The sequence below is a fragment of the Dryocola baronae genome (assembly GCF_051297175.1).
Lineage (GTDB): Bacteria > Pseudomonadota > Gammaproteobacteria > Enterobacterales > Enterobacteriaceae > Dryocola.
The window spans coordinates 2,576,408-2,631,145 of sequence record NZ_JBINNY010000001.1; the positions used below are offsets into that span (position 1 = coordinate 2,576,408).

The window sequence follows — 54,738 nt, forward strand, 5'->3', positions numbered from 1 at the left end:
GCGTCGGACGGCTGCCCGCCAGCAGGCGCAGCGACAGGCCGCGCGCCTGAGGTTCGGCGATGGGGGTATCGATAATAAATTCGTGGATGCCGAACTCTTGCTGCAGGGCGGCAAGCCCCGCGTGAACGGTTTCGGCGGTGCCTTTGAGCAGCGACGGCTCGCGGCGTTCGATGCGTTTTGCCGGGCTGCCCGCCTGGTGCGCAAAGGCGTGGGCCTGCGCTTCGCTGCCTACGCTTACGCGCTGGCCGTTTTCCAGCTCGACGCCCCAGATCTGCACCTGCTCTGCCAGCGCGTCCGCCTGCGCCGCCGTTTTAGCGACGATAACCTGCACCGCCACGATAACGTCGCGCTGGCCGTGTTCGCGCCAGGTTTTCAGCACGTCGGCCAGCAGGGCTTTATCGCCGTTAAGGTGGGCGGCAAAGACAAACTCCCAGCCTAACTGCGCCGCCAGCAGCGCGCTTTCACGGCTTGCGCCCAGCAGAAAACGACCGGCGCCGTGCTGCGGGACGGGCGTGGCGCGCAGCGCCTCTTCGTCATCCGGCGCGGCAGGCAGCGACAGCCAGTTATCCAGCTGAGCCAGCTGGTCGGCAAACGATCCTTTCTCATCCTGATGCAGCCCGCTTTGCAGCGCGCGGGTAGACAGCGGCAGGCCGCCCGGCGCTTTGCCGACGCCAAGGTCGACGCGGCCCGGCGCGATGGACGCCAGCAGGTTGAAGTTTTCCGCCACTTTGTAAGGGCTGTAGTGCTGCAGCATCACGCCGCCGGAGCCGACGCGAATACGGCGCGTCTGCCCCAGAATCCAGGCGATGAGCAGTTCGGGCGACGGGCTTGCCAGACGTGAGGTGTTGTGGTGTTCGGCGATCCAGAAACGGTGATAACCCCAGCTTTCCGCCTGTTGCGCAAGGCTTAGCGTGTGCTGGAGCGCATCCGCAGGGGTTTCATTGTCGGCGACCGGGCTTTTATCCAGCAGGCTGATTCGATAGGACATATCACGCACTCGATTTAATTAACATACCGTCATTAATAGAGTGTCGTGACGCCGCCGTGAAACAATTAATTTACATTTGGTTAGTTAAAAACCGGCAAAGCATAGCCGCAGGTTTTATGAGGGAATGGGCTACCTGAGCAGCCCGTTGAGGTTTTGATCAATGCGCCCGGCCACCCGTCGAATCTCTTCGCGCGGAATGGCCTCGGCCAGATCTTGAGCCACAGCGGTAAAACCGCTCGCGACTTCCGCTACCTCGTCAATAATGGCATTCATCACGTTCGCATTAATGCTGGCGCTCTGCGCCGCCTTCAGCAGCAGGGTGCGCGTAATCCCCGCGCCGTGACCCTGCACCGCCGTTTGATGCTCGCCGCCCGGCCCGTCCTGGAAGGTGAGATCGTAGGCCGGGGAAACCTGCCACTCGCTTTCTTCGTTGAGGATAAACGAGAAGTTTTTCGCGTGGTCGTCACGGTTGTTCATCAGCACGTTGAATACCATGCGCCGCGCCTGGCATTCCCTTTCGCTGACGCTGCGCGTGATCAGGCTGGTCGCCCGGAGAACATCCGTATAATCGAGGCTCGGTAGCCGAAAATCAGCGTGCAGCGCACCGGCCATGCTGAGGACGGGAATACGCATGCCGTTGCGGCGGTCGAAGCGGCGAACGCCAAAGGCGGCCAGACCGTCGTCCAGCGGGAAGTAGCCGCTGGCAGGGAAATCTATGCCCGCAAGCCGCGCCAGCCGAGCGTATACCTCTTCGAGCGCGCAGACCCAGCTCGCCTCCTGGGCCGAGGGGAATTTCACCAGCCAGGGTTCACTGCCGGTAAACGGCGCGGTTGCCATTTCGCCGCTCTGCGCGTTGTATTCCACCACGGCTTTCGGCCGCGCGCCGTGCGGGGAGCCGCCAAGCCGCACCAGTTCGCGCAGGGCTTCGGAATGCTGGCCCGCAACCTCCTGGCGCACCTCCTGGGCGAGTTCCAAAAGGCTCTGAATGTTGTGCTCATCCTCTTTTTTGTCCGGCAGGCTGAGCAGCGGGCGGTAGGTCAGCGCGCCCATCGTGTCTTCGCCGAGCAGGGCCAGCCGGTCGAGAACCGAAACGCGCGCGGGCTCCAGCCGGTTGCGCCGCAGCAGCCGGTCCATCAGCAGCCTTCCCCAGCCGTCCGGCAGGGAGTCCGCCAGAAAGCCGGGCAGCCCTTCCTGATGGCTTTCAAAATCGGCGAAGGTTTCTCCACCTAAGGGCAGCTGGAGGGGGGAAAACTCAATGCCGCGCTCCTGCGCCTGCGGGCTGTACTCAAACAGCCAGCGGCCCCGCGCGGTGCCTTCGGCAAGCGTGCCCAGCGGCCACGCTTCGCCCCACCCCCGATAGATAATTTCCACTCTGCGCAACGGTTGGTAGTTCATGCCGTTTTCTCCTTTTTACGCACGGTGCGGCGGGCGCGCTGGCGGGTGGGTTCCTGCATGGCTTCCATCTGCGCGATGGTCAGCGGCCGGAGCGCAAACAGCGGCTGAAGCTCCTTTTCCAGCCGCAGGGCGTAAACGACCTTCATAAAGTTTTCAAGCGAGCCGCTGCCCTGTCCTTCGAGCTTTTTTAACGCCGATACGGATATCCCCGCTTTTTCGGCCAGCGTTTTTTGCAGCAGGTTACGGCGCAGACGCTGGTCGCGCAGGCGGTTGCCCAGTTCGGCAAGCAGTTCGGTTTCGGTATAGAGGTTAAGAGCCACGTATGCACCTCTTATGCGTAAAAATAGGGGTTAAGGGTTGCGTTTGAAGCTCTTATTATAGCACGGAAGGAGTGGGTATCACATGAAGTTAAGAGCTTTATATGCGACTCTTAAGTGCCAAAAATAGCAATAAGGGCTGCATATGCAGCCCTTAAATTATTGTCGAGAAATGTTCAGCGCTTAGAAAGTTTCCCAATTCTCATCGGTGGTGCTGGCCTGCGCGGGCTTGCGGGGTGCAGGCGTGGATGCGGTCAGCTTCGGCGTTTTCAGCTCGCGGGTTTCTTTCACGCCGTCGTGCGTGATGCGGAACACGGAAACGGCCTGCGTCAGGCGGCTGGCCTGCTCTTCAAGCGCGGCCGCTGCGGCCGCAGACTCTTCCACCAGCGCGGCGTTCTGCTGGGTGACGCGGTCCATTTCGGAAACGGCCAGGCCAACCTGGTCGATACCGCGGCTCTGCTCGTCGGACGCAGAGGCGATTTCGCCCATGATGTCGGTAACGCGGGTGACGGCATTGACGATTTCGTCCATGGTTTCACCGGCGCTTTCCACCAGCGTAGAGCCGGTATCGACCTTGTTAACCGAGTCTTCGATAAGACCCTTGATCTCTTTGGCCGCCTGGGCGCTGCGCTGCGCGAGGTTACGCACTTCGCCCGCTACCACCGCAAAACCACGGCCCTGCTCACCGGCGCGGGCGGCTTCAACCGCAGCGTTCAGCGCCAGAATGTTCGTCTGGAAGGCAATGCCGTCGATAACGCTGGTAATATCAGCGATTTTCTTCGAACTCCCGGCAATGTCGTTCATGGTACGCACGACGTTATCCACCACTTTGCCGCCCTTCTGCGCGGTTTCAGAGGCGCTTAACGCAAGCTGGCTCGCCTGGCGGGCGTTCTCGGCGTTCTGCTTAACGGTGGCCGTCAGCTGTTCCATGCTGGCCGCGGTTTCTTCTAAAGAAGCCGCCTGCTGCTCGGTACGGGAGGACAGATCGTTATTGCCGATGGAGATTTCGCTCGCGCCGCTGTAAATCGCGTTCGCGCCGTTACGCACGTCGCCCACGGTGCTGACAAGCTCGGCCTGCATATTGCGCAGGCTGTCCGCCAGCTGGCCCATTTCGTTAGTGCCTTCCACTTCGATTTTCCGCACCAGATCGCCACCGGCGATATGGCGGATGCTGGCAATCAGGCTGTTCAGCGGCGCGATAAGCGTCGTTTTAATGCCCAGCCAGACGATAACAATCACCACCAGCACCGCGATCAGGATCGTCATCAGGATCCAGATTGCCATGTTGTAGGAGCTGTTGTTGTCGTCCACGGCCAGCTGATACAGGCGGTCGTTCTGCTCGAGGTAGCTGACGTATTGCTGTTCAAAGCCATCCTGATACTTCTGCGTCGGCTGGTCGAAGAAATCGTTAATTTTCCCCGCGCCCAGCAGTTGGATTAGCTCGGCTAACGCGTTGTGGTAGATGTCGTAATTGCGTTTGATCTCCTGGGTTGCCTGGTCGCTCTGGCGCGGGTCGCGCGGCAGGGCTTCATAGGCCGCCCACTGCTCTTCGGCACGCTTTAAGGACGTGCTGGCGATTTGCATGAGTTCATTGACGGTGGAGCCGCTGCCGGTGTTGGTGGTATCCATCATGTAACGGATACCGGCGCGGTTCAGGGTGTTACGGGTTTGCAGCAGCGCGACCCAACTGCCGTTAAGCGTGGATTGCTGCTGGCGGATAGTTTGTAGAACGGTAAAATTTTCCTTGTCACTTTTCAGGGCGTTAAAGAACAAACCGCCGGACGTTAATTGTAAAATCCCGAATAATGCCAGTACAAATAATAGACTGGTGACGACTTTTATACGATTTAACATGCTTTCCCATTCATTTAGCAACAGATACATAATGTTTGTCGGCGTTTGAGGGAAAAACTTTATAATTATTGTGCAGGTATTCAGCAGAAAATAGGGTAATAGCCAGAGTTTTATGTCGTCCCGGGCGGGACGACGGGTGAGTTTTACACTTTATCAGCTGCGTTCGATGTCTTTTGCGGCCTGATCGAGGGTGTCGATAATTTTGTAAAGCGTCTCTTTAGACAGCTCGCCCTTGCCGAGTTTGGTATTGAGCGCCGTTTTGAAGTTGTGGACAGCCCGCTGAACTTCGGGAATGCGGCGGTTATCGCCGAGCACGCCAAGCGACTCGAGGCGGCTAATAACGGCGTCCACCTCGTCGCGCTGCTTTTCAAGGCTCGCTTTCCCTTCGTCCGTCAGCTGCCAGACCTTCTTGCCGCCGGTGCTTTCCTCCGCGTGAATGGCCCCCGTTTCTTCGAGCAGCGTCAGGTTCGGGTAGATAATGCCCGGGCTTGGAACGTATTCGCCCTTCGCCAGCGCTTCGATAGATTTAATCAGCTCGTAGCCGTGGGCGGCGCTGGTGGACAAAATGTTGAGGATTAGCAGGCGGATATCGCGGGCGTCAAACAGCCTTTCGCGACGGTGACGCCCTTTTCCCTCCTGCCCCTGCTGTTCGTGGCCGTGACGACCGTGGCCGCCGTGAATGCCGTGGCGCTCATGCTTTTCGTGGCGGGTATGCAGTAAATGATGAATTCGCATCATCAGCTCCTATTTGTTGTGCCAGTAGGCCACGGCGCGCACGTAGTCGGCGTCCAGAGCGTGGGCTGCCAGCAGCTCGTCGCACAGGCGCTTCACTTCGCCGCCCTCGCCGGTTAACCACACGAAGTAGTCTTCCGCCGGGACGTTAAGCGCCCTGAGCTTCTGGGCGATGGCCGCTTCGCCGTCGAGCCACTCCACCTCGGCGCGTGAAAACTCGCTCAGGTACGACTCGGTTCCAGCGTGATGGCTGTTCACCAGCACGCGCGCCGTGACGTCTTCCGGCAGCGACAGCAGGCGGCGGCGCACGGCGGGCAGCCCGCTTTCGTCGCACACATAGAGCTGCCAGCTATAGTCGGTTGGGATGACCAGCGAACCGCGCGGCCCGCCGATCATTAGGGTATCGCCCGGCCGCGCCGCGCTCGCCCAGCCGCTGGCCACGCCGCCGTCGTGAATATAGAAATCAATCGTCAGCTCGTTGCGTTCGCCGTCAAAGGCGAGCGGCGTATAGTCGCGGGAAACCGGGCGCGGGCCGTCGCCCCAGACGATGCCTTCGTCGGTGATTTCCGGCATGTTGAGCCGGCCATCGCTGTCCGGGAAAAACACTTTTACGTGGTCGTCAAAGCCTTGAGATGAAAAACCGGCCAGCTGCTCGCCGGAAAATACGATGCGGTAGAAACAACCGGCGATGGTTTCTTTGCTTTTTACCGCGAGTTCACGGAATTTAAGTTCATTTTTAACGCGTTTAGGCAGTTTTGGTTTGTTTTGTTCGGAGGTCATAGGGCGCTCTTATGTTTGTTTATGATATATCTTACATGTGTTTTAGCACATCATATTGCGCCTGTCTTTATCAAATTGCGGTTTTATAAGCTGTGTGAATGATTAAAATGTAAGCGTTGCCGCCGTCCCGCTACCCCGATCGCAAATTGACAAACCCATACGATTCTAAACTTCACTTTCGCCGCTCAACGCCTCTACACTGGTTACGGCTTTGATTAAGCAGTACGGCCTACAACCCATCCACCGACTCACAGTCCCAGGGAGGTTTGATATGTTTCCTGAATATCGTGAACTGATCACCGAACTCAAATCCGCCAATCCACGCTTCCTCAGCCTGTTCGACAAACACAACCAGCTTGACCATGAAATTCTGCGCCGGGAGGGCCCCCAGGGTACGGGATACAACGACAAGGTCATCCAGCTAAAAAAAGAGAAGTTAAGGCTGAAAGATGAGCTTTATCAGATGCTGAAAAAAGCCAGCCGGTAACGCTTATCGAGGAAGGGGCAACCCCCTTCCTTTTTGTTTACACCCCGCATCCTGCTTTTGCCCCTTTTCAAACTTTCGAATGAAACCTGTGTTAGGGTAAAAGCGCGGCAATCGGTACAGGGATTGCCAGACGAGATTTTCATAGTGAGAACGACCATCAGGGAGATCAGTTATGAGTAAATTCGTTTTTTCATCACCGCGTAAATACGTACAGGGAATGGGCGTGCTCGGCGAGCTGGGCGATTACATTGCGGAACTGGGCCAGAGCGCCTTCGTCATTGCCGACGATACGGTATGGTCAATCACCGGCGACAAGGTACGCTCGGCGCTTGATTCGGCGAACGTTGGCCTTCACTACGAACGCTTTAACGGCGAATCCTCCGGGAATGAAATCAGCCGCCTGGCGGCGGTAGCCAAAAAGGCGGGCAGCGAAGTGATTGTGGGCCTGGGCGGCGGCAAAACGCTGGATACCGCCAAGGCCGTAGCCGATGAGCTAAAAGCGCCGGTGGCGATTGTGCCCACCGTAGCTTCCACAGACGCCCCGTGCAGCGCGCTGTCGGTGATCTATACCGATGAAGGCGTGTTTGACACCTATCGTTTTTACACCAAAAACCCGGATCTCGTGCTCGTTGATACCGGCGTTTGCGCTCAGGCACCCGCTCGCCTGTTTGCATCCGGCATTGCCGACGGCCTGGCAACCTTCGTCGAAGCCCAGGCGGTGAAGAATTCACACTCGCAGTCGATGGTTAACGGCCTGCCGACCGTGGCGGCGATGGCGATCGCCGAGGCCTGCGAGCAAACGCTGCTCACCTACGGCTACAGCGCCTTCCAGGCGGTCAAGCAAAAGGTCGTCACCCCGGCGGTTGAAGCGGTGGTTGAAGCCAACACCCTGCTTTCCGGGCTGGGCTTTGAGAACGCGGGGCTTGCGGGCGCGCACGCCATTCACAACGGCTTCACCGCGATTCAGGGCGATATCCACCACCTGACCCACGGCGAAAAAGTCGCCTACGGCACGCTGACGCAGATGGTGCTTGAGCAGCGCTCCGACGACGAAATCGCCGAGTACATCCATTTCTATCGCTCCATCGGCATGCCGACCACGCTCAAGGAGCTGCATCTCGATAAGGCGAGCCGTGAGGATCTGGTGAAAATCGGCACCCTTGCCAACAGCGAGGGCGACACGCTTAAAAACCTTAACCCAAACCTGACGGGTGACGACGTTGCCAACGCGATTATCGCGGTGGATGCGTTGAGTAACTCGCTGTAAAACGTAAAAAAACCTCTCCACGCGTTGTGGAGAGGTTTCAGTGATTTACAAATGGATGATGGATGAAAGACGTTGGATGGCGCTGACGCTTATTCAACCTACAAAACCGAAAAATCGTAGGGCGGATAAACGAAGGGCCATCCAACCTACAAAAGCCGAAATCCTTAGGGCGAATAAACGAAGTGCCATCAACCTACAAAAGCCGAAATCCGTAGGGCGAATAAACGAAGCGCCATCCAACCTACAAAAACCGAAATCCGTAGGGCGAATAAACGATGTGCCATTCAACCTACAAAACCGAAATCCCGTAGGGCGGATAAACGAAGTGCCATCCGCCGCCGGGCTTAAACAAGAACGAAAGAGATAACGTGCAGCTCGTTAAGCCCCGGGTAAATCTCCCCAATCACCTCTTTAAGCTGCGCCAGCGTCATATTTTCCTGCCGCGCGTGCTCGTCGGTCAGCTCGCTTAACAGCACCGGCTCCACGCTTATTACCTCAATCGTGCAGAAGTAAACGTCGTCCTCGTAGCGCCCGACCCGCAGGCGCTGCCCCGGCTGGAAGTGGGATTCGGCCTCGTCGCGCAGCGTGATGGTTTTACGGCCCGCGAGAATATCCGCTTCGAAGCGCTGGAAAAAAGTAATGTCGTTCATAATGGCATCCTGATGCTTAATCCTGACGCGCATCATACCGCTGCTTAGACGAACGCCGCCAACGGATCTGCGGTTTCAAAGGCAATTTTACGGTCGGCCTGCGGCGGGTAGATAAGCTCGCTGGTAATAGAAAGCTTCAGCTTCTTGGCCTCCGCGCGGGTGAGCTTCACCTGCTGATCCCAGCCTTCCGTATACACCGCGCCCCAGCCGCCGAGGTCAAGGCAGGTGACGTAGTTCACCTGGCGATAGGTTAAAGGCTCGAAGCCCAGCAGCGACGCCGCCGCGTTGTGGCCGACAAACCGCCCAAGCATGATGGCGTGCTGGCAGGTCATCAGCGCGATGTTTCCCTTATCGTCCGTCGCCGCGCGGGCAACGTCGCCGGTGGCGAAAACGTCTTCGTAGCCGGGAACCTGAAGATATTCATTGACGTGCAGACGCCCCTGGCCGTCGCGCTGGGCGTCAATCTGCGCCGTCAGCGGGCTTGCCTGTACGCCAACCGTCCATATCACCGTGCTGGAAGGAATGCGTTCTCCGTCGGCAAGCAACACCCCCTGCTCGTTCACCTCGGCTACTTCCGCGCCGAGCCGCCATTCCACGCCCAGCGCGTCGCTCGCCTCGCCGATGACCGCACGCAGCGCTTCGCTGTAACGCCCGCCGACGACGTTGCCGCGCTCCACGACGATAACGCGCGGATTGCAGCCCTCGCCAAGAATGGCGCGCAGGCGGTGCGGCAGCTCGGTTGCAACCTCAATGCCGGTAAAGCCGCCGCCGCAGACGACAACGGTATTGCGCGCCTCGGAATCAGGCCGCGCGGCAAGCTGGTTAAGATGCTGCTCGAGGCGCAGCGCGGTTTCAAGTTGGTCAAGATCGAACGCGCGATCGGCGGCGCCCGGCACAAGATCGCGGCGCAGACGGCTGCCGGTGGCGATCACCAGACGATCGTAGTGTTCAGGCGTGCTTTCGTCCTGCCCGTTGTGATACCAGACGCATTTCGCCTGGGTATCGATGCGCTGCGCTGCCCCCTGCAGGAACCGAACCCCGGTGGCGTTAAACAGCGGCATCAGCGGCGAAACCAGCGTTTCTACCTTTTGCTCATAGAAGCGCGGGCGAACGCGCAGTTCGGGCTGCGGGGCCAACACCACGATGTCGATATCGCTGCGGTCGTGCATTGCCGTAAGGCGGGCCGCGCTTAAAGCCGCCCACATGCCCGCAAAGCCTGCGCCAAGAATCAGGATCTTTTCTTTCACTGGATCTTCCTTCCAAGGTAATGCCCGCACCGGGCCGATATCTGCGACTATACTTGTCGCAGTTAACTCCGACAAGTCTTTTCGGAGTTAACTTTATATCGTCAGCAGAAAGCCCTTTCCGTTGCAACCGGGCCTCGATATCCCTACATTACTCGGATTAAACATGGCGGGGGCGATATGGCTTTTTACAGCGCGGGCGTGGAATACGGCATTCATAGCCTGGTGTGTATGGTGGATAACAAGGGTAACGGCGTCGAAATGAGCGTGCGTGAAATCGCCGAGCTGCAGGGCGTTCCCTACGATTATCTCGCCAAAATATTTACCCGGCTTTCCAAAGCCGGGCTGGTCGCCAGCACCGAAGGCAAAGGCGGCGGGTTTATGCTGGCGCGCCTGCCGGAGCAGATAACCGTGCTGGATATCGTCGCGGCCATCGACGGGCCGAAGCATATTTTTGACTGTAAAGAGATCCGCCAGCGCCTTGCGGTGTTCGACGAATCCCCACCGGCGTGGGCCTGCGAAGGCATCTGCGGCATTCGTGCCGTGATGAACACCGCCCAGCAGCGGATGGAAGAAGCGCTGGCGCAGCACACCATCCTCGATTTAGCCCGCCGCGTGTTTCGCAAAGCGCCCGACGAGTTTGTGGTGGAGGTTCAGGACTGGATCCGCGACAGGCGCAGCCAGTAGTCCCGTCTAACCTTAGACAAATTCCGGCAAAGCTATCCCGGCGCACGACCGTGCCGTCGGGCAAACTGTGCAAACTTTAGGCATTTCAGCGCCATTCCGCCTTCGTTTAGCCATCGATATTTCTAAACCGCCATACGGCTCTCCTTCCCTACGGCTTAGATAGCAGATTATATTACTTTGTGTTCTATAGGCTGGTTTTAAGTTCTTTAGACGTCCGCTTTTACCGCCCTATTATCCGCAACATGAACACTTTTCATGTTGCGAGAAAACCATGCCAATTGTAGATTCCGTCCTCGATTTGATCGGCAACACCCCGCTGCTGCGCCTCAATCGGCTTGATACCGGCCCCTGCGAACTGCTGCTGAAGCTGGAAAACCAGAACCCCGGCGGATCGATTAAAGATCGCGTGGCGCTGGCGATGATTACCCACGCCGAGCAAACCGGCGCGCTTAAGCCCGGTGGTACCATTATCGAGGCGACGGCGGGCAATACCGGCCTTGGTCTGGCGCTGATCGCCACGCAAAAGGGCTATCCGCTCATACTGGTGGTGCCGGATAAAATGAGCCGCGAGAAAATATTCCATCTCAAGGCGCTGGGCGTGGACGTGCGGCTGACGCGCTCGGACGTCACCAAAGGCCATCCGGAATACTACCAGGACTACGCTCGCCGCCTGGCGCAGGACATTCCCGACAGCTGCTACATCGATCAGTTCTCTAACCCTTCCAACCCAAAGGCCCACGCGGAAAGCACGGCGGTGGAGATTTGGGCGCAAACCGGCGGCCACGTTGACGCCATCGTGGTGGGCGTCGGTTCAGGCGGCACGCTCGGCGGGCTGCAAAGCTTCTTTAAAACCCGCTCCCCGCACACCGAATTTATTCTTGCCGATCCGCAGGGTTCGATTCTGGCCGACGTGGTGGAACACGGCGCGCACGAAGAGCCGGGAAGCTGGCTGGTGGAAGGCATCGGCGAAGATTTTATTCCGCCGCTTGCCCGCATCGACGGCGTTGCGCAGGCGTACCGCATTTCGGACGGCGAAACCTTTGCCACCGCCCGCGAACTGCTGATGCGCGAAGGCATTCTGGCAGGATCCTCGACGGGCACCCTGCTCGCCGCGGCCCTGCGCTACTGTCGCGCGCAGACCGAGCCGAAACGCGTGGTGACCTTCGCCTGCGACAGCGGCAACAAATATCTCTCAAAAATGTTTAACGACCAGTGGCTCAGCGAGCACGGCCTTGCACTACGGGATCTAAAAGGAAATCAACATGACTAAGTTTGCTACCCACAGCGTACACAGCGGCACGTTTAACGACGCCCACGGGGCGGTAATGCCGCCGATTTACGCCACCTCAACCTTCGAGCAGCCGGCCCCCGGCCAGCACACCGGCTATGAATATTCGCGCAGCGGCAACCCGACCCGCCACGCGCTGGAAACCGCGATTGCCGAGCTGGAATCCGGCAGCCGTGGCTACGCGTTTGCGTCCGGGCTTGCGGCCATTTCGACGGTGCTGGAGCTGCTGGACAGCGGCAGCCACATCGTTGCCATTGACGACGTGTACGGCGGCACCTGGCGTCTTATCGAAAACGTGCGCCGCCGCACGGCAGCGCTTGAGGTGAGCTGGGTAAAACCCGACGATCTGGCGGGGCTGGAGGCGGCAATTCGCCCTGAAACGCGGATGATCTGGGTGGAAACGCCGACCAACCCGCTGTTAAAACTGGTGGATTTGCAGGCCGTTGCGGATATCGCTCGCCGTCATAAGCTCATCAGCGTGGCGGACAACACCTTTGCATCACCGGCCATTCAGCGCCCGCTTGAGCTGGGGTTTGATATCGTGGTGCATTCGGCGACCAAATACCTCAACGGGCATTCCGACGTGGTGGCGGGCCTCGCGGTTGTGGGCGCAAACGCGGAGCTGGCTGATAAAATCGGCTATCTGCAAAACGCCGTCGGCGGCGTTCTCGATCCGTTTAGCAGCTTCCTGACGCTGCGCGGTATTCGTACCCTCGCCCTGCGCATCGAGCGCCACAGCGCCAACGCCCTACGGCTTGCGCAGTGGCTTGCCGAACATCCGGAAATCGAAAACGTTTATTATCCGTGGCTGGAAACCCATCCCCAGTACGACCTCGCCCGTCGGCAGATGGCGCAGCCGGGCGGGATGATTTCGATAGTCGTACGCGGCGACGAGCGGCGCGCGACCGAGGTGATAAGCAGGCTGAAGCTGTTTACGCTGGCAGAAAGCCTGGGCGGCGTAGAAAGCCTGGTCAGCCAGCCGTTCAGCATGACGCACGCCTCCATCCCGTTAGAACAGCGTCTGGCTAACGGCATCACGCCGCAGCTGATTCGCCTGTCGGTAGGCATCGAAGATGCGGGTGATTTGCAGGCAGATTTAGCGCAAGCACTTAAGTAACGCTTAATTATCTAAAGGCAATTTATTGCAGCTACAATATTTTGCCTTTATTGATATCGGTCATAAAAATTAATTTCGCCGCTAATTAAACCTATTGCAGATTAAAGCCGGCCCTTATCGAACGCGTACGGGTACCCGCAGGCGCAATAAAGGCCGCGTTTGAAAAAGAGTATTAATTTCTGACGGTGACTAATCGTTAGCCAAAATACTGCTCACGTAAAATAGTCGCCCCATCGTCAATGGATTTAATCAACGCTTTCACGCAGCGTTGGGAATCACCCTGCTCTAGCGCTTCCAATAAATCATCGTAATTATGGTGGCCCTGCGCCATTTCCTCTGACTGCGGGTAGAGATAGTTAAAGCAGGGTCCAATTCGCACCCAAAGTTGCTCAATAAGCGCGGTCAGGGTCGGCATCTGCGCGTAGCCGTAAAGCTGGAAGCGAAACGCCCGGTTTGCCTGTAACGCCTGCTCAACGTCGCCCGCCACCTTCGCAGCGCGGAAAGCGTCATACAGCTGATGCAGCGTCGCCAGCGATTCTTTATTGATCAAACGCACCGCTTCGGTAACCGCCATCACCTCCAGGCTTTTACGAATCGTGTTGATTTCGTGATACCGGCCAAGCGTAATCTCCGGGACTAAAAAAGCCTGGGCGGGCGTGGCGTCCAGCGCCCCGGAAGAGACAAGCCGTAATAAAGCCTCACGCACCGGCGTAATACTTGTCCCTAACTGCTCGGCAATATCTTTGGTGACCAAACGAGCGCCTGGTTTCAATGCCCCTACAATCAATGCACTTTTTAACCGGGCCTCAACCTGCATGGTCAAACTCATTCTTTGGGCTTTTTCCAGATCAAGCATGTTTATTTCCTATTGCAAAAAAACTATTTTGTCATTGTAGTTTCATAGACTGGCTTGTCATAAACGGAGCTTATAAGATATATCATGTATTTATCTTTGCCCATTTATATAACCAGTGTGAATTTTTTACCCATTTTAATCCGTCAAATGACGACGATTACGCATAGGGACTGACTCTAAATGAAACAATCGGGCCGTAAACTTGCAATCCTGGCAGCGCTGGTCGCGCTCGCCTCGCCGCTGGGCAATGCCAGCGAACTGGTGATTGCGCAACCTGCCTCCGCCACGGCGATGGACCCTGGTTTTCTTAAAGAAGCCGCCACACTGGTCGACAATCTCTTCGATACCCTGATCCTGCGCGACAGCGCGATGCAGCTTCAGCAGGGCCTGGCTACCTCCTGGAAAGCGCTGGATGACACGACCTGGCAATTCGATCTGCGTCCCGGGGTCACTTTTAGCAACGGCGAGCCCGTTAACGCGGCTGCGGTGAAGTTTTCCATCGACCGAATTCTCGATCCAAAGAACCACGCGCCGACCATATCTTACATCAGAACCATTAAATCTGTTGAAGTAACGGGCGAGCATCAGGTAAGAATTCATACCGACGGCCCGGACCCGCTTTTGCCCACCAGAATGAGCCGTTACCCAACATATATCGTTCCGCCTGCCTATGTAAGTAAAGTCGGTGCTGCGGAATTTGCACGAAAACCTGTCGGAAGTGGCGCATATACATTAAAAGAATTTATACCTGACGAGCGCGTAGTGATGCAGGCCAACCCAAATTACTGGCGCGGCAAGCCTTCCATCGACACCGTAACCTGGCGGCCAATTCCGGAAGCCACGGCGCGGATTACCGCCCTGCTGACCGGCGAAGTGCAGCTCGTGGACAGCGTACCGGCCGACCTGGTCGGCGCGTTGAAAAACAAACCTGGCGTGCAGCTTGAGCAGGTAAAAGGCGGCGGGCTGACGATATATCTCGGCCTAAAAAATAATGAGAAACCGCTCGGCGACGTGCGCGTGCGCCAGGCGCTTTCCCTTGCGCTGAACCGCCAGGCCTATACCTCGCAGCTGCTGCACGGCTTCGGTACGCCAACCGGCACCATGGCGGGCGCAAAAGACTTCGGCTATTTAAACGTTCCGGCCCCGGCGCAGGACGTGGAGAAGGCCAAGGCGCTGCTTAAAGAAGCGGGCTATGCCGACGGCTTCACCCTGAAATTCCAGGCCCCAAGGCGCTACATCGCAAGCGCGGAAGTCGCCCAGGCGATCGTTCAGGATCTGGCGGCTATCGGCGTGAAGGCCCAGCTCGAAGTGCCGGAATGGTCGGTCTACACCCAGCAGGTGGCGTCCGGCAAGCAGGCGCAAATGTACATGCTGGCGTGGGGCTCAACCCAGACGCTGGACGCCGACGCCGCGCTGTACCCAATTCTGCATTCGGGCGAACCTTACTCCACGGTGAACTCGCCGGAGCTGGATAAGCTGCTGAACGCCAGCCGCAGCACGGTCGACGGCAAAAAACGCGAGCAGATCCTTCAGCAGATCCAGCAGGAAGTGGCGAAAGAGCAGCCGTTAATCCCGCTCTACCGTGAAGACTCCCTGTACGCCAACGGCGAAACCGTAACCTTTAAAGGCCGTGCCGACGCGCGCATCCCGCTGTTCGACCTGAGGGTGAAATGATCTTCCCAGCACGCCTGCTGTCCCGCCGCCCGCGCCGCCGCTTTTCCGGGGACGGCGTCGTCGGCGGTTTCCTGCTGGCGGCGGTCATTCTTGCGGCGCTCGTTTCACCCTGGCTGCCCCTTCCCGACCCGTTAACCAATAGCCTGGCGGATATTTTCCTGCCGCCGGGCACGGTAACGGCTTCCGGCACCCACTGGCTCGGCACCGACCAGCTCGGGCGCGACCTGCTTTCCCGCATTTTGTCCGGCACGCGCCTGTCGCTGATGGTCGTGCTGCTGGCGGCGGCGATTGCGGCGGTGGCGGGCACGCTGCTGGGCATGATTGCCGGGTATCTCGGCGGCTGGGTCGACGCGGTTATCATGCGCCTGATGGACATCCAGCTCGCCGTGCCGTTTATCCTGCTGATTTTGCTGGTAATGGCGCTGTTCGGCACCACGCTGCAAAACATCATCGTGATCATGGGCGTCACCAGCTGGGCGATTTATGCCCGCGTGGCGCGCGCCAAAACGCTGGAAATCCGCGAGATGGAGTTTATCGAGGCCGTCCGCGCGATGGGCTTTTCCACGCCGCGCATCCTGCTGCGCCACGTGCTGCCAAACCTCGCCACCCCGCTGATCGTGCTGCTGACGTTAGACATCCCGCGCCTGATTGTGCTTGAGGCGTCCATCGGGTTTCTCGGCATGGGCATTCAGCCGCCGACCCCGACGCTGGGCAACCTGATTGGCGAAGGCCGTTCGTACATGCTGCTCGCGCAGTGGCTGGTGCTTTATCCGGGACTGGTTATCGCAGCGCTCGTCGTCGGCTGTAATCTTTTGGGCGACAGCCTGCTGCGCAAAACTCAAACGAGGCTTGACTGACATGTTGCGCTATATCCTTTCGCGTCTCGGTCAGTCGGTGCTGGTGATGTTTGGCGTTTCGCTGCTGATTTTCTACAGCCTGCACCTCACCGGCGACCCGGCGGCCATCATGATGCCGCCCGGCTCAAGCCAGGCTGAAATAGACCATTTCCGCAGCGCGATGGGCTTTGACCAGCCGCTTCTCTGGCAGTACGGCCACTATCTCAACGGCGTGCTGCACGGCGATTTGGGCCAGTCGCTGCGCTATGACCAGCCGGTCACCGGGCTTATCGCCCAGCGCGTGCCTGCCACACTTCTGCTTGCCGTCACGGCGCTGGCGTGGAGCACGGTGGTCGGCGTGCTGCTCGGCCTGGTGAGCGCCATCTGGCGAAACGGCTTCTGGGATCTGCTGGCGCGCCTGCTGGCCTTCAGCGGCCAGGCCATTCCGGTTTTCTGGCTCGGCCTGCTGATGATCCTACTGTTCAGCCTTAACCTGCGCTGGCTGCCGTCCAGCGGCTACGGCACGGCCAGCCAGCTCGTCATGCCCGCGATTAGCCTCGGCGCGTATTATATGAGCGCAATTGCGCGCCTGGTCCGCGCCAGCCTCATCGATGTGCTACACCTGGATTATATCCGTACCGCACGGGCCAAGGGGCTAAGCCGCTGGCGCATCCTGATTCGTCACGGCCTGCGCAACGCGCTGATCCCGGTGGTGACCGTACAGGGGATGTACTTCGCCTCGCTGCTGGGCGGCGCGCTGGTCACCGAAATCATCTTCGCGTGGCCGGGCATCGGGCGTCTGGCGGTGCAGGCGATACAAAATCGTGATTTCCCGCTGGTGCAGGCGATAGTGCTGCAGGCAGCCCTGGTCTTCGTCATCGTTAACTTACTGATTGATTTGCTGTATGTGGTATTAAATCCGAGGATCAGGTTATGACACATCTCAACGCTACGCTTGCTCTGCTGCGGCAGATTACGCCCTTTGAGAGCGTGGCGGGCAACCTTGCGCAGCAGCAGGCGCTGGCCCAGTGGCTGGAAGAGTGGATGGTTCACGAGCTGGACGCTGAGGTGGTCTATCCGGTAAGCGAGCAGCGGGCGGACGTCGCCCCGCCGCTGGTGCATATCCGCGTGGATATCGGCGCGCCGGAAACGCTGGTGCTCTACAACATGTACGACGTGATGCCCGCAGCGCGCGACGGGTGGGAAGCCGATCCTTTTGTGGGCGGGCTTGCCCACTGGGCGGATAAAGGCGACGTGTTTATCGCGCGCGGCGCGGAAAACAATAAAGGCCCGCTGGCGGGCATGCTGATGGTCGTGCGGGACCTCTACCACGCGGGGCAGCTGCACACCAATATCGAGATCCTGCTTGAAGGCGAAGAGGAGATTGGCAGCGGCCATCTGCGCCGCTATCTGGCACAGCAGCCCTGCCCGATAGATCCGGCGCAGGCGGTTCTGTTCCCGTCGCTGTGCGAATACGGAGGTGGCGCGCCGCGCATCTACCTTGGCTTTACCGGCATGAGCGCGGGCCGCCTGTGCGTCAAGGGCGGCAGCTGGGGCGGCCCAACGGCGGCCATTCACGCCAGCAACGCCGCGTGGATTGCCAATCCGGCCTGGCGTTTGGTTCAGGCGCTGAGCGCCATCGCTCCGGCGCATGCCAACGGCGTGCTGCACACCCAGCCTATCGATGAACAGGCGGGCCAGCTTCTTGATGACCTGGCGCTTACCTTTAACCTTGCCGACGAGCTGCGCTTTCGCCGCAGTGAAAAGCTGCTGATCGCCGGGGACACCTACAGCAGCCTCGCCTGGCTGTTGGGCAGCGCGGTGTTAAACATTTCCGACCTGGCGAGCAGCCCGCAGGGCGGGCGCGGGGTGATCCCGTGGCAGGCCTGCGCCGAACTGGCGCTGCGCACCCCGCCCGGCATCGATGCCGACGCGCTGCTTCACCGCATTCGCGATCGGCTGCAAAACCCGGCCTTTGAAGGCGTAGAGCTCCAGCTTGACGACAGCTACCCCGGCCACCGCTTCACCATGGACGATCCGGGCGTGCTGGAGCTGATGACCAGCTATCACCAGCAGCAGGCCAGGCCGCAGATTTGGCCCTGGGCACCCGGCTGCGCCCCCGCCTATGCCTTTGCGCCCGTCGCCCCCGCGTTCCTGATTGGCGGCCTGGGCGAAGGCGGCAACGCCCACGGCGTCAACGAATACGTCACGCTGCGCGGCCTCCAACGCTTTCAGCAGTCGCTGCGCGACTGGCTGCTGGCCTTCTGAATTTGCAGGGGAAAGACATGTCCGATCTGCGTTATTTAACTCAATCCCAGGTTGCCGCGCTGGGCGGCAGCGATCCTCTTCTGGCGCTCAACGACGTTATTGATACCGTGAAGCTCATGCGCACGGGCGAAGCCAGCATGCCCGCCGAAACCCACGTCACGCTCGACGCGCCCCAGGGCAAGGTTTACTCCCTTCCCGCCCGCGTTGCCGGGCGTTTTAACGCCACCGGCGTAAAGTGGACGGCGCACCGCCCGCAGACGCGGGACGGCCTGCCGATGGCTATCGCCATGACGCTGCTCAACCGCGCCGACAGCGGCCTGCCCGTAGCGCTGATGCAGAGCGGCTCGCTGACCGCCGCCCGCACCGCTGCGGTTTCCGCCCTCGCCCTGACGCATGCTGCGCCCGCCCCGCTCAAGCGCGTTCTGCTTTTGGGCGCTGGCGTACAGGCAGCGGCGCATTTACAGATGTTAAGCAGCCTGTTTCCGCGCCTTGAGCGGGTGACGTGCTGGAACCGCACGCCTTCTCACCTCGAAAACATGTTGGATAAAGCCGGTGACCTGCCCTGGCCGGTGCAAAGAATCACGGGGATCGACGAAGCGCTCGCGCAGCCCTGGGACGCGCTGATAGCCTGCACTGGCGCGGGCCAGCCGTTCATCGGGCCAGAGGCGATGGGGCCGGGGCGTCTGGTGATGCAGATTGGCTACCACGAGGTGAGCTTTGAGGCGATAGACCGTGCCGATAAGGTGCTGGTGGACGGCTGGGGCGATTACTGCAACACCAGCGCGAAAAGCCTGTTTCAGATGTACCGCACCGGGGCGTTTAGCGAAAGCCGGGTGGCGGCAGACCTGGCGAATCTGGTGGTGGACGGCTGGCGTCCGGGCCCGGACGACTGCGTGTACTTCTCATCGTTTGGCCTGAACGTGTTTGACATCGCCCTCGCCGCCCGCGTGGCGCACGAGGCGCAGCGGCAGAACGTTGGCACCGTGCTGCCGCTGGAGTTAGGCCCGCTGGCGTAGCAGCAGCGCCTGCTTGATATCCGGGGCCGCCGTCAGCAGCTGGCGCGTGTAGTCGTGGTTCGGGCGCTCCAGCACCTGCCGCGTTTCGCCCGTTTCGATAATATTCCCGCGATACAGCACCACGATACGGTCACAGATCTGGCGCACCGCGCCCAGGTCGTGGCTGATAAACAGCACGGTCAGGCCGAGCCTGTCGCGCAGATCGGCCAGCAGCGCGAGGATCTGCCCGCGAACGGAGAGATCCAGCGCGGAAACCGCCTCGTCGGCCACCAGTAACTCCGGCTCCAGCGCCAGCGCTCTGGCGATCGCAATGCGCTGGCGCTGCCCGCCAGAAAACGCGGCGGGCATGCGGCTGGCAACGCCCGGCTCCAGCCCGACCAGCTCTAAAAGTTCGGCAACCCGCGCGGGGATAGCTTCGGCCTTGCGCAGCTGATGCACGCGCAGCGGCTCGGCAATCTGCTCGCCGACCGACATTTTCGGGTCGAGGCTGGCGTAGGGATCCTGAAAGATAATCTGCGCGCGCCTGCGCATTTGCTGCTGCTCGCGCGCCGACGCCCGCGTCAAATCCAGCCCGTCGAAGATAATGGTGCCGCCGTCTGCCGGAACCAGGCCAATCGCCGTGCGGCCCAACGTGGTTTTACCCGATCCTGACTCACCAATCAGGCCGACGATTTCGCCGCGCTCGATTTCCAGCGATGTCGGCTGTAGCACGGTGTCGCGCTTTGCGGTAACGAAAGGCAGCGTTTTCTCGCCGGGATAGCTTTTGGTGACGCGGGAAAGCTGAACGAGCGGCGAACGCGACCCGTCCGCACGACGCGCAGGCACCGCTCCGGCACCTGAAGCGGCAATAAGCTGCCGGGTATAGGCGGCCTGCGGTGCTGTCAGCAGCTGCGGAACGTCGCCGTGTTCAACGATATTGCCCTGATAAAGAACGTAAGCCCGGTCGGCGTAGCGCGCTACCACGCTGAGATCGTGGGTGATAAACAGTACGCCCATCGCCATTTCGCGCCGTAGCTCTTGCAGCAGGGTGAGGATCTGCGCCTGAATAGTCACGTCCAGCGCCGTGGTCGGTTCGTCCGCAATCAGCAGCGCGGGCTTGCAGCAAATCGCGCTGGCGATCATCACCCGCTGACGCATGCCGCCGGAAAGCTGGTGGATATACTGTTTCGCGCGCGCGGCCGGGTCGACGATACCCACGCGGTCGAGCAGCCCAACCGCTTCCCGATGCGCCTGCTTCCAGCTCATATCGCGGTGGCGTACCAGCACTTCTGCTATCTGCTCGCCGACCTTCAGCACCGGGTTCATGCTGCTCATCGGCTCCTGGAAAATCATCGCCATATCCCGCCCGCGCAGCCCGCGTGGGAAGGCCATACCCGGTTTAGCCACCACGCCGCCGTTAAAGATGACCTCACCGCCCTGCTGATAAACGCCTTCCGGCAGCAGCCCCATCACGGCAAGCGAACTCAGGGTTTTCCCGGAGCCGGACTCGCCCACCAGGGCAACGAACTCCCCGCGTTCGACGTTAAAAGAAGCCTTGTTTACCAGCGGCTTATCGCCGTGCGTGACGAGGGTGAGTGAATTAACGGTTAACAGCGATTCCTGGCCTGGCATAAGCATCCCGAGCGGCTAAAACAGTGGTGCCCAACACTATAGCAAAGGTTGATATGCACGTAAGTCACTATATTTAAGCAATAAAAAAGGCCATCTGCGGAAGATGGCCTTTAGCGTTTTAACTGAAGTTACCGTTACTGCTGTGGAATCGAGTAATCCTGATAGTCACCTCCGTTTCATCGCGGGTACTGAGGCAAACATACTCCTGTCATCCGGTGAGAACTACAACCTGCCTCACACTTTTGGGCGAGCCTATTTCGGCGTTCTGCTCAGAACAGCGAAAACATCAGCGCGACGGGAAAGCTCATCGGCCAGGTAGCGCCGACCAATACGGAACTTAACAGCTTCATTTTCCTGGTATCGTGGGCGAGAAACCAGGTGATTACGGCAGAGATCAGCGCCATTACGGCGTAAAAAACCAACATATGTTGATAAAGCGTCATACAAATTTTTATAAATTGATAAAATAGTTGGCAAATTATGCGCTTTTTTTATGATGCTGATCAAGTTTTTAACTTAAGTGAAATGTCGGTTAAGGAGCTTTTTGTCGGATGGCGCTGCGCTTATCCGACCTACGGGCGAGGTATGGCTTCAAAACGTCGGATGGCGCTTCGCTTATCCACCCTACGGGCGAAGTATGGCTTCAAAACGTCGGATGGCGCTGCGCTTATCCAACCTACGGGCGAGGTTTGGCTTCAAAAACGTCGGATGGCGCTGCGCTTATCCGACCTACGGGCGAGGTATGCTATGAAAATGTAGGGCGGGTAAGCGCAGCGCCACCCGCCGAAAGACAGGCGGATGACCTGTCAAATAGACTTTGTCTAAACATAGGAAAAACTGAACGTTCTCGCTCTATCAATATTTCAGCATGGATTGCAGTTTTGCATGTCCTTAAGAGTGCTAAGCTTTTTGGACGTAACGAGACGCGGACTGGTTTCTCTATTAGATTTTAAACTCCTAACGACAAGAGGGATCCAGGTATGTCTCAAGAAAATAAACGAGATGTCAGCAAATTTGACCTTAATCTCCTCGCCACCTTTGAAACGATTTACACCACCCGCAGCGTCACGCGCGCTGCCGAGGTAATGAACCGGGCCCCCTCTTCTGTTAGCAGTTCTCTGCAAAAGTTACGAGATTTCTTTGCCGACCCGCTTTTTATCCGCCAGGGCGGTATTTTAACCCCGTCGGCGGTTGCAACAGATATCTACAATCGCCTTCAAAACGTATGGCGGCCTGATGTACGATCTTGAATCCCTCACGCAGGGGGAAAGCAAGTCCGTACTGAAAGTTCATTGTCCTACCTATGTGGCGTTGCATGTACTGCCTGTAATCGTCCGCTGGCTGGAAGAGAATGCCCCGCAATGTCGGGTGATACACCGTGATTTTCTGCGCAATCTGGACACGCCCGAAGATCTGCTGCAGCGCCGAGGGGTTGATCTACTTTTCGACGTCTTCCCCAGTCAACACTTTGCTCTGGAAACCGTTCCCCTTTATCAGGAGGACTGCGCCTTCATCTGCCGCAAGGATCATCCGAGACTGGGGAGAAGCATATCGAAGGAAGAGGCAATGCAGGAAACGTTCGCCATTTTTGAGTCAGAAGGTGTGGACGTTAAGCTCGGTCGTTTAAACATCTTTAGACAACTCGGTGAAAGAACGCACGGGGCGGGTAGCACCTCACTGCTTGCGATCGCCGCGATAGTTGAACAATCAGACCTCATCTGCAACGTTCCGACATGGATTTATAAAAAGTTTCACGGGAGCTTCGACATCCGTACGCTGGAACAGTCGTTTGATCCGAATATTGTCACAACCTATATGATGTACCACAAAAACTCCCTGAATAATGAGATGGTAGCCGAGCTGGCAGGCTGGCTTAAACAGCATTTTGAAGGGCATAGCGAAGGGTAGCGGCCTTTATCGGCAGCATGAATACCAGACCAACTTCCTGCAACCTGGGGCGGGTAAGCACAGCGCCACCCGCCGCCATAACAAACAGCGATAAGCCAATACTGCAACACCTGCAACATTAAAAATATCTTTGGAAAACAACTCGCATTCTCTCTTTTAGCGGGTTGGTTAACGCAAGCAAATTGCGATATAGTCTGCGCCGCTGCGGCACAATCCGCAGCCGGGTTTCGCAGCCCGGAAAAACTATAAGGACGCACTTGATGTTACGCATTGAGTGCCAATGTCTCTGCACACCCGTTGCAAGCACAGTTCGAAAACTGTACTAACAACATCAATGGTGGCTCAGGCAGGGCAGCCTTCGGGCTGGCCGGTGTCCTTGTAGGCCGGTACTGCGAACCTTGTCTGAGCTACCACCCAAAGAGTTTCGCAGCTCCAGTGGTAGTCGTTATTACTACAAGGAGACGTACATGAAACTACCCCACAGCCCCACCTTCCTGCCCTTTCAACCAGACTGGCACAAAGCCGATATCATCGCGGCGCTGCATAAAAAAGGCACTTCGCTGGCGGCAGAATCCCGCGCGGCGGGTTTGAGCGCGTCGACATTAGCAAACGCGCTGACACGCCCGTGGGCAAAAGGTGAATTATTGATAAGCAAAGCGATAGGCGTACCCGCCGAAACCATCTGGCCGAGCCGTTATTTTGACGCGCAGACGCATCAGCCCGTTGCAAGGCCTATGCGTAATAGAAAACCGAAGCATAGTGTGAGTATGTAGGGCGGCGTATGGCTTCAAAACGTCGGATGGCGCTGCGCTTATCCGACCTACGGGCGAGGTATGCTATGAAGATGTAGGGCGGGTAAGCGCAGCGCCACCCGCCGTGGAGGTTAGGAATGCTTAATCATCACATGCCGAATCACGGTGTAATCCTCAAGCCCGAACAGCGACATATCCTTGCCGTAGCCCGACAGCTTCTGCCCGCCGTGCGGCATCTCGCTGACCAGCATAAAGTGCGTGTTCACCCATGTGCAGCCGTACTGCAACCTTGCGCTCATACGGTGCGCGCGGCCCACGTCCTGCGTCCAGACTGACGATGCCAGCCCGTAGGGGGAGTCGTTGGCCCAGTCCAGAACCTGCTCCTCTGCGTCAAACGCGGTGACGCTCACCACCGGGCCAAACACCTCTTTCTGCAAGATATCGTCCTCCTGCTTCGCCCCAGCGATAAGCGTCGGCTGGAAGTAATACCCCGGTCCTTCTATCTTCGCGCCGCCCGTCACCACCTTCACGTGCGGCAGGTTTTTCGCGGCGTTAACGGCTTTCGTGACGCGCTCCAGGTGCGCCTGCGAGCTTAACGGCCCCAGTTCGGTGGCTTCATCCTCCGGCGCGCCGTGTTTCAGGCTGGCAACGGCCTCGCCTAATTTTTCGACCAGCCTGTCGTAAATGCCCTTCTGCGCGTAGATGCGGCACGCGGCGGTGCAGTCCTGCCCGGCGTTGTAATAGCCGAAGGTGCGCACGCCCTCCACCACCGCGTCCAGATCCGCATCGTCAAAAACGATGACCGGCGCTTTGCCGCCCAGCTCCATGTGCGTGCGCTTAATCGACGGCGCGGTATGGCTGATGATGTGCTCGCCGGTGGCGATGGAGCCGGTCAGCGACACCATGCGCACTTTTGGATGTCCGGTCAGCGCATCGCCCACCGTCTGGCCGCGCCCGAAAAGCACGCTCAGCACGCCGGCCGGGAAGATATCTTTCGCCAGTTCGGCAAGCTTGAAGGCGGTAAGCGGCGTTACCTCCGAAGGCTTGATAACCACGCAGTTCCCTGCCGCCAGCGCGGGCGCAAGCTTCCACGCGGCCATCATCAGCGGGTAGTTCCACGGCGCGATTGAGGCCACGACGCCCACCGGGTCACGGCGGATCATCGAGGTATGCCCGCTCAGGTACTCTCCGGCGGCCAGGCCATTCAGGCAGCGGCAGGCACCTGCGAAGAAGCGGAAGACGTCGACAACCGCTGGGATCTCGTCGTTTAGCGCGCAGTGATAGGGTTTGCCGCAGTTTTGCGACTCCAGGCGCGCGAACGCCTCGGCGTTCTGCTCTATCGCATCCGCAAGCTTCAGCAGGTGTTCCGCGCGTTCTTTCGGCGTGGTTTGCCCCCACGAGCGAAAGGCCGCGTCCGCTGCCAGCACCGCGTCGTTCACCTGCTCCACGGTGGCTTCTGCTATCTCCAGCAGCACCTCGCCGGTTGCCGGATTGTACACCGGCAGCTTTTCGCCCAGTCCGTCCACTAACTGGCCGTCGATCAACAGTTGGCTTTGCATAGCGATACCCTTTATCAAGTTATTTCCCGCTGCCCGCAACGTCGTCTCCGCCACGGCTCAGCCAGTACGCCCCTAAAATGGGAATGGTTGTCATCAGCATCACCAGCAGCGCGACCACGTTGGTCACCGGCACCTCGCGCGGCCTGCCGAGCTGGTTGAGCAGCCACAGCGGCAGAGTGCGCTCATGCCCGGCGGTAAAGGTGGTAACGATGATCTCATCAAACGACAGCGCGAACGCCAGCATGCCGCCCGCCAGCAGCGCCGATCCGAGGTTCGGCAAAATCACGTAGCGGAAGGTCTGCCAGCCGTCCGCGCCCAAATCCATTGACGCCTCAATCAGGCTGTAGGACGTCCGTCGAAACCGTGCAACAACGTTATTGAAAACGATCACCACGCAAAAGGTGGCGTGGCCGATAACGATAGTGAGAAAGCCCGGCTCGATGCCCAGCGTTTTGAACGCCGTCAGCAGCGCGATACCGGTGATAATCCCCGGCAGCGCGATGGGCAGCAGCAGCAATAAAGAGATGGCGTTCCTGCCGAAAAACGCCCGACGCCACAGCGCGGCGGCGGCCAGCGTGCCGAGGATTAATGCAATTATAGTGGCCAGCGCGGCAATCTTAAGTGACAACGTCACGGATTCAAGGATATCCCCGCGCGCGGCCGCCACGCTAAACCAGCGCAGCGTCAGCCCCTGCGGCGGAAAGCTAAACGCCGCCTCTTCGGTGTTAAAGGTGTACAGCGCGATAATCGCCAGCGGGAAATGCAGGAAGATAACCCCGCCCCACGCGGCGATTTTTAGCAGCAGCGGCGCGCGTTCAGAGTGCATCGAAGGCCCCCAGGCGTTTTACCAGCGTCAGATAAAGGGCGATCAGCACGATGGGCACCAGGGTAAACGCCGCCGCCATCGGCATGTTGCCGATAGCACCCTGCTGGGAATAGACCATGTTGCCGATGAAATAGCCCGGCGGGCCGACGAGCTGCGGCACGATAAAGTCGCCGAGCGTCAGGGAGAAGGTGAAGATGGAACCCGCCGCCACGCCGGGAATGGCGAGCGGCAAAATCACGTGGCGGAAGGTTTGCGACGGCCGCGCGCCGAGATCCGCAGAGGCCTGGATCAGCGACGGCGGCAGGCGTTCAAGCGCCGCCTGAATCGGCAAAATCATAAACGGCAGCCAGATGTAGAGAAACACCAGAAAGCGCCCGAGCCCGGAGGTGGAAAGCGTGTTGCCGCCCACCGCCGGGAAAGTCAGTATCGCGCCGAGCACCGGCTCCAGCCCCATGTGCTGCAGAAACCACTGCGCCACGCCGTCGCGCGCCAGCAGCAGCGTCCACGCGTAGGCCTTAACGATATAGCTCGCCCACATCGGCAGCATCACGGCGATGTAAAAGAACGCCTTGAGCCTGCCGCTGGTGTAGCGCGCCATAAAGTACGCCATCGGGAAAGCCAGCACCGCGCTTGCCAGGGTGACGGCAATCGCCATGGTCAGCGTGCGCAGGATGATGTCGTAGTTTGCCGGGTGGAAAAGCGCTTCGAGGTTGGCGAGCGTCAGGTCCGGCGTGACCGACATGGTGAAGTCGTCGAAGGTGTAGAAGCCCTGCCAGAGCAGCGTCAGCAAAGACCCGAAGTAGATGACCCCAAACCATAACAGCGGCGGCAACAGCAGCAACGCCAGCCAAAACGTTGGCCGCTGCCACAGAAAGGTGGTGACGCGGCGCATCAGCCGCCTGTCGTGCCGGGCTGCGGGAAGGCTCATATCCATCTCATCCTTCCTCATGCAGCGGCACCATCGCCGCGCGCGGCCAGGCGGCCATCACCCGCTGCCCAATCTGATAGCGCTCTTCGCTGACCAGCCGCTGCGGGTTCGCCTCGCTGACCAGCAGCTTTTCGCCGTCGGCAAGGCGCAGCTCGAGGCGCGTTGCCGCCCCCTGATAGTGAATCTCCTGGATCGTTCCGCTGGCCTGAATCTCCCCTTCGCGGTCGATGACGATATGCTCCGGGCGCAGCGAATACGGCCTCTCGTCGCCGCATAGTTTCCGCGCAAGGTCGGGTGCAAGAACGTTGGACGTACCGACGAAGCCCGCGACAAACGCCGTGCGCGGCTGCATGTAGAGCTGGCGCGGCGTGTCCACCTGCTCGATGCGCCCGTTGTTGAACACGGCCACGCGGTCGGACATCGACAGCGCTTCGCTCTGATCGTGGGTGACGAAGATGAAGGTGATGCCCAGCTCGCGCTGGAGCTTTTTCAGCTCGCCCTGCATCTGTTCGCGCAGCTTAAGGTCGAGCGCGCCGAGGGGTTCATCCAGCAGCAGAACGCGCGGGCGGTTCACCAGCGCGCGCGCCAGGGCAACCCGCTGACGCTGCCCGCCGGAAAGCTGCGACGGCCTGCGCGCGTGAACGAAGCCGAGCGCCACCTGCTCAAGCGCCGCCTGCGCCGCCGCGCGGCGGGTTTTCTTATCCACGCCTTTGACCATCAGGCCGTAGGCGACGTTTTCCAGCACCGTCATGTGCGGGAACAGCGCGTAATCCTGAAAGACGGTGTTCACATCGCGCTGATACGGCGGCATGTCCTGCGCCTGCTTGCCGAAGAGGGTAATGGTGCCGCTCGATACCTGCTCGAAGCCCGCGATCATCCGCAGGCAGGTGGTTTTGCCCGAGCCGGAAGGCCCGAGCAGCGAGAAAAACTCCCCGTCGGCGATGTCAATGGACACGCCGTCCACGGCGCGCACGTCGCCATACACCCGCGTAACGTTATGAAACTGCACGGCGAAAGGCATATCGACCTCCGAGCCTAGCGGCCGCCCATGATGGCGATGTAGTCCTGTGTCCAGCGGCTGTAGGGCACGAACTTGCCGCCGTCGGCCACCGGCGTTTTCCAGAAGACGATTTTGTCGAAGTAGCCGTAGCCGTTGGTATCACAGCCTTTGTCGCCCAGAAGCGTGCTGGCCTTGCAGCCCTGCGCGACCGCCGGGAGCGAGCCGAACCACGCCGCCACGTCGCCCTGAACCTTCGGCTTAAGCGACCAGTTCATCCACTTATAGGCGCAGTTCATGTGCTTCGCATCGGCGTGCAGCATGGTGGTGTCCGCCCAGCCGGTGACGCCCTCTTTCGGAAATACCGTGGCGACAGGCTGCCCTTCGCCCTTCAAGGCGTTGGCCTGGTACGGCCAGGCGCTGGAAGCCACCACGCCCTCATTTTTGAAATCGCTCATCTGCACGGTGGTGTCGTGCCAGTAGCGGTGGATCAGCGCGTGCTGGTCGCGCAGCACCTTCAGCACCGCCTGGTACTGCTCTTCGGTAAGCTGGTAAGGGTCGCTGATGCCAAGCTGCGGCTGGGTGGCCTTGACGTACAGCGCGGCGTCCGCGATGTAGATCGGGCCATCGTAGGCCTGAACGCGCCCCTGATTCGTTTTGCCGTCCGGCAGGTTTTGTTTCACAAAGATAACGCCCCAGCTGTCCGGCGGCGTCGGGAAGGTTTTGGTGTTGTACATCAGCAGGTTTGGCCCCCACTGGTACGGCGTGCCGTACACTTTGCCGTCAACGTTAAACCATGAGCCTTTCACCAGGCGCGGGTCAACGTCCTTCCAGTTCGGGATAAGCGCGGTGTTAATCGGCTGGACGCGCTTGCCCATGATCAGGCGCAGCGACGCGTCGCCCGACGCGGTGACCAGGTCGTAGCCGCCCTTCGCCATCAGGCTGACCATTTCGTCGGAGGTTGCCGCCGTTTTCACGTTGACCTTGCAGCCGGTTTCCTTTTCAAAACCGGTTACCCAGTCATACTGTTTATCGGTATCGCCTCGTTCGATGTACCCCGGCCAGGCGATGATATCCAACTGCCCTTCGCCGTCGCCGATTTTCGTGGGGATCTCCGCCGCCTGTGCCGAAAGCACGGTCAAACAGAGGGAGGAAAGGGTCCACAGAGCCTGTCTTGTACGCATTGCGTCTACTCCTGTCTGAAAGATAAAGGCGGCACGCGGCGGCGCTGGTGCCAAAAGTGAGAATAAATCCCCGTAAAAAAACAATAGTCTGCGCCAATATGACGAGCATGGCGGCGGCGGTAAATTTCATCAGGTTGTGATAGACCGCGCAGTAAAACCAGCAACCCGCGGGGCTTGCAGGTCGCGGATTTTGCCGTCAGGCGGTAACATAAAAAGGTAATTTTTCAAGTGTAGACAGCGTATTACCGCGCCGCTTCGCCGGATGCCGGTTTTTCGTTAGTATCGAAATTTCATATGGATGGAGGGGTTAAATGCAGGTTGCTCATATTGCTCTGTGGACCAACAACCTGGAGCGCGCGGCGGCGTTCTGGCGCGAACATTTCAACGCCACCGTTGGCGAGGCCTACCGCTCGCAGCGCCGCGAAGGCTTTATTTCCCATTTCGTTCAGCTTGCTAACGGCCCGGCGCTGGAGCTGATGACCCTGCCCGGCCTTGTGGACAAACCGCCGCGTGAAGATAACCGCACCGGCTGGGCGCATATCGCCGTGAGCCTCGGTTCGGTAGAAGCCGTGGACACAATGGCCGCGGCGCTTGAGCCGCTGGGTGCGCTGGTACACGCCGCGCGCTGGACCGGCGACGGCTTTTACGAAGCGGTGATCGCCGACCCGGACGGCAACCTAATCGAAATCACTTCCTGAACCCATTCGTTAACGGCGGGAGTTTCCCGTCATGCAGATGAAGGGGCACAAATGACAATTGCCGTTAAGAAATAAACTATCGCCCACGTTCTCATCCTGACCCGTCCGTTCTGGCTGCGGCCAGGGTGAGAATTTAACTCGCGTTAAGCGACGCGCATGCTTTCAAGATCGGTAATCAGCTCCGGCCCGGTTGGACGCCACCCCAGCCGTTCCTGCGTTAATGCGCCCGATGCAGACATATCGTGCCCCGCAAAGGTATGTAGCCAGCCGAAGTGCCCGGCCGCGTTAACCGCTGCGATGCTTTTCACCGGCACGTTCAACACATGCCCGATGGTTTCGGCGATGGTGCGCATGGCAATCCCCTCTTCTGCGACCGCGTGATAGCGGCTCCCCGCGACGTTTTTCTCCAGCGCCAGCACGTAAAGCCGTGCCGCATCGCTCAGATGCACCGCCGACCAGCGGTTTTGCCCGTCGTCGACGTACGCGGACACGCCCTTCTCGCGAGCCAGCTCAATCAGCGGACTGATTAAACCCTGTTTCAGCGGGGTGTGTACCTGCGGCAAGCGCACCACCGACACGTTGACGCCCCGCTGTGCGACGGCTTTACCCGCAAGCTCGGACGCCCTGCGCGGGTTCGGATGGTCGGGATTGAAATGGTCTTCATAGGCCAGGGCGTTATGTTCTAAGGCCCCCATTCCCACCCCGGAAGTGATCAGCAGCGGGCGTTGGGAGCCTTCAAGCGCTGCCCCAAGCGCCTGAATCACGCGCGCGTCCTGTTCACAGTTGGCGATAAAGGTCGAAAAATCGTGGTTGAAGGCCGTATGAATTACGCCGTCAGCCCGTGAAGCGCCGCGCCGCAGGCTGTCGAGATCTTCGATATCGCCGTAAAACGCCTGTGCGCCTGCCGCCGCCAGCGCCCGTGCGCCGCGCTCGCTGCGGGTCAAGCCCAGAACCTGATGCCCGGAGGCAAGCAGTTCGCGAGTAATCGCCGTACCGATAAAACCGGTCGCGCCGGTAAGAAAAATACGCATAGTCTCGTCGCCTTAATGTACATGAAGGGCCGCCTGTTGCCCGGTGTCCACTACTCTAGATTCTGTCTGCGATACGATCTATGCTGAAAAGTCGCTAATTATCGTCCAATCGTCCCGAGGTGCTATGGACCCGCTTTCCGAACTCCTATCCTTGCTCAAGCCGCAGAGCTATGCCTCGGGCGGCGTAGCCCTGCGGCGTGAGATGGCGATTCAGTGGCCGCATCATGAGGGCATCAAGTGCTATTCCGTGGTGTCAGGACAATGCTGGCTGTCGGTTGCGGGCGAGCCGGAAGCCGTTTTGCTCCGCGCCGGGGACTGCTACCTGCTACCGCCCGGCCCACCCTTTAGACTTGCGACGGATTTGGCGGTAGAACCCGTTGATTTTGCCATTCTGCGTGCCGAGGGGCGTTTAGGCAGCCTGGAGAACGGCGGCGGCGAAGACGGCTGTTTTCTGGTCGGCGGCCATTTTCTGCTTTCCGGGCACCTGGCGCAGATGCTGCTAGGCGCGCTGCCGCCCATCGTGCATATCCGCAAAGAGAGCGACAAAGCCGCGATGCGCTGGTCGCTTGAGCGCATGGCCGATGAGGTTCGCCATCCCCAGCCCGGCGGCGCGCTGATCGCCCAGCAGCTGGCGTACATGATGCTCATCCAGGCGTTGCGGCTACACCTGAACGCTGCGGCGAGCGTCGGCTGGCTGTTTGCGCTGGCCGATAAGCAGATGAGCGCCGCCATCTCCTGCATGCACGACGATCCGGGACATAGCTGGACGCTGCAAAGCCTTGCCGCCAGGGTCGGCATGTCGCGTTCTGTGTTTGCACGCCGCTTCAAAGAGACCGTCGGCACCGCGCCAATCGAATACCTGACGCAGTGGCGAATGCAGCTGGCCTGCGAGCGGCTCAAAAACGGCAGCGAGGCGATCCCGCATATCGCACTGTCGCTGGGTTATGAATCTGAGAGCGCTTTTGGCAAGGCTTTCAAGCGGGTCATTGGTCATTCGCCGGGGCAGCACCGATAAAATGAGTCTGTTTGCAGCGTTTGCTTCCAGCGCTGCAAACAGAGCGCTATGTTTGCATCAGCCGCAAATCCGTTTTGTGCTGCTGTTTTAGCATTTGATAAAAATTCTCATGGGCACCGAGGCTGAGGAGATAAAGCTCAAGCCGCGCGTCCAGCCAGCTGTAGCCAAGCCTTATTTTTTCCTGATTCGATAAACAACATGACGCCGTAAAGGGTGGCCGTCCGGCACCATCGGATGGTCAAAATCCTCACCCCGCGTCATGCCAATTTTTTCCATTACCCGCTGGGAAGGTTTGTTCGGCAAGGCGGTGAAGGCGACGATTTCGTCCAGGCCGTACTGCTGAAAGCCAATTTTCAGAGCCTCGCGCGCGGCTTCCGGCGCGTAGCCTTTGCCCCAAAATTGTTTCGCAAGCCGCCAGCCAATCTCCACGCAGGGCGAAAACGGCAGCGTGTAGCCAGGCTTATTCAGCCCGACGAAGCCGACAAAAGCGCCGCTGTTTTTTTCCTCCACGGCCCAGAATCCCCAGCCGTTTTGCGCCATTCTCTCTTCGAAGGCGGCGATCGTGCCGTCGCTTTCTTGCGCGGTGAGCGGGTTTAAAAAATAACGCATGACCGCTTTATCGGCGTTCAACGCGGCGAAAGGCTGGCGATCGCCTGGCTGCCACGGGCGCAGGATCAGGCGCTCGGTTGGATAGTTCATCTTCACTCCTTGATTTGCTGCTGGATTAAACGTGACAACGTCACGACCGCCTGCTGTTCTCTTTCACCCCATTCCCACGAGGCGTTGAGGCGAAAATAGTTGTCCCAGGCCCGCCCGGTGGTGAACATTTTGCCCGGCGCGATGCTGATTTTCTGCGCGATGGCCCGTTCGCTGAGCAGGCTGGCGTCCATATAGTCAGGCAGTTCAATCCACAAAAAATAGCCGCTTTCGCTGCGGTGGATTTTTACCTCGGTGGGTAAAAGCGTGTGCAAAGCCTGCCATGCCTGCTGTTTGCGTTCGGCGAGCGTGCGGCGCAGGCGGCGCAGATAGGTGTCGTAGCGTTTGGTGGCGAGATAGTCGACCAGCGCAAGCTGCATTGGCGAGCTGGTGGAAAGCGTGCTCATCAGCTGTAGCTGCTGAATGCGCCGGGCGTGCCTGCCCGCCGCCACCCAGCCGATGCGAAAGCCCGCCACCAGGCATTTCGAAAACGACGAGCAGTGGAGCGTGATGCCCTGCTCGTCGAAGGCGCGGGCGGGCAGCGGTTTGTCGCGGCCGTAGTAAAGCTCGCTGTAAACGTCATCTTCAATCAGCGTGACGTCGTGCGCCTGTAAGAGCTTGACTAATTCGCGTTTTTTCTCCGGCGTCAGCGTGACGCCAAGCGGGTTCTGGCTGTTGGTCATCAGCCAGCAGGCCTTGACGGGATAGTCGTTGAGCGCCTGTTTCAGGGCCGCCAGGTCGATGCCGTTTTGCGGATCCGTCGCCACCGACAGCGCCTTTAAGCGCAGCCGTTCCAACGCCTGAAGCGCGCCGTAAAAGCAGGGGTTTTCGACAATCACCCAGTCGCCCGGCTGCGTTACCGCCTGCAGGCTAAGGTTGAGCGCCTCAAGCGCACCTGCGGTAATCACAATTTCGTCGGGAGAAACCTGCATCCCCTGCTGCGCGTAGCGGCGGGCGATGGCGTGCCGCAGAGCCTCGTTGCCGGGCGGCAGGTTTTCTATAACGCTCATCGCCGTTGCGGTTTTGCTGACCGCCGCCAGCGAGCGGTTAAGCTGCTGAAGCGGGAACAGGCGCGGGTCGGGGAAAGCGGAGCCAAACGGCACCACCGACGCGTCGCAGCTGGCCTGGAGGACATCGAAAATATAGGTGTTGATATCCACCGACTCGTCCTGCGTCACCTTAACGGGAGCGGGCGTGGAGCGTGGGGCAACGCGCGGCGCGACGTAATAACCAGACTGCGGCCGCGCGACGATTACCCCCTGGCTTTCCAGCGTCTGGTAGGCATGGCCGACGGTCATAAAGCTCATTCCGCTGTGCCCCACCTGCTCGCGCAGCGAAGGCAGCTTTTCCCCCGGCAGCCACACGCCTAGCGCTATCTGGTCTTTGATCTGCTGTGCCAACTGCTGGTACTTCTTCATACGTCGCTCCCCGTGTATATCAGCGTTATAAAAATACGCTTTTTTTGGAAACTGTTATAGCCATGTGCGACCTTGTTTAACGCGTTGTCTGCGTTTGGGCAGTAGAAATTTTCAGGGAGTCCGTGCTGTTTTCCACGTACAGCGTCCTGCTCGGAAACGCAAAATCCGCCCCGTGCCGGTGAACGATATCGATAAACTTCAGATAGCAGGCCTGCTGAACCGCCAGCCATTCGGCCCACGCCGTGGTTTTGGTGAAGCAGTAAATCATAATATTCAGCGACGAATCGCCGAAGCCGTTGAAATAAACGAGCAGCGTTTGCCGCTGGTCGATATTCTCGTTGCTGGCTAAATATTCGCGTATTTCATCGACAATCGGCCCAATTTTATCCGCATCCTCATAGCGCAATCCTAATGACGTTTCTATTCGACGATTGGTCATGCGCCCCGGGTTTTCGACGCTGATGTCGGTGAAGGTGGAATTAGGAACATAAAGCGGCCGGTTTTCAAAGGTCATTATTTTCGTCAGCCGCCAGCCAATTTCCACCACCACGCCTTCTATATTACGATCCGGCACGCGCACCCAGTCGCCGATATTAAAAGGTCGGTCAAAATAGAGCATCACGCCGGAAAAGAAGTTGCTTAAAATATCCTTCCCGGCCATACCAACAATGATGCCGCCCACGCCGCCGAAGGTCAGCAGGCCGGAGAAACTCATGCCGAAATGCTCGCCGTAAAGCAGAACGACCACCGTCACCACGCTGATTTTGAGCATGCGCGCGATGATTCTGGCGTCGGTAACGTTGCTGCCTTTCGCTATCTGCCGCTGTTCCAGCACGTCAAACAGCTCGAACATTTTGCGCACCAGCATTAACAGGATGACGGTCAGGCAGGTAAAGTTTACCGCCTCCGGCGAAAGCAGCTTTATCTCTATTTCTTCCAGAAGGCTGTTAACGATATTTCCGGCGCAGACCACCGCCAGCGAGGCCAGTAAAAACCGCAGCGCCTGCATAATGAACTGATAGCGCAGCTGCTGTCGTTTTATACGGTAAACGGAGGTGATAATTAATCCGATAATACAGCTTATTAACACCACTAAGCCGACGATATTTTCCATAATAAGCCGCAGTGCCATGACGTTATTTCCTCATCGATACGACTGGGTTATTTGATGCGACGGATCTTAACGCATTTTATTCATCAGGCCCAGAATTCCCGCCAGCTTAAAATAATCACCGTGCTGCACACTGCGCACGCTAATAATTACCGGGCGAGACAAGCCAATTTATACCAGCATTCGACTACATGAATCATGACAGTAAGCCGGAAACGTCAAAAAACCGTAGGTATCGTAAAACTGTTATACATTTAAACACGCGGTCTGTTTCTACAACCCGCCTGCTGCGCGGCCTACAATCGCATGGAATAAATTTCTGTGCGGAGTACTGCATGTTCGGTTTAGATGCGTTCCACCTGGCGAGGATTCAGTTTGCCTTTACTGTCTCCTTCCACATTATTTTCCCCGCCATCACCATCGGTCTTGCCAGCTATCTGGCGGTGCTTGAGGGGCTGTGGCTCAAATCCAAAAATCCCGTTTACCGTTCGCTTTACCATTTTTGGTCGAAGATTTTTGCCGTTAACTTCGGCATGGGCGTGGTGTCCGGGCTGGTGATGGCCTATCAGTTTGGCACCAACTGGAGCGGGTTTTCGCAGTTTGCGGGCAGCATTACCGGCCCGCTGCTGACCTATGAAGTGCTCACCGCGTTCTTCCTCGAGGCCGGTTTCCTCGGCGTGATGCTGTTTGGCTGGCAGCGCGTCGGCCCCGGCCTGCACTTCTTCGCCACCTGCATGGTGGCGCTGGGCACCATTATTTCCACCTTCTGGATACTCGCATCCAACAGCTGGATGCAGACGCCGCAGGGGTTCGAGATCCATAACGGCCAGGTCGTGCCGGTGGACTGGTTCGCGGTGGTGTTTAACCCGTCGTTCCCGTACCGCCTGCTGCACATGTCGGTGGCGGCGTTCCTGAGCAGCGCCTTTTTTGTCGGCGCTTCTGCGGCCTGGCATCTGCTGCGTGGCAACAAATCCCCGGAAATCAAAACGATGTTTTCCATGGCGCTGTGGATGGCGGTGATCGTCGCCCCGCTGCAGGCGATGATTGGCGATATGCACGGCCTGAATACGCTCAAGCACCAGCCCGCAAAAATTGCCGCGATTGAAGGCCACTGGGAAAACGTGCCGGGCGAGCCGACGCCGCTGCTGCTGTTCGGCTGGCCGGACATGGAGCAGGAGCGCACGCGCTACGGGCTGGAAATCCCCGCGCTGGGCAGCCTGATCCTCACCCACAGCCTGGATAAGCAGGTTCCCGCGCTGAAGGAGTTTGCGAAGGAAGACCGGCCAAATTCAACCATGGTGTTCTGGTCGTTCCGCATCATGGCGGGCCTCGGCATGCTGATGATTTTGCTCGGCGTGATTAGCCTGTGGCTGCGCTACCGGCATCGCCTGTATGAAAGCCGCCCATTCCTGCATTTTGCACTGTGGATGGGGCCGTCCGGGCTGATTGCGATTCTTGCCGGATGGGTCACCACCGAGGTGGGCCGCCAGCCCTGGGTCGTTTACGGCCTGCTGCGCACCAAAGACGCGGTGTCCGCCCACGGCAACCTGCAGATGAGCATCAGCCTGCTGACGTTCTTTGTGGTGTACATGTCGGTGTTTGGCGTCGGCTACAGCTACATGGTGCGGCTTATCAAGAAAGGGCCGCAGCCGTTTGACGACCATCCGACCGACGGCACCCCTTCCCGCCCGCTGTCTGCCGTGGCTGAACCGCTTGAGGAGCAACGCTAATGGGCATCGATCTTTCCGTAATCTGGTTTGTGATTATCGTATTTGCCACGCTGATGTATATCGTGATGGACGGCTTCGACCTGGGCATCGGCATCCTGTTTCCGTTTATCCGCGATGGCGAAGACCGCGACGTGATGGTCAACAGCGTCGCCCCGGTATGGGACGGCAACGAAACCTGGCTGGTGCTGGGCGGCGCCGCGCTGTTCGGCGCTTTCCCCTTGGCCTATGCGGTTATCGTCGATGCGCTGACCATCCCGCTGTCGTTAATGCTGGTCGGGCTGATTTTTCGCGGCGTGGCGTTTGAGTTTCGCTTCAAGGCTACCCCCGCGCACCGTCCGTTCTGGGATAAGGCGTTTTTGGGCGGGTCGATTCTGGCGACGTTTTGTCAGGGCGTGGTGGTCGGCGCGGTGATTTCCGGCTTCCCGGTTGCCGGGCGGACTTTTGCAGGCACGCAGCTGGACTGGCTTACGCCGTTCAATCTGTTCTGCGGCCTCGGCCTGGTGGTGGCCTACGCCCTGCTCGGCGCAAGCTGGCTGGTGATGAAAAGCGAAGACCCGTTACAGGTTAAAATGCGTGGCCTGGTTAAGCCGCTGCTGCTGGCGCTGCTGGTGATTATGGCGATTATCAGCATCTGGACGCCGTTGACCCACCCGCAGATCGCCGAGCGCTGGTTCACGCAGCCGAATATTTTCTGGCTGCTGCCGGTTCCCGTGCTGGTCGTGCTGTGCAGCCTGTGGCTGTGGAAAAGCACCGCCTCGACGACCAGCCTGCACGGCACGCCGTTTGTGCTGACGCTGGCGCTGATTTTCCTTGGCTTTAGCGGCCTTGGCATCAGCATCTGGCCGTACATTATTCCGCCGTCCATTACGCTGTGGCAGGCGGCCGCCCCGCCGCAAAGCCAGGGCTTTATGCTGGTCGGCGCGCTGTTCATTATCCCGATTATTCTGGTCTACACCTTCTGGAGCTACTACGTGTTTCGCGGCAAGGTGCAGCACGGCGAGGGGTATCACTGATGAAAGATCTCGCAAAACGCCTGATGTGGATGGTGGTGCTGTGGGGCGGCAGCGTTCTGGCTTTGGCGGCGGTGGGCATGGGGTTCAGATTATTGATGAACGCCGCCGGATTTAAGTCCTAGAGAGAAATAGCGGTGGCTGGCGTTCTACGCCATCCACCCTCTAATTAACGCTGCAACACCCCCTGCGCCACGTCCATATAGCGCAACGAGAAGAACACCCTGTCCTTCCCGGCGGGCACCGGCGTGGTCAGCCACTTTTGCTGCTGCGCAGTCGTCAACGGCAAGGCGCTAAAGCCTTTAGTCTGACGGTCCTGGCGAAACAGCTCGACGACCTGCCCGGCCGAGGATGATTTCAGATAAAGTTCGCGGGCCGCGGGCGGCAGGGTTTGCGTGCCCGCGCCGTCCTGCACCCAGACTTTTACGCCGCTGTTGCCGAGCGTCGTCACCCACGAACCCCAGGCGTCCGGCGCCATGTTCCCGGCAAAAAAGCCGCTGACGGCAACGGGCTTTTCCGCCACCGCGCTTAGGGAAAGGCGCGTTTTCTTCAGCCACTCTTCGGCGGCCCGCTGCATTTCCGGCGTGCGCCAGTTGAGATCGTCAAGCTCGCTGCTGATGTACCACCCGGCTACCCTGCTGCTGCCGAGCACCTCAACCCACCGTTTTGCTACCGCCACATCCGCCGCCCGCAGGCGGTTGAGATAGTTGACCCGCGCGGCATACGGCTGCCGCTGGCGCTGGAAGAAATCACGATCCGCCGCAAGCCCGATGACGAGCTTAAGCCTGCTGTCGGCGGCGAGCTTCGCCTTGTGCTCCAGCCATTCGCGCGATTCGCCCTGCTCGAACGCGTCGCCGTAGCGGCTCCATTGCAGCACCAAAGTATCCACGCCCTGCTCATCGAGCTGCTGAAGAATGTTTTGCCACTGCGCGTCGCTCATCGACATATCGCGCAGCTGCGGCTGATACATCACGGCGTTCATGGCCTGCGCAAGCGGCGCGCCCAGCAGGGAGGCCACGATGGCCAGGGTAGAAACTATTTTCATTACCAGCGTACTCCCAGCGTCAGGAAAAGACCGTTTTTAGAATCCGTTTCGAGGTGATGCCCGCCGGAGCTTCGCTGATACTCAAGCCCCACGCTCGCGCGGTGCGGAAAGGCGTCATAGCGCCGTTCGCCGAACCAGTGGTTATACCGCACGCCGATCCCTTCCAGCGTGCTGTCGCGGTAAAGGCGGTATTTCTCGCCGTCCTCGTAGTAAGGCGTGTTGGTCGTGGCGTTGAACTGCACGTGGGCGTAAGGCTCGATGGTTTGGTGGCCGCTGATTTTGTGATGCCAGCTGACCCGGTAGTCCGCCGTGTAAAGCTGGTAGTCCTGCTTCACATAGTGGGCCGCGTCCAGGTAGAGGTTCTGCGCAAACCAGCCTTTCCCCGTCGGGTGCCAGTCGTCGCTGAACCTGCCGTCGTTAAAGAATGAGGCGCTGGCGCGCAGCATGACGTCGGCTTCGGATTCATGCCTGTCCAGCGGCAGCTGTTGTTCAACGGCGAAAAGTATTGTCCGCTCGCGCAGCGGCTTCCAGCGCACGCCCAGGCCCAGCGTCGGCTGGTAGACGGGCGCAATATTCGAATGCCCGCCGCTGCCGGCAAACACGCGCCCGTAGACGGAAAGCAGATCCCCTTCGAGAATCTGACCGTGGCCGACGCGGTATTCCGCCTCCGTCTGCCCGTAGCTGCGGTTGCTTTTATCGCGCGGGGCGTTCGGGTCCGTTCCCATGCTGTTGCCGGCGCTTTTGGTCAGGCCCAGCGAGCTGTCGAAGGTGAACGTCCAGCGGCGGGCGGTTTCTTCGTTGATGCGGCGAAAGTCAAAGCGGTCTTTACGCTGTTCGTCCGTCAGCGCCTGGCCCGGCGTCAACGTGTTGTCGATATCGTCCACCACGCGCTCAACGTAGCGCCGCGTCTGCGGCCTGTCGTCGAGGCGCTGATTGACGTACGCCAGCTGGCGCAGGATTTCCGGTGAATCCGGGCTTACCGCGCGGGCCTTTTCAAACGCCACGCGTGCCCCCGCGATATCTTCATTGTGCAGCAGCTCAAAGCCTCTGGCCGCGTCGTCCTGCTCGGGAAGTGGAACGGTTGCAACGGCGGCGGCAAGCAAGGCAACCTGGCGCTGGTAGTAGGCGGACGGGTCGCGTTCAGCGGCCCGCCGCGCGGCATAGAGCGCAAGGCCCGGCGCGGTGTGCCGGTAGCAGTCCGCAAGCTGCGACCAGGTTCGCGCATCGTATGCCGGGCTGAAATCGCCGAGCAGGCCGCGCACGGTTTCGCAGTTAGCGTCGCCCTGGAACAGGTTTGCCTGCTGCATGCGCTGCTCGGCCGTCGGCAGCGGCTGCGCCAGGCGGGATTTTTGTGCGTCGGACAGCCACTCGGGGTGGTTGCCGAGCAGCGCGTAAAGCCTGTCGCCGAGCGTTTTCCGGTATTTCCCGGCGTTGGCAAAGGGCCAGTACTTCAGCAGCAGATCGCCCGCGGCGCGCGCTTCGCCCAGATTTACGAGATGATAGCTGTACTTATCCAGATCCTGCGGCGAAAGCGTCTTAAGCTGGGCGATCTGGCCGATAATAGCCGCGCTTTGTCTGCTGTCGTGGCGCGCGAGCTCCAGCTCAAGGCGCTGCTCAAGCACGGCGTCGCGGGGGAAGGTATCGAGCAGATCGGATGCGCCCTGCCAGTCGCCCTTCTGCATGCAGATAGGCAGCAGCGTGGTCAGCAGGTAGCGGCGGTTGGCGGGATATTTCACCTGCCAGGCCGCGACGGCCCTGCCCGGCTCTGCGCTGTAGGTCGCAAGAAGCCGCAGCCAGTTACGCTCTTCGCTTTCGCTGCCAAACGCCGGGCTGCGGCTGGCGAGATAGTGCTGCAAAGGTTTAATCGCGTCACGCTCCGCCAGGGACTGCGCGTAGGCCAGCTGCATGCCGGGGGTATTCATCACGCCCTGGCGCTGCAGGTCGAGAATGCGCTCGTCGCGGCGCATGTGCAGCAGGACGGCAAACCACTGCTGATACTGGGCTTCGCTGAGCGTTTTTTGCTTGTCCATCAGCGCAAAGCTTTGGTCCGCCATCTGCCACTGCTGCAGGAATATGGCGCGCTGGGACAAATTGTTCGCCAGCGCACGTCCCTGAGCGGAGTCGCGAAACGCCCGGTCTGAGAGCTGGTTTTTTGCTATTTCCAGCTGGGACAGCCTGAGGGCATTTTGCGCGACGGTGCTGCGGCACGGAATGGACGGGGCGACGTCGCAGGCGTTTTGCAAGGCCAGCAGCTGTTCGACGGTATTGATTTTTTTTTCGGGCACCGGGATAACGTCGTGCGCCTCGCGCACGCTTTTGTCATTCGGCGTCTTCAGCAGCTGCTGTTCCAGCAGCGCTCGCGCCCTGCCGTCGTGACCAAAATGGCGATAGGCCTCGGCAAGCTGTAGCGTGAGCCTAACGCTGTCCGGAGCCATTTCATGCGCGTGTTCATAGCTTGAAATGGCCCGCGCCTCGTTGTTAGCCTTCAGGGCTTTCTGCCCGCGCTCAAGATGGGGATAAACTTTAAACCAGGCGTAGTCGCTTAAGCCCGTATCCTGACGCGTGACGTCCTGCGCGGCGCCTGCCGGGCCTGCAACAATCGCGCCGCATACCAGCGCGGCGAGCGGCGTATGGTGAAGATTCATAGCCCTTCCCCCGCCAGCTGGGCAATTTGCAAACGCCCGACGCCTGCCTTATGCAGCAGGCCTTTTAACGAAGGCTGTAGTTTTTTCTGCCGATCTAAAGCGTTATCGACCGCCTGCTGGCTGACCACGCCTTCCTGCACGAGGAACTCGCCGAACAGCATGTCGCTGTGCTCGTAGCGCAGCAGCACGGCTTTTAGCACCGCGTCGTCAAGCTTATGGTCGCTGATGAGCACTTCCGCGAAGAGAATTTGCCCGGCGACGTACTCTTCCCACAGCCTGCTTGCCTGTTCTTTGCTGATGAAGCCAGCCCGCGCCGCGCGCGCTAGAAGCTGCCGTTTCTCCTGAACCTGCTGCTGCCCGTACCAGTAGCGCAGCCCAACCACCACCTGCCCGCGCGGCACGATGACGTAGCTAACCCTGCGCTTTATTTTGCGCGACAGCGCCGCAAGCGATACCGGATCGATGGCGCTTTCGCTGGCGAAGATCAGCACGTCATTTTCGCTGCGCAGCGGCAGCACGGCGTAATGTAAGGCGATTTTCGGCGGCACGGCGGCAATCAGTTCGGCATCCAGCGTCAGGAAGTCGATAGCTTCGGCGGCAACGTGGGCCTGTTCGGCCAGCGCCTCCGCCAGCTGCTGCGCCGTGATTATTCCGCGCTGCACCATGCAGCCGCCAAGTTTTAGCCCCGGCAGGCGGTTGGTCAGAATGTCTTCCAGATCCTGATGGGTAATGACGCCGCGCTCGACGAGGATTTGCCCAAGCGGGCGCAGGGCGCGGGCGGTGGAGACAGTCGGGAAATCATGCGTGGTTTTATCCCACGCCACGCGGCGCGGATCGCCGTGTTGAATCACCTGGCGGATGGCGCGCCAGTTAGCCATAAAGTTAATCAGATTGCCCCAGAACAGGCGCGGAATGGCCATTAGCCCCTGCAACAGCCCGTAATAGCCGCTGACGAAAATAATGCGCTGCGCGATGCGGTTAGCCATCAGGCAAGAGTTGATCCACAGCAGCGTGGTGAGCCACGCCCCGCCGCAGAACAGCGACAGAAACTGCCAGGCTCCTTCCACCGACTGCTGATAAATCATCAGCGCCACGAGCTGTAGCATCACCAGCATCGCGGCAAAGCTGAGGAAGTTGGCGATGGCCCCCTTGCGGTCGCGCCACAGGAAGTAGTTAAGGATGGCGCTGTTGCTCCAGCGGTGCGTTTTGAATCCCTGGAAAACGATGCCGATGATCCAGCGTGATTTCTGGCGCACCGCCGTGGCGTAGGTGTCGGGGAAATATTCCCGCACGCAGATGACGTTTGCAGTGCGGGCGCGCTGGCCAAACGGCGCGGGCCTGGTTTCGTCGTCGTTGATGACCGGGAAGCGGCAGAAGATCTCTTGCATGCCCTTCTGGCGCAGGCGAAAGCCGATGTCATAGTCTTCCGTCAGGCTTTGCTCATCAAAGGCGATGCCGTCGCCGTCGGCCATCAGCGCCAGCACCGCGCGGCGGCTAAAGCAGGTGCCCACGCCCGCGCTTGGTACCTGGCCGGCAAGCGCTTCGCGCACCGGAACATCCTTGCCATGCAGCTCGGAAAACTCGTCCAGATAGCTCAGGCTGGTAAAGTGCGTCCAGCTGCGCTCAAACGGATAAACCGGGATCTGAATAAGATCCTTTCGCGCGACTAAATAGTTAAACAGGCGCAGCTCCAGCGGCGATATTACGTCTTCCGCGTCGTGCAGAATAAAGCCGGAGAAGCTGAATTTCGCGTTTTGTTCGAACTGCAAAATCGCGTCGAGGATATTGTTCAGGCAGTCCGCTTTGCTGGTTGGCCCGGAGCGGGCGCAGACAACTTTATGCACGTTCGGATACAGGGCGCAGACCTCGTCGACATCACGCTGCGTGTCGGGGTCGTTCGGATAGGTGCCGACGAAAATATGGTAGTTTTCATAGTCCAGCGTGTTGGCCGCAAGGCTCGCCATATTGCCGATCACGCCGGTTTCGTTCCAGGCGGGCACCATAATCGCCAGCGCCTTTTCTTCAGGCTTATACAGCTCTTTGTAGCTTAAGTGCTCGTTTTTACGATAGACGGTATTGGCGCGCCACAATCGACGGGCCCAGTAAACGATATCTATAAAAAGATCGTCTATCCCACTGATTAACATCAGTATTGCCAATACAATAGCAATAACCTTCAACCCATACAGATAGGTTGAAAAATAATCTACCAGCCAGTCCATGACCCACCCCAGAAGTGTCTAAATCCAAACAACCGTCCATGAGAGGCAGAAAGGCTAAACTGAAAAGACGCCCCCGATGTTACCGGTATCATAAAATAAACGAATGTTTTGCAAAAGCATAAAATGCTATCAAGATGGGTAAACAGTCATCAATTGAACTAGAGGTTAACAAATTAACAATGTTTTTAAACCGCGAATAACAAACACCACGATATTTAACTTTATTAAATGATTATTTTTCATAACTCGCGTCGGAGACAGGCATTGCCTGATGAAAAATTTGTCGCTACATTCCCTGCCGGCAGAGTGCTGCGTATTAATAATGACTAAAGGGAAATTGAAATGACCTACACCTGGCTGATGATTGCCATCGTTGCGGAAGTGATTGCGACGACCTCGCTGAAGCTGTCTGAAGGGTTCAGCCGCCTGTGGCCAAGCGTTGCGACCGTCCTGTTTTACGGGGTGGCGTTTTACTGTCTTTCGCTGACCATGCGCACTATCCCAACCGGTATTATTTATGCGATTTGGTCGGGCGCGGGCATCGTGCTGATTGGCGCGGTAGGCTGGCTGTTCCTCGGGCAAAAGCTGGACTGGCCCGCTATTGCCGGAATGGCGCTGATTATTCTTGGCGTGCTGGTGATTAATCTTTTTTCAAAATCGGTTGCTCATTAATTTCTTCGGTGAAGGGTTTCGCCCTTCACCCTGATTTCCACCCCCGTCCCGCCTTAACCAAACGTCAACAAAGCCTTATCTCCCGCAACTTTTACACAGCTGACAATTCCTTTGCTTTCTTTTGAATTTTAGAATAGTCACTGTTCGTAATTATCTATACAGTGAGCCACGTCACGTTAATGAGGCTGGTGAAAATGGTTAAAAAACTGCGCGGAAAGTTGGGAATGATTTTACTGCTGATGAGCGCCGCCCTGTTCTCCGGCCAGACGATGGCGGAGTCGCACGGGCATTTCTTCCTGGTCGTGAAGAACGCCGACATGCTGCTGCGCCACCAGGCCGACAGCGACGAACTGCGCCAGATTGCCGAGGATTCGGCCGCCGACTTCCGCGAGCAGCATCACTACCTGCGCGACCGTCGCCCGACAGCCGGGCAGGTCTAGCCTTCGCCCCGCTTCGCCAGCTCCTCGCCTAGCTCATCAAGGAAGATCCGCGCAAGCGCCGTCATACCCCGGCGGGCGACAAAAAGCGCCGAAAAGTGGCGAACCTGGCTGCGGCATTCCGGGAAAATCTGCACCAGCTGCCCACGGGTTAAATAAGGCTCACAGGCGTCCGAAGGCAGCATCGCCACGCCGTTACCGGCCACCACGGCCTGCATCAGCACCAGCAGATTGTTAGAGACCAGGCGGGGTTCGACGGGAATATCAATCCTGTCTTTCCCCTGTACGAGTGACCAGACGTGCCTGCTACCTTCCCCTTTGCGCACCAGCGTATCGGCCCTGGAGAGATCGTCCAACGTTTGCAGCCAGCCGTTTTCCGACAGCCATTCCGGGCTTGCCACCAGAATATCCTGCATCGATTTCAGCCTGCGGGAGTGGAAGCTGGAATCGGTAAGCTCCCCCGCGTGAGCGATAAGCGAAATATCCAGCCCTTCGGCGATCATATCCACCCGGCGGTTGACCCCTGTAAGCTGAATATTGGTTTCCGGCCAGCGCCGGAGGAACCTGCTCACGAACTCGCCCAGAAAGGTTTCCGCCACGTAGACCGGCGCGCTCACCCGCAGCGTGCCGCTCGGGCGCACCTGCTCCGCCTGCACCACCGCCCGCGCCCGTTCGCTTTGCAGCACCATTTCCTGACATTCGGCGGCAAACTTTTCGCCCGCGAGCGTCAGCGCCAGGCGGCGCGTGGTGCGCTGAATCAGGCTCACGCCTAAACGCTGCTCCAGCGCCGCGATCCGCCTGCTGATAACGGATTTGGACACGCCCGCCCGCAGCGCGGCTTTGCTGTAGCTCCCGGCATCGGCCACCATTGCGAAATAGTAGTAGTCATTCCAGTCGATCATTGATTGTTCTCTTAACGCAACAATGAAGTGCAATTTTCGCTATTTAATCATCATATCAACAACGATTAGACTGAATCCATACCAAACGAATGGATTAACACAATGAATATTTTGCACCTCGACAGCAGCCCGCTTACGCAGAATTCAAGCTCACGCCGCCTTAGCCGCGCGATCGTCGACGAAATCTGCCGGCGCTTCCCGCAGGCGACGATGACCTACCGCGATTTGGGGCGTAATCCTCCGGCACATTTGAGCGAAGACACATTCATTGCGCTGATAAAAGGGGCCGCATCCGATGCGCAAACCGAACGGGAAGTTGCCGCCATTCATCGGTCAATCGACGAGCTGCGCCGCTGTGACGCCGTGGTTATCGGCGCGCCGATGTTTAACCACTCGGTCACCTCGCAGCTTAAGGCGTGGATTGACCAGGTCTGCCAGGCAAAAATCACCTTTTCCTTTACCAGCGCGGGCGCGGTTGGCCTGCTGGAAGACAAGCCGGTATTCATCGCCTCAACGCGCGGCGGCATTTATGCCACCAGCGCACAGCGGGAAATGGACCATCAGGAGCCTTATTTACAGGCCACGCTGCGCCTGATGGGGCTGAATAACAGTCATATTATTCGTGCAGAAGGCGTGGATAAAAATAATCCAGGCCGCGAACGTTCGGAAAATAATGCGCTGAACGACATCCCCGCCTTAATTCAAAAAGTATTGTTATAAATCCTCAGTTTACGGGGCAGTTTTGCAGTTAACAGGGAAAGTCTAAAATGAAAAAAATTGTATTCGGGATAACCTTTCTTCTCGCAGGCCTTATATTTCTGCTTTCGGGCGAATTTTATCGCTATGAAAATGCAAGCCTGTTCTGGGCCATTCGGCAAAATGCCCTCTTTTATACCGGCGTGATTGCCTGGCTGTATATGACGCTCGCCATGTGCCTGGTAATGCGATCGCCGCTAATCGACCGGCTGACGAACGGGATGGACAAAGCGTGGGGCCTGCATAAATGGGCCGGAATCACCGCTACGGTATTCGCGCTTGCGCACTGGCTGGACGAAAAGGTGCCGCAGTGGCTGGTTAGCGCGGGCTGGCTGGCGCACCCCGGCGAACTGGGCAGCATCGTTTTAACAGACTGGCAGACCCGGCTGCTTGATGCCGGGCTGTTTGCCGTGCGCTGGTCGCTGTACGTGATGGCCGCGCTGGTGGTGATTTCATTGATGAAGAAAGTTCCCTACCACTGGTTCCGCTATATCCACCGTTTTTTCCCGGTGATTTACCTTATTACCGCGTTTCACGTCATTACCGTACTTTTTAAATCATACTGGTGGGAAACGCCGTCGGGAATCGCGCTGATGATAATTACCCTGCCGGGAGTTTACTGCGCGGTGACGGCATTATTTGGGCGCATCGGTAAAAGAAATAAATATAATGCGACGATCGCGGATATTACCCACCATAACACGCTAATTGAAGTCACCCTGCAAACGGAGAAACCGTTTATTCACGCGCCGGGACAGTTCGCCTTTGTGACGTTTGCGCATAGCGCGGAATCGCACCCTTATACCCTTTCTTCCTGCGGTGAAGATAATAACAGGGTGCGTTTTGCCATCAAATCGCTGGGCGATTACACGGCCAAATTACCGTCGACATTAATCGCCGGTCAAAAAGCAATAATAGAAGGCCCTTACGGACGGTTCGATTTTACCCGGGCGTCTTCGCGGCAGGTTTGGGTAGCGGGCGGAATTGGCATTACGCCATTTTTATCGCAGCTGGAATATTTGCATACGTCCGGCAAAACTCATCCTCCCGTGGATTTTTGGTACTGCGTTAACAGCGAGCAGGATGCCGCCTTTCCGGGTGATTTGGCAGAACGTTGCGAACGTGCAGGCGTCACGCTGCATACGCTTTATGCCGATAAAGGTCAGCGCCTGGACGCGGGGATGATTATGGAAAGATGTGATTACGATACGGCAATGAACGTCTGGTTTTGCGGCCCGGCTCCCTTTGCCAGCATTTTGCGGGAAGGGTTACAGGATCTTGGGCTTAACGGCCGCGCTTTTCATTCCGACAGCTTCGCTATGCGTTAGATAAAACCGGCGGGCCCGTACTCATCAGGCCCGCCGGACGCCGTTACTTATCGCCGAAGTGAATCACGGTACGAATGGATTTCCCATCGTGCATCAGGTCGAAAGCTTCGTTGATCTGCTCCAGCGGCAGGCGGTGGGTAATAAACGGGTCGAGGTTAATCTTGCCAACCATCGCGTCTTCCACCATGCCCGGCAGCTGGGTACGGCCTTTAACGCCGCCAAATGCCGACCCGCGCCACACGCGGCCCGTCACCAGCTGGAACGGACGGGTTTTAATTTCCTGGCCCGCGCCCGCTACGCCGATAATCACGCTCTCGCCCCAGCCTTTATGGCAGCATTCCAGCGCGGAACGCATGACGTTGACGTTGCCGATGCACTCAAAGCTGAAGTCCACGCCGCCGTCGGTCAGCTCGACGATGACATCCTGAATCGGCCTGTCGTAGTCCTTAGGGTTGATGCAGTCGGTCGCGCCCATTTCGGTGGCGAGCGTGAATTTTTCCGGGTTGGTGTCGATAGCCAGAATGCGCCCGGCCTTCGCCTGAACCGCACCCTGAATTACCGCGAGGCCAATGCCGCCGAGGCCGAATACGGCAACGGTATCGCCTTCTTTAACTTTTGCCGTGTTGTGCACCGCGCCAATGCCGGTGGTAACGCCGCAGCCCAGCAGGCAGACTTTGTCCAGCGGCGCCTGCGGGTTCACCTTCGCCAGCGAGATTTCCGCAACAACGGTGTATTCGCTGAAGGTGCTGGTGCCCATATAGTGGTAAATCGGCTCGCCGTTATAGGAGAAGCGCGTGGTGCCGTCCGGCATCAGCCCTTTCCCCTGGGTGGCGCGCACGGCCTGACAGAGGTTGGTTTTGCCGGATTTACAGAACTTACACTCGCCGCATTCGGCGGTGTAGAGAGGAATGACGTGGTCGCCCGGCTTCAGGCTGGTGACGCCCTCGCCCACTTCAACGACGATACCGCCGCCCTCATGGCCCAGCACCGCCGGGAAAACGCCTTCCGGATCGTCACCGGACAGGGTGAACGCATCGGTATGGCACACGCCGGTGTGGGTAATTTTTACCAGCACTTCGCCTTTTTGCGGCGGCGCTACGTCAATTTCTACGATTTCAAGCGGTTTGCCCGGACCGAATGCTACTGCAGCACGTGATTTCATTTTCTTCTTCCGTCGTCAGGTGGGAGTAATAGTTATTTTAGATAGGAACGAAGCAAATGGCCGACCTCGGCCATACGCAGCGCGCGCTGTTCTTCGGACGTGTCGCCCGCGACCAGCTCATCCTTCAGGTGGATTTCCATCATTTCGCTCATCAGGCCGTTGGCGGCCCCGCGAACGGCGGCGATTTGTTGCAGGATGGCGATGCAGGGATCGCCGTTGTCGAGCGCGCGTTCCAGCGCCTCGGTCTGCCCGCGGATGCGCCGCACGCGGGTCAGGATGCGTTTTTTGTCTTCCGGTGAATGTGGCATAGCGGCCCCTTTGTATACTATAGGGGGGTATGGTACATGAATTGTTAGAAAATTGATAAATGTTATTTTATGGCTGGGTTTGGGTGCCTGAGAACGCCGCGCCTGCTCACAACGGTGGCGGGGATTTCTCCCCGCCGGTTGCCCTTACCGTTCGGATTCGTAAGCCATGACGGCCGCAACCTCCCTGTTACCGTCCCGTATTCGCAGTTCGTAAAGCGAGTGACGGGTCAACAATGTGAATGCCAGTATCGTCATACAGACGATGAGCAGGCACCAGATAACGGAATTTTGCCGCTTCATGGCTGCTTCTCCTTGACCTTGCGGTCCGTAAGAGGCTAACCTTATATGTGTCGAGCATATAGGGGGCCTCGGGTTATTTGAAAAAATGACTCGGGGCTTTTCTCTTTCTGCTCAGCATGCCTGAAACAGAAAGTCTCAAGCACCCGCCGCAATAATACTCTGTCGTTTTTCTATAGCAACAAATAGAATTTTGAAATCGTTATGATATAAATTCACCCGCAAGATGAATATCTCGCTAAATATTATTGCCGCTCATGATTTTACTATTTTATTAATAAATCCCGTTACGGCATCCACTATTATTAAGCGGCTTCTGCGAGGGTGAAACCGCCGCGCTAATAACAAATCAAGAATTATGCTCGGCCACTAAAATTGCCATCGTATCGGCCTCCAGCGCCTTAAACAGGTGCTCGCGATCCGCCGGGTAGCAGATGTAATCCCCCGTTTCGAGCGCCTGCGCGTCTTCGACTATCCCCACCAGCGCCCTGCCCTGGGTAACGATGATATGTTCGACCGAGCCTGCCGGGTGCGGCAGCGAGCGGCGTTCTTCACCGGGCTGGGTCAGCAACAGGTAAACGTCACGCCTCGCCCCCGGCGGGCAGGCTGCCAGCAAAATCGCCTGGTAGTCGGCGCGTTCGGACACCACCCTGGTGCCTTCACCCTTGCGGATCACCTGCGTCGTATTTCCCTGCGGTTCGAGCAGCTTCGCAAAAGGTATATTTAGCGCCACGCACAGCGCCCACAGCGTTTCCAGGCTAGGGTTACCGTTACCCGCCTCCAGCTGTGAGAGCGTGGATTTTGCGATACTAGCGCGTCTTGCCACCTCGGCCAGCGACAGGTTGGCTCTTTCGCGTTCCCTGACCAGGCTTTTTGCAATCATGCTGATAGGCTGTGTCATGTAGTCCTCTTTTGCACTGTTCGATATAACGAACGATTCGTTCGACTTGATCGGCAATTCAATTTTGTTCATTATAAAGTACAAATTGTTCGTTATGAGAGAAATTTATGTTTGATCTCCGTTTCCGAGCGGTGCCGGGCGCGACTAAAAAGGCCATTTTCCTGATCTGCCTTGCGGTAGGCGTAGTGGGGATTTCATACGGCTCGCTGGCGATTGCCTATGGCTTCCCGCTGTGGCTGCCGGTGGTGTCTTCAATTGTGGTGCTGGCGGGCGCGTCGGAATTTATGTTCATCGCGATTATTGCCAGCGGCGGCAGCCCCTTCGCCGCAGCGCTTGCCGGGCTGCTGGTCAACGCGCGTCATTTCCCCTTCGGCGTAGCGGTGCGTGAATTTGTCGGCACACGAGCGTCTGCCTATATCGGCTGTCACATCATGAATGATGAAAGCGTGGTGTTTGGGCTGTCGCAGGCCACTCCCGAAGCGCGTAAGGCGGCGTTTTGGCTATGCGGTATCGGCGTCGCGCTTTTCTGGCCGCTGGGCGCGGTGATTGGCAGCGTGGTCGGCAAACTGCTTCCCGCACCGGAAACTATCGGCCTTGATGCGGTATTCCCCACCATTCTGCTGGCGCTGGTCGTCCCCGCGTTTAAAAACCGCACGACGCTTGTGCGTTCGCTGTCGGGCGCGGCGATTTCGCTGCTCGCCGTTCCCTTTACCCCGGTCGGCGTGCCGGTTCTGCTGTCGATGCTCGGCATCTTTGCGAGGAAAAAATAATGCACGATACGCTGCAGATTATCGCCGCGCTGGCGCTGCTGTCGGTTGGCACCTACCTGATGCGCCTTGCGGGCGCAAAGCTTGGCAACCGGCTGGTGCTGTCTGAATCATCCAAGCTGATGCTAGCGGACGCGGCCACCGTGCTGCTTTTCTCCGTCGCCATCGCGACCACCTTCTACGAAAACGCGCATTTTGCCGGGATGGCGCGCGTTGCCGGAGTTGCCATCGCCGTGTTTCTCGCATGGCGCAAGGTGCCGCTGATTTTCGTGATCGCCGTAGCGGCGCTGGTCACCGCGGGTTTACGTTATTTCGGCGTGGCTTAAGGAAAAAAAGAAAGTGAAAAATGATAAACGGATAGAAAGAAGAATTGTTGTTGCGACGGTGATGACCGTATTGGCGCTCTACGCGCTGATTATTGCCAGCCAGCTGCTTTAAATGCCCCCGCCAGGCGGCGGAGGCGTGATGAATTAAGGGCGATCTTTCTTGCCCGGCATCATGCGCAGCAGGGTGTTGTCCTTCCAGACGTAATGATGGAACAGCGCGGCAAAGGCATGGATGCCAATCACAAAATAGCCGGTATTGGCGATCAGCTCGTGGATCTCTTTGAAGGTAAACTGCCTGTCCTCATCAAGCTCCGGCGCGTGCGGCATCGGAATGCCCAGCACCGACCATTCGTGGCCTTTAAAATAAACGGTAAAGAAGCCCAAAATCGGCAGCGCGATAAACATCATGTAGATGACGGTGTGCACCAGATGCGACATGCCGATAATCGCCGGATGCGGCTTTGGCGTAATGGCGGGCGCGCGGTATTTCATTCTCACCAGCAGGCGCAGCACCATCAGCACCAGCACGCTTAGCCCGCAGGTGACGTGGGTCGCGTTAAAAATAGGCCGGTAGCTGCGCGGCGCAAATCCCCGCAGCTCCATGGCGCAATAGGCCCCAACGACCAAAAGAAAAACCAGCCAGTGAAGCGTTATCTGAAATGAGGAGTATTTACTGCGCATTGAAGGATTCCTGAGCCTTGAAAATATTGCCACCAGGATAGCGGCAAATTGTGAGGAAATCATTAACATCACGTCCAAATGACTAACATTCACCTTAAGACGATCAATTTTTTTGCGGGTTTCCCAATGTAATGAAATTCATTATCAGTACCCCCTTCGAATTAACCCTTTCTACCCCTTCGGGCTTGATTTAACGCAAACCAATAAATATCCGCGCTGCTAGCATGGCCTTCTTTTTTTTGAGGGAACGTCATGTCCGATCACTACAAGGACGAACCGTCGGGGATTTCTCGCCGACATTTTGTCAAAGCGACTTCCGCACTTGCGGTTACCCCCCTATTTTTCAGCACGTCGGCCAGCGCTCAAAATAGCCAAGCGCCAGCACCTGAAGCTCTTACACAAGATAGCGAGCGCGTTGTGCCGACGTGCAGCACCTTCGACTGCGGAGGCAAGTGCGACATCCGCGCGCACGTTGCGGGCGGCGTCGTCACCCGCATCACCACGCGCCCGGACGACGAGCTGGATCCGGACATGCCTATCATGCGCGCCTGCGTGCGCGGGCGCGGCTACCGCAAGTTCGTTTACCATCCCGATCGCCTGAAATACCCAATGAAGCGCGTGGGCAAGCGCGGCGAAGGCAAATTTGAGCGCATCAGCTGGGATGAAGCGACAACGCTGATTGCCGATAACCTTAAGCGCATCACCGAAAAATACGGCCCGGCGTCGCGCTATGTGCACGTGGGTACCGCCGTCAGCGGCGGCGCGTTCTCGGGGGATACGATGGTCAGGCGTTTGCTCAACCTGACCGGGGGCCACCTGCCTTACTATCATTCCGTCAGCATGGGCAACACCGCTGCGGCCACGCCGTACACCTATGGCGTCGCGGCAAGCGGCAGCAGCCTGGATACCCTGAGCGAAACGCCGCTGGTGATCCTCTGGGGTCACAACACCACGGAAACGATCTTCGGCCACAGCAACCACTACTTCCAGCAGATGAAGCAGAACGGCACGCGCTTTATCGTCGTCGATCCGCGCTATTCCGACACGGCCTCATCCCTTGCGGACCAGTGGATCCCGCTGCGCCCGACCACCGACAACGCGCTGATGGACGCAATGATGTACGTCATCATCAGCGAAAACCTGCACGATAAGGCCTTTATCGAGCGCTATACGCTGGGCTTTGACGAGGCGTCAATGCCGGAAGGCGTACCGGCCAACGAATCCCTGGTCGCCTGGCTGACGGGCGCGAAGGACGGCATCAGCAAAACGCCGGAATGGGCGGAGCCAATCACCGGCGTTCCGGCGCAAACCATTCGCCAGCTGGCGCGTGACTACGCGACGACAAAACCGGCCGCGTTGATTCAGGGCTGGGGGCCGCAGCGCCATATCTGCGGCGAGCGCACGGCAAGAGGCTCGACGATACTGGCGACCATCACCGGCAACGTGGGAATCAAAGGCGGCTGGGCCGCGGGCTACGGCGGCATCGGCAACCGTAAATCCGCCGCTCGCCCCGATATGGCCACTAACCCGGTTAGCGAAAAAATCTCGGTCATGAACTGGGTGCAGGCCGCGGACGATGCCAGCAAGGTCACGCCGCAGGACGGCCTGACCGGCGGCGACAGCCTCAAGAGCAATATCAAAATTCTCTTCTCGCTTGCCGGAAACTATCTCGCCAACCAGAACCCGGACATCAACCAGACCGTCAGGGTGCTGGAAGACGAGTCGAAGATCGAATTTATCGTCGCAAGCGATCTGTACATGACGCCAAGCGCGAAGTATGCCGATCTGCTGCTGCCGGAAACCAGCTTTATGGAACGCTGGAATATCGGCGGCACCTGGGGCACGGGCAACTATGCCATTCTGTCTGAAAAGCTTATCGATCCGCCTTTTGAAACCCGCTCCGACTACGACTGGCTGTGCGAAGTTGCCGCTAAGCTCGGCGTTAAAGAGGCGTTCAGCCAGGGACGTGACGAAAAACAGTGGATTGCGCAGATTTGGGAAAACACGCGTCAGGCGATGCCTGCCGAAAACCTGCCGACCTTTGAAAAGCTTCAGGTGCAGCGCAGGCATTTGTTCAAAAGCAAACCCTACGTGGCCTTCGAAGACAACATTCGCGACCCGCAAAATCACCCGTTTGCCACGCCGTCCGGCAAGATAGAGATCTTCTCTAAGCGCCTGTACGACATGAACAACCCTGAAATCCCGGCGCTGTCGCACTATGTTCCCGCGCACGAAGGCCCGCAGGACGCGCTGACGGCGAAATATCCGCTACAGCTCATCACCTGGAAGGGCAAAAACCGCGCTAACTCCACGCAGTACACCAACCCGTGGCTGCAGGAAGTCCAGACGCAGAAGCTGT

General features: G+C 58.5%; 55 protein-coding genes and 2 pseudogenes (2 of these 57 only partly in view). 26 read left to right on the forward strand and 31 right to left on the reverse strand.

Features of this window, described 5'->3' with window-relative positions; translation table 11 throughout:
- The 6 genes from ACSPHG_RS12120 to ACSPHG_RS12145 form a co-directional block, all read right to left on the reverse strand.
- A protein-coding gene (locus ACSPHG_RS12120) for an MsnO8 family LLM class oxidoreductase (protein ID WP_435953738.1) crosses the window boundary here: on the reverse strand, nt 1-988 show its 5' portion. The gene continues 41 nt to the left of window position 1, outside the view; only the first 988 of its 1,029 coding nucleotides appear in the window; the start codon lies at nt 986-988; its stop codon lies off the left edge, out of view.
- A 129-nt stretch (nt 989-1,117) separates the two neighbouring features.
- The gene (locus tag ACSPHG_RS12125) at nt 1,118-2,383 is read right to left on the reverse strand and encodes a type II toxin-antitoxin system HipA family toxin (RefSeq protein ID WP_435953740.1); all 1,266 of its coding nucleotides are present in this window, start codon (nt 2,381-2,383) and stop codon (nt 1,118-1,120) included.
- A complete protein-coding gene (locus ACSPHG_RS12130; RefSeq protein WP_435953741.1) occupies nt 2,380-2,703 on the reverse strand; it encodes a helix-turn-helix domain-containing protein in 324 nt (107 codons plus the stop codon). Before ACSPHG_RS12130 ends, ACSPHG_RS12125 begins: the two co-directional genes overlap by 4 nt.
- Before the next feature lie 180 nt (nt 2,704-2,883).
- On the reverse strand, nt 2,884-4,554 hold the full coding sequence (tsr, locus tag ACSPHG_RS12135) for a methyl-accepting chemotaxis protein (protein ID WP_435953743.1): 1,671 nt from the start codon (nt 4,552-4,554) through the stop codon (nt 2,884-2,886).
- A gap of 153 nt (nt 4,555-4,707) precedes the next feature.
- Nucleotides 4,708-5,289, reverse strand: coding sequence for a PadR family transcriptional regulator (locus ACSPHG_RS12140; protein ID WP_435953745.1), 582 nt, complete (start codon nt 5,287-5,289; stop codon nt 4,708-4,710).
- Between the two features lie 9 nt (nt 5,290-5,298).
- Nucleotides 5,299-6,066: a siderophore-interacting protein gene (locus tag ACSPHG_RS12145; protein WP_435953747.1), complete on the reverse strand. Its 768-nt coding sequence runs from the start codon at nt 6,064-6,066 to the stop codon at nt 5,299-5,301.
- Nucleotides 6,067-6,337: 271 nt separating this feature from the next.
- Here ACSPHG_RS12145 and ACSPHG_RS12150 point away from each other — a divergent pair, with 271 nt between their 5' ends.
- The gene (locus tag ACSPHG_RS12150; RefSeq protein ID WP_435953749.1) at nt 6,338-6,553 is read left to right on the forward strand and encodes an HP1242/YdcH family protein; all 216 of its coding nucleotides are present in this window, start codon (nt 6,338-6,340) and stop codon (nt 6,551-6,553) included.
- Nucleotides 6,554-6,725: 172 nt separating this feature from the next.
- Nucleotides 6,726-7,820: a glycerol dehydrogenase gene (locus tag ACSPHG_RS12155; RefSeq protein WP_435953750.1), complete on the forward strand. Its 1,095-nt coding sequence runs from the start codon at nt 6,726-6,728 to the stop codon at nt 7,818-7,820.
- A gap of 344 nt (nt 7,821-8,164) precedes the next feature.
- Here ACSPHG_RS12155 and yqfB read toward each other — a convergent pair whose 3' ends face one another.
- Together yqfB and ACSPHG_RS12165 are read right to left on the reverse strand one after the other, a co-directional pair.
- Nucleotides 8,165-8,473, reverse strand: coding sequence for a N(4)-acetylcytidine aminohydrolase (yqfB, locus tag ACSPHG_RS12160; protein ID WP_435956005.1), 309 nt, complete (start codon nt 8,471-8,473; stop codon nt 8,165-8,167).
- A gap of 41 nt (nt 8,474-8,514) precedes the next feature.
- Nucleotides 8,515-9,717 carry an NAD(P)/FAD-dependent oxidoreductase gene (locus ACSPHG_RS12165; RefSeq protein WP_435953751.1) on the reverse strand — a complete coding sequence of 401 codons (1,203 nt, stop codon included), beginning with the start codon at nt 9,715-9,717 and terminating at the stop codon, nt 8,515-8,517.
- A 177-nt stretch (nt 9,718-9,894) separates the two neighbouring features.
- Here ACSPHG_RS12165 and ACSPHG_RS12170 point away from each other — a divergent pair, with 177 nt between their 5' ends.
- From ACSPHG_RS12170 to ACSPHG_RS12180, 3 genes and pseudogenes are all read left to right on the forward strand, one after another.
- Nucleotides 9,895-10,401, forward strand: coding sequence for an RrF2 family transcriptional regulator (locus ACSPHG_RS12170; RefSeq protein WP_435953752.1), 507 nt, complete (start codon nt 9,895-9,897; stop codon nt 10,399-10,401).
- 271 nt (nt 10,402-10,672) lie between these two features.
- Nucleotides 10,673-11,668, forward strand: a pseudogene (locus ACSPHG_RS12175) (PLP-dependent cysteine synthase family protein); the annotation flags it as partial.
- On the forward strand, nt 11,664-12,806 hold the full coding sequence (locus ACSPHG_RS12180; RefSeq protein WP_435953754.1) for a trans-sulfuration enzyme family protein: 1,143 nt from the start codon (nt 11,664-11,666) through the stop codon (nt 12,804-12,806). The pseudogene ACSPHG_RS12175 and the gene ACSPHG_RS12180, both read left to right, overlap by 5 nt.
- A gap of 196 nt (nt 12,807-13,002) precedes the next feature.
- Here ACSPHG_RS12180 and ACSPHG_RS12185 read toward each other — a convergent pair whose 3' ends face one another.
- Nucleotides 13,003-13,662 carry a GntR family transcriptional regulator gene (locus ACSPHG_RS12185; protein ID WP_435953755.1) on the reverse strand — a complete coding sequence of 220 codons (660 nt, stop codon included), beginning with the start codon at nt 13,660-13,662 and terminating at the stop codon, nt 13,003-13,005.
- Between the two features lie 180 nt (nt 13,663-13,842).
- Here ACSPHG_RS12185 and ACSPHG_RS12190 point away from each other — a divergent pair, with 180 nt between their 5' ends.
- Genes ACSPHG_RS12190 through ACSPHG_RS12210 form a run of 5 tightly spaced genes read left to right on the forward strand, consistent with a single transcriptional unit; the run spans nt 13,843 to nt 19,456 of the window.
- A complete protein-coding gene (locus ACSPHG_RS12190) occupies nt 13,843-15,336 on the forward strand; it encodes an ABC transporter substrate-binding protein (protein WP_435953756.1) in 1,494 nt (497 codons plus the stop codon).
- Entirely contained in the window at nt 15,333-16,193 is an 861-nt protein-coding gene (locus ACSPHG_RS12195) for an ABC transporter permease (protein WP_435953757.1), read from the forward strand. The genes ACSPHG_RS12190 and ACSPHG_RS12195 overlap by 4 nt, the downstream gene beginning before the upstream one ends.
- 1 nt (nt 16,194) lies before the next feature.
- The gene (locus tag ACSPHG_RS12200) at nt 16,195-17,109 is read left to right on the forward strand and encodes an ABC transporter permease (RefSeq protein ID WP_435953758.1); all 915 of its coding nucleotides are present in this window, start codon (nt 16,195-16,197) and stop codon (nt 17,107-17,109) included.
- On the forward strand, nt 17,106-18,440 hold the full coding sequence (locus ACSPHG_RS12205) for a M20 family metallopeptidase (RefSeq protein WP_435953759.1): 1,335 nt from the start codon (nt 17,106-17,108) through the stop codon (nt 18,438-18,440). The genes ACSPHG_RS12200 and ACSPHG_RS12205 overlap by 4 nt, the downstream gene beginning before the upstream one ends.
- Before the next feature lie 26 nt (nt 18,441-18,466).
- A complete protein-coding gene (locus ACSPHG_RS12210) occupies nt 18,467-19,456 on the forward strand; it encodes an ornithine cyclodeaminase (protein ID WP_435956006.1) in 990 nt (329 codons plus the stop codon).
- On the opposite strand, the gene ACSPHG_RS12215 is transcribed toward ACSPHG_RS12210, so the two are convergent.
- On the reverse strand, nt 19,439-21,067 hold the full coding sequence (locus ACSPHG_RS12215) for a dipeptide ABC transporter ATP-binding protein (RefSeq protein WP_435953760.1): 1,629 nt from the start codon (nt 21,065-21,067) through the stop codon (nt 19,439-19,441). The two genes, ACSPHG_RS12210 and ACSPHG_RS12215, sit on opposite strands and share 18 nt — an antisense overlap.
- Before the next feature lie 269 nt (nt 21,068-21,336).
- On the reverse strand, nt 21,337-21,510 hold the full coding sequence (locus ACSPHG_RS12220; protein WP_435953761.1) for a GhoT/OrtT family toxin: 174 nt from the start codon (nt 21,508-21,510) through the stop codon (nt 21,337-21,339).
- A 537-nt stretch (nt 21,511-22,047) separates the two neighbouring features.
- Here ACSPHG_RS12220 and ACSPHG_RS12225 point away from each other — a divergent pair.
- The 4 genes from ACSPHG_RS12225 to ACSPHG_RS12240 all read left to right on the forward strand — a co-directional run bounded on the left by ACSPHG_RS12225 (nt 22,048) and on the right by ACSPHG_RS12240 (nt 23,748).
- Nucleotides 22,048-22,317, forward strand: a complete 270-nt coding sequence (locus tag ACSPHG_RS12225; RefSeq protein WP_435953762.1) for a LysR family transcriptional regulator — start codon at nt 22,048-22,050, stop codon at nt 22,315-22,317.
- Entirely contained in the window at nt 22,304-22,975 is a 672-nt protein-coding gene (locus tag ACSPHG_RS12230; protein ID WP_435953763.1) for a LysR substrate-binding domain-containing protein, read from the forward strand. The genes ACSPHG_RS12225 and ACSPHG_RS12230 overlap by 14 nt, the downstream gene beginning before the upstream one ends.
- A gap of 280 nt (nt 22,976-23,255) precedes the next feature.
- Nucleotides 23,256-23,357, forward strand: a complete 102-nt coding sequence (locus ACSPHG_RS12235; protein WP_435953764.1) for an ash family protein — start codon at nt 23,256-23,258, stop codon at nt 23,355-23,357.
- Nucleotides 23,358-23,442: 85 nt separating this feature from the next.
- Nucleotides 23,443-23,748, forward strand: a complete 306-nt coding sequence (locus ACSPHG_RS12240; RefSeq protein WP_435953765.1) for a helix-turn-helix domain-containing protein — start codon at nt 23,443-23,445, stop codon at nt 23,746-23,748.
- 110 nt (nt 23,749-23,858) lie between these two features.
- Here the strand turns inward: ACSPHG_RS12240 and patD are convergent, their stop codons facing one another.
- Genes patD through ydcS form a run of 5 tightly spaced genes read right to left on the reverse strand, consistent with a single transcriptional unit; the run spans nt 23,859 to nt 29,221 of the window.
- On the reverse strand, nt 23,859-25,286 hold the full coding sequence (patD, locus tag ACSPHG_RS12245) for an aminobutyraldehyde dehydrogenase (RefSeq protein WP_435953766.1): 1,428 nt from the start codon (nt 25,284-25,286) through the stop codon (nt 23,859-23,861).
- 19 nt (nt 25,287-25,305) lie between these two features.
- Nucleotides 25,306-26,112 (reverse strand): ABC transporter permease, encoded by an 807-nt coding sequence (locus tag ACSPHG_RS12250; RefSeq protein ID WP_435953767.1) that lies wholly within the window; start codon nt 26,110-26,112, stop codon nt 25,306-25,308.
- The gene (locus ACSPHG_RS12255; protein WP_435956008.1) at nt 26,102-27,004 is read right to left on the reverse strand and encodes an ABC transporter permease; all 903 of its coding nucleotides are present in this window, start codon (nt 27,002-27,004) and stop codon (nt 26,102-26,104) included. The genes ACSPHG_RS12250 and ACSPHG_RS12255 overlap by 11 nt, the downstream gene beginning before the upstream one ends.
- Before the next feature lie 43 nt (nt 27,005-27,047).
- Nucleotides 27,048-28,061: an ABC transporter ATP-binding protein gene (locus ACSPHG_RS12260; RefSeq protein ID WP_435953768.1), complete on the reverse strand. Its 1,014-nt coding sequence runs from the start codon at nt 28,059-28,061 to the stop codon at nt 27,048-27,050.
- A 14-nt stretch (nt 28,062-28,075) separates the two neighbouring features.
- The gene (ydcS, locus tag ACSPHG_RS12265; RefSeq protein WP_435953769.1) at nt 28,076-29,221 is read right to left on the reverse strand and encodes a putative ABC transporter substrate-binding protein YdcS; all 1,146 of its coding nucleotides are present in this window, start codon (nt 29,219-29,221) and stop codon (nt 28,076-28,078) included.
- A 311-nt stretch (nt 29,222-29,532) separates the two neighbouring features.
- Between ydcS and ACSPHG_RS12270 the strand changes: the two genes are divergently transcribed.
- The gene (locus ACSPHG_RS12270; RefSeq protein ID WP_435953770.1) at nt 29,533-29,919 is read left to right on the forward strand and encodes a VOC family protein; all 387 of its coding nucleotides are present in this window, start codon (nt 29,533-29,535) and stop codon (nt 29,917-29,919) included.
- A 143-nt stretch (nt 29,920-30,062) separates the two neighbouring features.
- On the opposite strand, the gene ACSPHG_RS12275 is transcribed toward ACSPHG_RS12270, so the two are convergent.
- A complete protein-coding gene (locus ACSPHG_RS12275; protein WP_435953771.1) occupies nt 30,063-30,950 on the reverse strand; it encodes an SDR family oxidoreductase in 888 nt (295 codons plus the stop codon).
- Between the two features lie 124 nt (nt 30,951-31,074).
- Here ACSPHG_RS12275 and ACSPHG_RS12280 point away from each other — a divergent pair, with 124 nt between their 5' ends.
- Complete coding sequence (locus ACSPHG_RS12280; protein WP_435953772.1) at nt 31,075-31,965, forward strand: AraC family transcriptional regulator; 891 nt, start codon at nt 31,075-31,077, stop codon at nt 31,963-31,965.
- 46 nt (nt 31,966-32,011) lie between these two features.
- Here ACSPHG_RS12280 and ACSPHG_RS12285 read toward each other — a convergent pair whose 3' ends face one another.
- From ACSPHG_RS12285 to ACSPHG_RS12300, 4 genes are all read right to left on the reverse strand, one after another.
- Complete coding sequence (locus ACSPHG_RS12285) at nt 32,012-32,140, reverse strand: type II toxin-antitoxin system RelE/ParE family toxin (RefSeq protein ID WP_435956009.1); 129 nt, start codon at nt 32,138-32,140, stop codon at nt 32,012-32,014.
- Nucleotides 32,137-32,664: a GNAT family N-acetyltransferase gene (locus tag ACSPHG_RS12290; RefSeq protein WP_435953773.1), complete on the reverse strand. Its 528-nt coding sequence runs from the start codon at nt 32,662-32,664 to the stop codon at nt 32,137-32,139. Before ACSPHG_RS12290 ends, ACSPHG_RS12285 begins: the two co-directional genes overlap by 4 nt.
- A gap of 2 nt (nt 32,665-32,666) precedes the next feature.
- Nucleotides 32,667-34,079 (reverse strand): aminotransferase-like domain-containing protein, encoded by a 1,413-nt coding sequence (locus tag ACSPHG_RS12295; protein WP_435953774.1) that lies wholly within the window; start codon nt 34,077-34,079, stop codon nt 32,667-32,669.
- Between the two features lie 76 nt (nt 34,080-34,155).
- Nucleotides 34,156-35,211 carry a mechanosensitive ion channel family protein gene (locus ACSPHG_RS12300; protein WP_435953775.1) on the reverse strand — a complete coding sequence of 352 codons (1,056 nt, stop codon included), beginning with the start codon at nt 35,209-35,211 and terminating at the stop codon, nt 34,156-34,158.
- Nucleotides 35,212-35,525: 314 nt separating this feature from the next.
- Here ACSPHG_RS12300 and ACSPHG_RS12305 point away from each other — a divergent pair, with 314 nt between their 5' ends.
- The 3 genes from ACSPHG_RS12305 to ACSPHG_RS12315 are packed head-to-tail and all read left to right on the forward strand — an operon-like array spanning nt 35,526 to nt 38,055.
- Complete coding sequence (locus ACSPHG_RS12305) at nt 35,526-36,920, forward strand: cytochrome ubiquinol oxidase subunit I (protein WP_435953777.1); 1,395 nt, start codon at nt 35,526-35,528, stop codon at nt 36,918-36,920.
- Entirely contained in the window at nt 36,920-37,933 is a 1,014-nt protein-coding gene (cydB, locus tag ACSPHG_RS12310; protein ID WP_435953778.1) for a cytochrome d ubiquinol oxidase subunit II, read from the forward strand. Before ACSPHG_RS12305 ends, cydB begins: the two co-directional genes overlap by 1 nt.
- Complete coding sequence (locus ACSPHG_RS12315; RefSeq protein WP_435953780.1) at nt 37,933-38,055, forward strand: DUF2474 domain-containing protein; 123 nt, start codon at nt 37,933-37,935, stop codon at nt 38,053-38,055. Before cydB ends, ACSPHG_RS12315 begins: the two co-directional genes overlap by 1 nt.
- 44 nt (nt 38,056-38,099) lie before the next feature.
- On the opposite strand, the gene ACSPHG_RS12320 is transcribed toward ACSPHG_RS12315, so the two are convergent.
- Genes ACSPHG_RS12320 through nfrB form a run of 3 tightly spaced genes read right to left on the reverse strand, consistent with a single transcriptional unit; the run spans nt 38,100 to nt 43,842 of the window.
- The gene (locus tag ACSPHG_RS12320) at nt 38,100-38,975 is read right to left on the reverse strand and encodes a DUF4434 domain-containing protein (RefSeq protein ID WP_435953782.1); all 876 of its coding nucleotides are present in this window, start codon (nt 38,973-38,975) and stop codon (nt 38,100-38,102) included.
- Nucleotides 38,975-41,620, reverse strand: coding sequence for an NfrA family protein (locus ACSPHG_RS12325; protein WP_435953783.1), 2,646 nt, complete (start codon nt 41,618-41,620; stop codon nt 38,975-38,977). The genes ACSPHG_RS12320 and ACSPHG_RS12325 overlap by 1 nt, the downstream gene beginning before the upstream one ends.
- Nucleotides 41,617-43,842 (reverse strand): cyclic di-3',5'-guanylate-activated glycosyltransferase NfrB, encoded by a 2,226-nt coding sequence (gene nfrB / locus ACSPHG_RS12330; RefSeq protein WP_435953785.1) that lies wholly within the window; start codon nt 43,840-43,842, stop codon nt 41,617-41,619. Before nfrB ends, ACSPHG_RS12325 begins: the two co-directional genes overlap by 4 nt.
- 342 nt (nt 43,843-44,184) lie before the next feature.
- Here nfrB and ACSPHG_RS12335 point away from each other — a divergent pair, with 342 nt between their 5' ends.
- Both ACSPHG_RS12335 and ACSPHG_RS12340 read left to right on the forward strand, forming a co-directional pair.
- Nucleotides 44,185-44,514 (forward strand): SMR family transporter, encoded by a 330-nt coding sequence (locus ACSPHG_RS12335; RefSeq protein ID WP_435953786.1) that lies wholly within the window; start codon nt 44,185-44,187, stop codon nt 44,512-44,514.
- A 194-nt stretch (nt 44,515-44,708) separates the two neighbouring features.
- Nucleotides 44,709-44,954: a DUF2554 family protein gene (locus ACSPHG_RS12340; protein ID WP_435953787.1), complete on the forward strand. Its 246-nt coding sequence runs from the start codon at nt 44,709-44,711 to the stop codon at nt 44,952-44,954.
- Here the strand turns inward: ACSPHG_RS12340 and ACSPHG_RS12345 are convergent.
- Nucleotides 44,951-45,853 carry a LysR family transcriptional regulator gene (locus ACSPHG_RS12345; RefSeq protein ID WP_435953789.1) on the reverse strand — a complete coding sequence of 301 codons (903 nt, stop codon included), beginning with the start codon at nt 45,851-45,853 and terminating at the stop codon, nt 44,951-44,953. The genes ACSPHG_RS12340 and ACSPHG_RS12345 overlap by 4 nt on opposite strands.
- A 102-nt stretch (nt 45,854-45,955) precedes the next feature.
- Between ACSPHG_RS12345 and ACSPHG_RS12350 the strand changes: the two genes are divergently transcribed.
- Nucleotides 45,956-46,573 (forward strand): FMN-dependent NADH-azoreductase, encoded by a 618-nt coding sequence (locus ACSPHG_RS12350; RefSeq protein WP_435953791.1) that lies wholly within the window; start codon nt 45,956-45,958, stop codon nt 46,571-46,573.
- Between the two features lie 47 nt (nt 46,574-46,620).
- The gene (locus ACSPHG_RS12355) at nt 46,621-47,937 is read left to right on the forward strand and encodes a ferredoxin reductase family protein (protein ID WP_435953792.1); all 1,317 of its coding nucleotides are present in this window, start codon (nt 46,621-46,623) and stop codon (nt 47,935-47,937) included.
- Nucleotides 47,938-47,980: 43 nt separating this feature from the next.
- Here the strand turns inward: ACSPHG_RS12355 and ACSPHG_RS12360 are convergent, their stop codons facing one another.
- The 5 genes and pseudogenes from ACSPHG_RS12360 to ACSPHG_RS12380 all read right to left on the reverse strand — a co-directional run bounded on the left by ACSPHG_RS12360 (nt 47,981) and on the right by ACSPHG_RS12380 (nt 50,605).
- Complete coding sequence (locus ACSPHG_RS12360) at nt 47,981-49,099, reverse strand: S-(hydroxymethyl)glutathione dehydrogenase/class III alcohol dehydrogenase (protein WP_435953793.1); 1,119 nt, start codon at nt 49,097-49,099, stop codon at nt 47,981-47,983.
- Between the two features lie 32 nt (nt 49,100-49,131).
- A complete protein-coding gene (locus ACSPHG_RS12365; RefSeq protein WP_435953794.1) occupies nt 49,132-49,407 on the reverse strand; it encodes a metal/formaldehyde-sensitive transcriptional repressor in 276 nt (91 codons plus the stop codon).
- A gap of 144 nt (nt 49,408-49,551) precedes the next feature.
- Nucleotides 49,552-49,707 carry a type I toxin-antitoxin system Hok/Gef family toxin gene (locus tag ACSPHG_RS12370; RefSeq protein WP_435953795.1) on the reverse strand — a complete coding sequence of 52 codons (156 nt, stop codon included), beginning with the start codon at nt 49,705-49,707 and terminating at the stop codon, nt 49,552-49,554.
- Nucleotides 49,658-49,765 (reverse strand): annotated as a pseudogene (locus ACSPHG_RS12375) (hypothetical protein); the annotation flags it as partial. The gene ACSPHG_RS12370 and the pseudogene ACSPHG_RS12375, both read right to left, overlap by 50 nt.
- Nucleotides 49,766-50,053: 288 nt before the next feature.
- Nucleotides 50,054-50,605 (reverse strand): helix-turn-helix domain-containing protein, encoded by a 552-nt coding sequence (locus tag ACSPHG_RS12380; protein WP_435953797.1) that lies wholly within the window; start codon nt 50,603-50,605, stop codon nt 50,054-50,056.
- A 107-nt stretch (nt 50,606-50,712) separates the two neighbouring features.
- Here ACSPHG_RS12380 and ACSPHG_RS12385 point away from each other — a divergent pair, with 107 nt between their 5' ends.
- Nucleotides 50,713-51,375 (forward strand): AzlC family ABC transporter permease, encoded by a 663-nt coding sequence (locus tag ACSPHG_RS12385; protein ID WP_435953798.1) that lies wholly within the window; start codon nt 50,713-50,715, stop codon nt 51,373-51,375.
- A complete protein-coding gene (locus ACSPHG_RS12390) occupies nt 51,375-51,698 on the forward strand; it encodes an AzlD domain-containing protein (RefSeq protein ID WP_435953799.1) in 324 nt (107 codons plus the stop codon). The genes ACSPHG_RS12385 and ACSPHG_RS12390 overlap by 1 nt, the downstream gene beginning before the upstream one ends.
- A 144-nt stretch (nt 51,699-51,842) precedes the next feature.
- Here ACSPHG_RS12390 and cybB read toward each other — a convergent pair whose 3' ends face one another.
- The gene (gene cybB, locus ACSPHG_RS12395) at nt 51,843-52,379 is read right to left on the reverse strand and encodes a cytochrome b561 (protein ID WP_435953800.1); all 537 of its coding nucleotides are present in this window, start codon (nt 52,377-52,379) and stop codon (nt 51,843-51,845) included.
- A 252-nt stretch (nt 52,380-52,631) separates the two neighbouring features.
- On the opposite strand from cybB, the gene ACSPHG_RS12400 reads away from it, so the two are divergent.
- Nucleotides 52,632-54,738: the 5' portion of a DMSO/selenate family reductase complex A subunit gene (locus ACSPHG_RS12400; RefSeq protein ID WP_435953801.1), read on the forward strand. The gene runs 272 nt beyond the window's last position; 2,107 of the gene's 2,379 nt are visible here — the first part of the coding sequence; the start codon lies at nt 52,632-52,634; its stop codon lies off the right edge, out of view.

Excerpts from the sequence above, each read along its gene's own strand:
- ACSPHG_RS12125 (WP_435953740.1), bottom strand. The coding sequence starts at position 2,383 with ATGAACTACCAACCGTTGCGCAGAGTGGAAATTATCTATCGGGGGTGG.
- tsr (WP_435953743.1), bottom strand. The coding sequence starts at position 4,554 with ATGTTAAATCGTATAAAAGTCGTCACCAGTCTATTATTTGTACTGGCA.
- ACSPHG_RS12140 (WP_435953745.1), bottom strand. The coding sequence starts at position 5,289 with ATGCGAATTCATCATTTACTGCATACCCGCCACGAAAAGCATGAGCGC.
- ACSPHG_RS12145 (WP_435953747.1), bottom strand. The coding sequence starts at position 6,066 with ATGACCTCCGAACAAAACAAACCAAAACTGCCTAAACGCGTTAAAAAT.
- ACSPHG_RS12150 (WP_435953749.1), top strand. The coding sequence starts at position 6,338 with ATGTTTCCTGAATATCGTGAACTGATCACCGAACTCAAATCCGCCAAT.
- ACSPHG_RS12155 (WP_435953750.1), top strand. The coding sequence starts at position 6,726 with ATGAGTAAATTCGTTTTTTCATCACCGCGTAAATACGTACAGGGAATG.
- ACSPHG_RS12170 (WP_435953752.1), top strand. The coding sequence starts at position 9,895 with ATGGCTTTTTACAGCGCGGGCGTGGAATACGGCATTCATAGCCTGGTG.
- ACSPHG_RS12180 (WP_435953754.1), top strand. The coding sequence starts at position 11,664 with ATGACTAAGTTTGCTACCCACAGCGTACACAGCGGCACGTTTAACGAC.
- ACSPHG_RS12185 (WP_435953755.1), bottom strand. The coding sequence starts at position 13,662 with ATGCTTGATCTGGAAAAAGCCCAAAGAATGAGTTTGACCATGCAGGTT.
- ACSPHG_RS12190 (WP_435953756.1), top strand. The coding sequence starts at position 13,843 with ATGAAACAATCGGGCCGTAAACTTGCAATCCTGGCAGCGCTGGTCGCG.
- ACSPHG_RS12195 (WP_435953757.1), top strand. The coding sequence starts at position 15,333 with ATGATCTTCCCAGCACGCCTGCTGTCCCGCCGCCCGCGCCGCCGCTTT.
- ACSPHG_RS12200 (WP_435953758.1), top strand. The coding sequence starts at position 16,195 with ATGTTGCGCTATATCCTTTCGCGTCTCGGTCAGTCGGTGCTGGTGATG.
- ACSPHG_RS12205 (WP_435953759.1), top strand. The coding sequence starts at position 17,106 with ATGACACATCTCAACGCTACGCTTGCTCTGCTGCGGCAGATTACGCCC.
- ACSPHG_RS12215 (WP_435953760.1), bottom strand. The coding sequence starts at position 21,067 with ATGCCAGGCCAGGAATCGCTGTTAACCGTTAATTCACTCACCCTCGTC.
- ACSPHG_RS12220 (WP_435953761.1), bottom strand. The coding sequence starts at position 21,510 with ATGACGCTTTATCAACATATGTTGGTTTTTTACGCCGTAATGGCGCTG.
- ACSPHG_RS12225 (WP_435953762.1), top strand. The coding sequence starts at position 22,048 with ATGTCTCAAGAAAATAAACGAGATGTCAGCAAATTTGACCTTAATCTC.
- ACSPHG_RS12230 (WP_435953763.1), top strand. The coding sequence starts at position 22,304 with ATGTACGATCTTGAATCCCTCACGCAGGGGGAAAGCAAGTCCGTACTG.
- ACSPHG_RS12235 (WP_435953764.1), top strand. The coding sequence starts at position 23,256 with ATGTCTCTGCACACCCGTTGCAAGCACAGTTCGAAAACTGTACTAACA.
- ACSPHG_RS12240 (WP_435953765.1), top strand. The coding sequence starts at position 23,443 with ATGAAACTACCCCACAGCCCCACCTTCCTGCCCTTTCAACCAGACTGG.
- patD (WP_435953766.1), bottom strand. The coding sequence starts at position 25,286 with ATGCAAAGCCAACTGTTGATCGACGGCCAGTTAGTGGACGGACTGGGC.
- ACSPHG_RS12250 (WP_435953767.1), bottom strand. The coding sequence starts at position 26,112 with ATGCACTCTGAACGCGCGCCGCTGCTGCTAAAAATCGCCGCGTGGGGC.
- ACSPHG_RS12255 (WP_435956008.1), bottom strand. The coding sequence starts at position 27,004 with ATGCGCCGCGTCACCACCTTTCTGTGGCAGCGGCCAACGTTTTGGCTG.
- ACSPHG_RS12260 (WP_435953768.1), bottom strand. The coding sequence starts at position 28,061 with ATGCCTTTCGCCGTGCAGTTTCATAACGTTACGCGGGTGTATGGCGAC.
- ydcS (WP_435953769.1), bottom strand. The coding sequence starts at position 29,221 with ATGCGTACAAGACAGGCTCTGTGGACCCTTTCCTCCCTCTGTTTGACC.
- ACSPHG_RS12270 (WP_435953770.1), top strand. The coding sequence starts at position 29,533 with ATGCAGGTTGCTCATATTGCTCTGTGGACCAACAACCTGGAGCGCGCG.
- ACSPHG_RS12275 (WP_435953771.1), bottom strand. The coding sequence starts at position 30,950 with ATGCGTATTTTTCTTACCGGCGCGACCGGTTTTATCGGTACGGCGATT.
- ACSPHG_RS12280 (WP_435953772.1), top strand. The coding sequence starts at position 31,075 with ATGGACCCGCTTTCCGAACTCCTATCCTTGCTCAAGCCGCAGAGCTAT.
- ACSPHG_RS12290 (WP_435953773.1), bottom strand. The coding sequence starts at position 32,664 with ATGAACTATCCAACCGAGCGCCTGATCCTGCGCCCGTGGCAGCCAGGC.
- ACSPHG_RS12295 (WP_435953774.1), bottom strand. The coding sequence starts at position 34,079 with ATGAAGAAGTACCAGCAGTTGGCACAGCAGATCAAAGACCAGATAGCG.
- ACSPHG_RS12300 (WP_435953775.1), bottom strand. The coding sequence starts at position 35,211 with ATGGCACTGCGGCTTATTATGGAAAATATCGTCGGCTTAGTGGTGTTA.
- ACSPHG_RS12305 (WP_435953777.1), top strand. The coding sequence starts at position 35,526 with ATGTTCGGTTTAGATGCGTTCCACCTGGCGAGGATTCAGTTTGCCTTT.
- cydB (WP_435953778.1), top strand. The coding sequence starts at position 36,920 with ATGGGCATCGATCTTTCCGTAATCTGGTTTGTGATTATCGTATTTGCC.
- ACSPHG_RS12315 (WP_435953780.1), top strand. The coding sequence starts at position 37,933 with ATGAAAGATCTCGCAAAACGCCTGATGTGGATGGTGGTGCTGTGGGGC.
- ACSPHG_RS12320 (WP_435953782.1), bottom strand. The coding sequence starts at position 38,975 with ATGAAAATAGTTTCTACCCTGGCCATCGTGGCCTCCCTGCTGGGCGCG.
- ACSPHG_RS12325 (WP_435953783.1), bottom strand. The coding sequence starts at position 41,620 with ATGAATCTTCACCATACGCCGCTCGCCGCGCTGGTATGCGGCGCGATT.
- nfrB (WP_435953785.1), bottom strand. The coding sequence starts at position 43,842 with ATGGACTGGCTGGTAGATTATTTTTCAACCTATCTGTATGGGTTGAAG.
- ACSPHG_RS12335 (WP_435953786.1), top strand. The coding sequence starts at position 44,185 with ATGACCTACACCTGGCTGATGATTGCCATCGTTGCGGAAGTGATTGCG.
- ACSPHG_RS12340 (WP_435953787.1), top strand. The coding sequence starts at position 44,709 with ATGGTTAAAAAACTGCGCGGAAAGTTGGGAATGATTTTACTGCTGATG.
- ACSPHG_RS12345 (WP_435953789.1), bottom strand. The coding sequence starts at position 45,853 with ATGATCGACTGGAATGACTACTACTATTTCGCAATGGTGGCCGATGCC.
- ACSPHG_RS12350 (WP_435953791.1), top strand. The coding sequence starts at position 45,956 with ATGAATATTTTGCACCTCGACAGCAGCCCGCTTACGCAGAATTCAAGC.
- ACSPHG_RS12355 (WP_435953792.1), top strand. The coding sequence starts at position 46,621 with ATGAAAAAAATTGTATTCGGGATAACCTTTCTTCTCGCAGGCCTTATA.
- ACSPHG_RS12360 (WP_435953793.1), bottom strand. The coding sequence starts at position 49,099 with ATGAAATCACGTGCTGCAGTAGCATTCGGTCCGGGCAAACCGCTTGAA.
- ACSPHG_RS12365 (WP_435953794.1), bottom strand. The coding sequence starts at position 49,407 with ATGCCACATTCACCGGAAGACAAAAAACGCATCCTGACCCGCGTGCGG.
- ACSPHG_RS12370 (WP_435953795.1), bottom strand. The coding sequence starts at position 49,707 with ATGAAGCGGCAAAATTCCGTTATCTGGTGCCTGCTCATCGTCTGTATG.
- ACSPHG_RS12380 (WP_435953797.1), bottom strand. The coding sequence starts at position 50,605 with ATGACACAGCCTATCAGCATGATTGCAAAAAGCCTGGTCAGGGAACGC.
- ACSPHG_RS12385 (WP_435953798.1), top strand. The coding sequence starts at position 50,713 with ATGTTTGATCTCCGTTTCCGAGCGGTGCCGGGCGCGACTAAAAAGGCC.
- ACSPHG_RS12390 (WP_435953799.1), top strand. The coding sequence starts at position 51,375 with ATGCACGATACGCTGCAGATTATCGCCGCGCTGGCGCTGCTGTCGGTT.
- cybB (WP_435953800.1), bottom strand. The coding sequence starts at position 52,379 with ATGCGCAGTAAATACTCCTCATTTCAGATAACGCTTCACTGGCTGGTT.